The following is a 57,058-nucleotide window of genomic DNA, read 5'->3' on the forward strand; positions in this document are numbered from 1 at the left end:
GGAACGCGAACGGCACGGCCGCCAGCCACTCCTGCGCGTACATGGCCGGGTTGCTCGTGCTGCCGACGAGCACGCACCCCTCCCCCAGCGGCGCCAGCCGCCCCATGGGAGGGCGGACCCACGGCGCCACCTCGGCGGGCGGGGCGTGGAAGACCACGCGCGTGGGGAACTCCCACCCGGTGCCCAGGTTCTCCTCCACCGCCGCCACCGGGTCGAGGCCGGCCGGCGGCTCGAAGCCGTGCACCGTCTGCCGGACGTCGCGGACCCGGTCGACCCGGTAGGTGCGGACGGCGTCCGAGCGGTGCGAGTGGCACAGGAGGTACCAGCGGCCGTGGCGGACCACGACGGCCCACGGGTCCACCTCGGCCTCCCACTCGTCGCCCGACTCGGCCCGGTACGCGACCAGCACGCGGCGGCGGGCCGCGACGGCGGCGACGAGCGCGCCGGTGGTGGCGGGGTCCGGGCGGGCGGGGTGCCGGTCGGGCACGGCCGACGCGTGCTCCCGCAGGACCGCCGCCTGCCGGCCGACGTTCTCCGGCAGCGCCCCGATCACCTTGCCCAGCGCGGCCCCCACGAGGTCGTGGACGTCGGTGGCGGCCGGCCGGCCGTCGAGCACCGCCATGACCAGGCCCAGCGCCTCGGGCTCGGTGAACACGATCGGGGGCAGCCTGGTCCGGCGGCCGAGCCGGTAGCCGCCGTGGGGGCCGCGGGCCGACTCGACCGGGATGCCGGCCTCCCGCAGGATGCCGACGTACCGGCGCGCGGCGCGTTCCGTGACCCCCAGCCCCGCCGCGAGCTCACCGGCCGTCACGCCGGGTCGGTTGCGGAGGATCTCGATGGCGCGCAGCGCCCGCGCGGTGGGACTGGCATCGGTCGGCACGCGAAGAGGGTAGTGGCCCCGGGCGAACCGGAAGCCGATCGTCCGGAACCGGTCGTAGCGTGACGTCCGGCTCACGAGGACGACACCGGAACGAGGAGAACCGACCGTGGACATCCTGCTCATCGCCGGCCTGTGGCTCGACGCGTCCACCTGGGACGGCGTCGTGCCCGAACTGGCGGCGCTCGGCCACCGCCCCGTGCCGGTCGACCTCCCCGGCCAGGGCGACGGGTCCGGTTCCGCCACGCTCGACGACCAGGTGGCGGCGGTGCTGGCCGCCGTGGACGCGGCGTCGGGGAAGTGCCTCGTGGTGGGCCACTCCGCCGCCTGCTCGCTGGCGTGGCTGGCCGCCGACGCGCGGCCGCGACGGGTGGCCGGGGTCGTGCTCGTCGGCGGTTTCCCCGCCGGCGACGGGCAGCCCTACGCGGACTTCTTCGAGCACCGGGACGGCGTCATGCCGTTCCCCGGGTGGAACCCGTTCGAAGGACCGGACTCCGCCGACCTGGACGAGCGCGCCCGGGAGCGGTTCGCCGCCACCGCGATCCCCGTGCCCGAGGGCGTGAGCAAGGGCGTCGTGCGGTTGACCGACGACCGCCGGTTCGACGTGCCGGTCCTCGTCGTGTGCCCCGAGTTCACCCCCGACCAGGCCCGCGGGTGGATCGCGGCCGGCGACGTGCCCGAACTCGCCCGGGCCCGGCACGTCGGGTTCGCCGACCTCGACTCGGGCCACTGGCCGATGACCACCCGGCCGGTCGAGCTCGCCCGGCTCGTCGCCGGCGCGGCACGGGGCTGAGGTCAGCGCCGGCACTCCGGCAGCGCGTCCAGGATGTCGACGATCCGACCGAACTGCGCGGCGTTGGCGGCGTGCGGCGCGTCCACGGTGTGCACGTCGAACCGGTTGCGCGGGGTGAGCCGGTCCGCCTCGGCGATCATCCGGTCCTGGAGCGCCAGGGGGATCATCCGGTCGGCGGTGTGCCGGATGTAGGTGCGCGGGATGCGCCCCCAGGTGTCCGCCCGGACCCGGGAGTCCTCGCGGCCCACCGTCGGCGACTCGTCGGGCTGGAGGCAGGCGAGCAACCCGTGGAACTCGGCGTCGTCGGCGCCCGCCATCATCACCTCCTTCAGCTTGGCCAGCGCGGCCCGGTCGGCGGTGCGGTAGTTGATCCGCACCGCGCCGATCACCGCCGGGTCCGCGACGATCAGGTCGGCGAGGTCGCCCCCCAGGCTCGTCGACCCCTCGGGGGTGGCCAGGTACTCCTCCGGGCACGAGAGGTCGACGCAGCAGAAGGCCGTGTCGTAGACGATGCGGTCGACCAGGTGCGGCACGGCGTTGCCCACCCGGTTCAGCGTCGCGCCGCCCAGGCTGCCGCCGTAGAGCACCACCGGGCCGAACTCGGCGACGGTGCGCACCACGTCGACCGCCGCGGCGGTGTACGCGTCCAGCCCGACGCCCGCCATCGGCGACGGCCGGGTGGCCAGGGAGGCGGCGTCCTGCGGGCACTGGTAGTCGACGGCGAACTGCGCGTCGGTGGCGCGGTGGCCGGGCAGGGGGACGCCGACGGTGCGGTGCCCGCGCAACGACAGCGCGTCGATGCCGCCGGGGGCGCCGCTCGCGCCGGTGACCACCACGAACGTCGTCGTGCCGCGCCTGCCGCCCGCCTCGGCCGCCGCACCGCCCCCGGCCAGGGTGAGTCCACTTGCCGCGGCGCCCGCGGCGGCGGCGCGCAACGCGGTCCGCCTGGAACAGCTGCTGTTCGTCATGGCACCGAGTGCACCTCGGCCGGCCTCCCCGGCGTCAGCGGCGGAGGTGGACTGCCGAACCCACGAAAGTTGCACTCCGGGTGGGCGGTGCGGCGCGCGCCGTTACCGTGGGCCGGGTGCGCCGAGAACGGGTCCCCGCGCTGTGGCCGACCCGGCGGGACGGGCTCTGGCTGGTCGCCGCCGCAGTCCTCTTCGGTGCCCTGGACCTGCTCGTCCACGGCCCGGGCCCGCACGCCGGGCTGGCGGTGCGGCTGTCGGTGGACGTGTCGCTGCTGTTCCTCGCCCGGTTCCCGGTGCGGGTGGCGTCCTGGGCGCTGGTCGTCGCGGTGCTCCTGCTCCTCTCCGGGCAGTTAGCGCCCGGCCTGCTCGTCCCCGTGCCGCCCGCGACGCACCTGGCGCTGCCGGTGGCCACCCCGGCGATCGTCACGAACCTGGTCCGGCTGGTCGACGGCCGGCGCGCGGCCGTCCTGGTCGGCCTGCTCGCCGCGGTCGGCACCCGGTTCTGGGACCCGGCCTGGGACACCACGCCCCTCGGCCTGGTCAACACCCTGCTGCCCGCGCTGGCCGTGCTGTACCTGCGGGCGCGCGGGCAGCTGGTCGACTCCCTGCGCGAGCGCGCCGAGCGGGCCGAGCGCGAGCAGGTGCTGCTCGCCGAGCGGGCCCGGGCGGCGGAGCGGCGTCGGCTCGCCGAGGAGATGCACGACGTGGTGACCCACCGGCTGAGCCTGGTCGTGCTGCACGCCGGGGCGCTCGGCGTCGGATCGGCCGAGCCCGCCGTGCGCGCCGCCGCCGAGGACATCCGGCAGGCGTGCGCCCTCGCGCTGACCGAGCTGCGCGACCTGGTCGGGGTGCTGCGCACCGGCGGCGAGGTGACGGCCGGAGCCCCGGCGGAACCGACCGCGCCCGACCCCCGGACGCTGGTCGACGAGGCCCGCGCGGTCGGCGAACGCGTGTCGTACTCGGCGGGGGGCGTGCCCGGGCGGGTCTCGCCGACGGTCCGGCGGACGGCGTACCGGGTGGTGCAGGAGTCGCTGACCAACGCGCGCAAGCACGCGCCGGGCGCCGAGGTGGCCGTGGTGGTGGACTACCGGGGCGACGGCGTCACCGTGCGCGTCACGAACGGCCCGGCGCGGTGGGCGGCCGACGACGCGCTGGCGTCGAGCGGTTCCGGCGTCGGGCTGCTCGGGTTGGGGCAGCGGGTGGAGCTGGTCGGTGGGGCGCTGCACGCGGGGCCGACGCCGGACGGCGGTTTCCGGGTCGACGCGGCGCTGCCCGCGTACGTGCCGACGAGGGAGGACGCCGGGTGACCGGGGGCGGGGAAGATCGGGTGGTGGCGTGATCAGGGTGGTCGTGGTCGACGACGAACCGATGGTGTGCGCGCACCTGCGGGTGATCCTCGGCGCCGCCGACGACCTGGAGGTGGTCGGCGAGGCCCAGGACGGCGCGGAGGCCGTGGAGGCGGTCGTCCGGCACCGTCCCGACGTGGTGCTGATGGACCTGCGGATGCCGGGCGTCGACGGTCTGGTGGCGATCGAGCGGATCGGGGCGCTGCCCGCGCCGCCGGCCGTCGTCGCGCTGACCACCTTCGACGCGGACGGCTACGTGCTGCGCGCCCTGCGCGCCGGTGCGGCGGGCTTCCTGCTGAAGTCCACGCCGCCGGAGGACCTGGTGGGGCTGGTGCGCGTCGCCGCGGCCGGGCACACGGTGCTCTCCCCGGCCGCCGCAGCCCGGCTGGTCGCCGCCACCGCGGCGGGGCGCGGGCGCGACGAGGCCAGGGCTCGGCTGCGCGGGCTGTCCGACCGCGACCGGGACGTGCTGGCCTGCCTGGGGCGCGGGCTGTCCAACGCGGGGATCGCCCGCGAGCTGCACCTGTCGGAGGCGACCGTGAAGAGCTACGTCTCGCGGATGCTGGTGAAGATCGACTGCCGCAACCGCACCCAGGCGGGCCTGCTCGCGCACGAGGCCGGCCTCGTCACCGGCTCGTGGTCACCGGGAAGAAGTCGACCACTTCTTCCCACTCCCCTTGGTCGCGCACGTCGCACCGGGGACTTGACAAGGGGCGGAGAATGAAAAATCGGCGTGCTCTCCACCGTGAGATGGAGAATACGCCGAAACTGGTATCAGGTTAGCCGCTGCGAGGGGCATGTGTCAACTCAGGGGTACGACGAAGAATTGCGGTCCGAGCGCGGTTACGTGGCCGGTCTCTACGCGCGGCTCGACGCGGAGCGCGCGCGGGTGAAGGGCGAGTACGACGCGGCGCTGCTGGGCAACGGCGGGACGGCCGTCGAGCGGGACGCCGAGGTGCGGGCCCTGGCCAAGGAGGCGAAGCGGCTGGACGTGGCGGACAACGGGCTGTGCTTCGGCCGACTGGACACCCTTTCCGGCGAACATTCCTACATCGGCCGGATCGGCCTCTTCGACGAGCACGACGAGTACGAACCGGTGCTGCTCGACTGGCGCGCGCCGGCGTCGCGCGCGTTCTACGTCGCCACCGCCGCGAACCCGGAGAACATGCGCCGACGCCGCCAGTTCCACACCCGCGGGCGGCGTGTGCTCGATTTCACCGACGAGGTGCTCGGCCGCCCGGACGGCGAAGCGCGCGGCGACGCCGCCCTGCTCGCGGCGGTCGACGCGCCGCGCGGCGCGGGCATGCGCGACATCGTCGCGACGATCCAGGCCGAGCAGGACGAGATCATCCGGCTCGACCACCCCGGCGTGCTGGTGATCGAGGGCGGTCCGGGCACCGGCAAGACCGTGGTGGCGCTGCACCGCGTCGCGTACCTGCTCTACACCCAGCGGGAGCGGATGGAGCGGCACGGCGTGCTCGTGGTCGGGCCGAACCCGGCGTTCCTGAACCACATCGGCCGCGTCCTGCCGTCGCTGGGCGAGTCCGACGTCGTGTTCACCACCACCGGCGGCCTCGTGCCCGGCCTGCTGGTCACCGCCGAGGACGGTCCGGAGGCCGCGCGGCTCAAGGGCTCGCTCGCGATGCTGGACGTGCTCGCGGCGGCGATCCGGGACCGGCAGCGGCTGCCGGAGGAGCCGCTGACGATCGAACTGGGCGGGGGCACGGCCCGGATCGACGCCCCCACCGCCGAGTGGGCCAGGGAGGAGGCGCGCGCGAGCGGGCTGCCGCACAACGAGGCCCGCGCCGTGTTCACCGAGATCGTCACGTACGTGCTCACCGAACGGGCGATCCCCCGGATCGGCAAGGGCTGGCTGACGCGGGAGGACCGCACGTCGTGGGAGCGCCTGCGGGCCGAGCTGGTCAAGGAGCTGGCGGAGGACGAGGCTTTCACCGCCGTGCTGGACGAGCTGTGGCCCGTCCTGACGCCGGAAGCGCTGCTGGCGCCGCTCTACTCCTCCCCCGAACGGCTGCGGGCGGCGGGCGGTGACCCGGTGCTGCTGCGCGCCGACGGCGAGGCGTGGACGGTGTCGGACGTGCCGCTGCTCGACGAGCTGGTCGACCTGCTCGGCAGCGACGGGTCGGTGGACCGCGCCGCCGAGCGGGCGCGGGCGGCCGAGACCGAGCACGCCGCCGCGGTGCTGGACAGCTTCGTCGGCCGACGGGACATGATGGACGACGAGGACCACCTGTTCGCCACGGACCTGCTCGACGCCGAGGACCTGGCGGACCGCTTCGTCGAGCACGACACCCGGGAACTGGTCGAGCGCGCCGCCGCGGACCGGGACTGGACCTACCGGCACGTCGTGGTCGACGAGGCCCAGGAGCTGTCCGAGATGGACTGGCGGGTGCTGATGCGGCGCTGCCCGGGCCGTTCCTTCACGGTGGTCGGCGACCTCGCCCAGCGCCGGTCGTCGGCCGGCGCGACGTCGTGGGGCGGGATGCTGGACCGGTACGTGCCCGGCCGCTGGGTCTACCGGTCGCTGACGGTGAACTACCGCACCCCGGCGGAGATCATGGACGTCGCCGCCGCGGTGCTGGCCGGGTTTGCGCCGGGGGTCCGCCCGCCGGAGTCGGTCCGCGCGTGCGGCGCCCGGCCGTGGTCCAGGCTGGTCACCGGGGACGAGCTGCCCGCCGCCGTCGAGGAGTTCGTCCGCGACGAGGCGGGCCGCGAGGGCACCAGCGTCGTGATCGGGCCGCCGGACGTGCCGGGCGCGGTGGCGGCGTCGGAGACGAAGGGCCTGGAGTACGACGCCGTGCTGGTCGTGGAACCGGAGCGCATCCTCGCCGACGGCCCGCGCGGCGCGGCCGAGCTGTACGTCGCCCTCACCCGCGCCACCCAGCGCCTGGGCGTCCTGCACCGCGGTCCGCTGCCGCGCGCGCTGGACGGCCTCGTCGGGATCGGGATGCCCGAGCGGGTAGGGGGCCGGCCGGTGTAGCGGCACGGGCCCCCGGGAGGCCGCGCAGCCGGGTGAATTCCTTCGAAGCCGTTCGTCGAAGCCCGTCGAAGGAGGACCGCCCGGTTGACCGGTCCCGGGTGGACTGCGAAAGTCCGATCCGTTCCGCCGCCGGACACCGTTCCCGGCGCGCTCCGCGACGTGGTTCGACGAAGCGCGCCGACGTGGGCGACGACGCCCGGGAGGAGTGCCGACAGTGACGAGAACGCGATGGGCCGCCGCGGCGGTCGTGCTCGCCGGTCTGCTGGTCGGGAGCGCGGTGCCCGCACAGGCCGCGACGTGGTCCTCGACCGACAAGTGGGGCACCTGGTCGAACGGCGGGTACACCGTCCGCAACAACGTCTGGGGAAGCGGGGTCGGGCCGCAGACGATCTGGGCGAACTCGTACTCGAACTGGGGCGTGTGGGCGAACCACCCGAACACCGGCGGCGTGAAGTCGTACCCGCACTCGGCGAGGATGGTCAACCGGAAGTTGAGCGCGCTGAGCAGGTTGAGCAGCTCGTTCGACGTGGCCCGGCCCGGCGGCGGCGCGTACGCGACGGCGTACGACATCTGGGCCGACAACCACGCGTACGAGGTCATGATCTGGGTGAACAAGCAGGGGCCGGTCGGCCCCATAGGGGGGCGGGAGACCACCGTGTCGGTGGGCGGCCACACCTGGGACGTGCACCGCGGGTCCAACGGGTCGAACCAGGTGTTCTCCTTCGTGCGGACGGGCAACACCAACGCCGGCACGGTGGACGTGCTCGCGGTGCTGCGCTGGATCGGCGCGCGCGGCTGGTGGGGCGACGTGACGGTGGGCGACGTGCAGTTCGGCTTCGAGATCACCTCGTCGTCCGGCGGCATGGACTTCCGGTCCAACAGCTTCTCGATCACGACCTGACCGGGCCCGGGTCGGCGGGAACCGGTCCCCGCCGCCCCGGTGCGGTCGGCGCCCGGGCACGGGTCGCCGCCGCGTACAGTGCCGACCCGGCGGTCGCGGCCGGGGCCGCCGGGCCGCTGTCCACGCCCGGCCGGGCACGCCGCCGGCGGGAGGGCACGCGTGGAACCGGAACACCACCGGGTGAACGGTCGGTCCGTGCTGGTGTGGCGCACCGGGCGACCGTGGCTGGCCATCTCCTCCGCGGTGCACGGCGGAGGCATCGGCGAACGCGAGTGGGTGCTCAACGCCACGGTGCCGCACGACTACGACCGCGACGACCCGGCCGCCGACGTGGTCGACCTCGCCGCCGCGTGCGGCCTGGTGGGGACCGGCACCGGCGTGCTGACCGCGGTGGACGTCCGCCAGGAGGTCACCACGACCGACCGGGGCGTGACCGTCACCGCGACGACCGGCATCGGCGCCCACCCGACCTGGGCGGCGGGCGGCGAGGCGCTGGCGTGGCGGCCGGGCACGATCAACGTGGTGGGGTGGTTCCCCGTGCGGTTGACGCCGGCGGCGCTGGTCAACGCCGTGGCCACGGCCGCGGAGGCCAAGGCGCAGGCCCTGGTGGAGGGCGGTGTGCCGGGCACCGGGACACCGACCGACGCCACGGTCCTGCTGTGCCCGGCGACGGGGCCGGCGGCGGAGTACGGCGGTCCGCGTTCGGTGCAGGGCTCGCGGTTGGCGCGCGCCGTGCACGCGGCCGTGCGGGCGGGCCTGCGCACCTCGCCGACGACCTGGTCCGCCCGGACCTGACCCGCGCGCCCCGCTTCACCGGGACACCCCGCACCACGCCGTCCACCCCGACCGCCGGTTCCACCGTGGCGAGCAGTTCTCCCCGTGCGTCGACGCACCGCGGAAGCACTCCCGTGCGCATTTCTCGATCACTTCCCGGCCCCGGCGCGAAAATCCCTGCCCCAGAGCTCCGGCCAGGGCGAGAACACCTCCGCAGCCGCGCTGGATATGGGTTCCGGCAACACAGTGTGTACGGCGTTCGCCCCACCGACAAGGTCCGAGAGGGGGAGTCACCGACAGTGAAATCCCACTTCACGCATGCACCGTCACCACGTCGGTCGAAACCTTGACACGCCGACGGAGCGCCGGTTACGTTCGATGAGAAGTTTCCTGGTACTGGGGTGAGTCCGAGAAATCCTCCCCGCACGGGGCGGTACGACTACTGGGGAGAGTTCATGCGACGCTGCACCACCTGCGAGCCGTCTTCCGGCCGACCGCGCAGGCACCCGCGTTCTTGCGCGTGAGAAGGTCGCACGGCGTCGTCCACAATGCTCAGCTGGGGCTCTGAGCTGCACTGATCCACGCGTGCCGGCATCGCAGACGAGCCGGCCGCATATCCGCGCGTGTCGCGAACACCCGGGAGTCGTTCGCCGGTCGCCCTCGTCGAGCGTTCGAGATCACCCACCGTCGACGGCGGCCGGGCCGATCGCCGCGCGGTCGAGAAGTGCGCCCCGGTCCAGGGTCCGATCACGGCTTCGACCAAGAGGCGCATTCCGGTGCGCACTTCTGGTGGAACGCGCGAACACCACTCCACCGTTCTCTCGCACACGAGCGCCCGATCGGGTGCTCTTTCGACAGCAGAGGTGCGCATGATTTCCGACAACAGGACTCCACACCTGATGGGGGGAGAGTTCGACCAATTCCACCGGGACCGTCACGTCGACCCACTCGATCATTACGAGCCGGCGGAGACGAGTCCGCCGGCTCCAGGTGCTCCGGCTGAAGTCGCCGAACACGGAGAAAGCGGTCCACCGCGACGGCGGAACCGCTGTGCCCGACGGCGACCGGCACCCCGACGAGGACGTCGGCGGAGTTCGGCGGCACGGCCTGCCCGGACCGGTTCGGCACCGTGCCGGTGTCCGGCGACGGTCCCTTCGGGCACGACGGGCTCGTGCGCGGGACGGTGATCGACGCCGACTCCGTCGACGCGGGCGGCACGTGGCCCACCGCGGTCGAGCGGGTGCCGAGCCCCGCAGCACGGCCCGGCGCGGCGGGGACCGCGGCCGGGTGACGTCGTGGGCGTCCGCGTGGCCCGCTCCCCCGAGTCGGGCACCGCCGCGGGCCGGCGCCGATGTCCACACCGGACCAGTCCGTCGTGGACGGCCCGGGCACCGGGCGGGCGAACCGCTGAGGTGACTCGTCTTCGAGTCGAACCGACACGTCGCCGGACCCAGCGGTCCGCGGGACACCGGGAGGACAGCACGTGCAGCACCTCGACGCGGCGGACCTCAACAGCCGCACGTTCCTGGCCCTCGCGGTCATCCTCGTCGCCGTGCGCGCGGTGGGCTGGCTGGTGGGCAAGATCGGTCAGCCCAGGGTGCTGGGCGAGATCGTCGCCGGCATCCTGCTGGGCCCCAGCGCGCTGGGCGTGGTGTTCCCCGGCTCCACCGAGCACCTGTTCCCGCCGCAGGTGGTCCAGTCGTTGAACGTGCTGGCCCAGATCGGCCTGGTGATCTTCATGCTGCTCGTCGGCCTGGAGATCGACCTGCGGGCGCTGCGCGGGCAGGGCCGCAAGGTCACCCTGATCAGCCAGGCGTCGATGCTCGTGCCGATCGCGTTGTCGGTGCCGCTGTCGCTGTGGCTGCACCCCCGGTTCGGGGAGGGCACCGGTCGGCTGGAGTTCAGCCTGTTCATGGCGGCGGCGATGGCCATCACCGCGTTCCCCGTGCTGTCCCGACTCCTCCAGGAGTCCGACCTGCTGCGCACCCGCGTCGGCGTGGTGAGCCTGCTGTGCGCGGCGACCAACGACGTCGTCGCCTGGTTCCTGCTCGCCGTGGTGGTCGCCGTGGTGAACTCGTCCGGACCGCTGGACGTCGTGCTCACCCTCGCGTGGTCGGCGGTCTACGTGGCGCTGATGCTGGTCGTGGTGCGCCCGCTGCTCCGGAGGTGGGGCCGACCGCCGATCTGGGGCGTGCTGGTGATCGCCGTCCTCAGCGCGTGGGTCACCGACCTGATCGGCATCCACGCGATCTTCGGCGCGTTCATGGCGGGCGCGGTCATGCCGCGCGAGCCGACGTGGCTGCGCGCCGTCGAGGGCAAGCTGGGCAGCGTGACGTCGGTGCTGCTGCTGCCGGTGTTCTTCGGCCTGGTCGGCATCTCCACCAGGGTGGACCTGCTCTCCACCCCCGCCCTGTGGCTGACCGTGCTGCTGGTCGTCGCGGTGGCCACCGCGGGCAAGCTCAGCGGGTCGGCGCTCACCGCCCGGCTGACCGGCGAGCCCTGGCCCGAGTCGCTGCTGATCGGCGTCCTGATGAACACCAGGGGGTTGACGGAGGTGGTGATCCTGACCGTCGGCGTGCAGCTCGGCGTCGTGTCGCCGCCCCTGTTCGCGATCATGGTGCTGATGGCGCTGGCCACGACGTTCATGGCGGCCCCGCTGATCGCCGCGCTCAAGCGGCGGACGACGTTCGCGGGCGTCGACGAACCGGCCGGTGCGCGGTGAGCCGGGTCCACCGGGGCGAGTGGGCGCGCTGCTGACCCGGCGCGGCCGTCCGCACGACGCCGGCTGGTCTGCTTCCCGCACGCGGGCGGCTCCGCGAGCTTCCTCCGCCCGTGGTCGACGAGCTGCCCGACGACGTGGAGCTGTGGGCCGTGCAGTACCCGGGCCGCGAGGACCGGTTCGGCGAACCGCACCCGCGGACCTGGGCGAGCCGCTGCCCGTCCCGATCACCGCGCTGACCGGGGACGCCGACCCGCGGGTGACCGGGGCGCAGGCGGCCGGCCGGGCGGAGGCGACCCGCGCCGGGTTCCGGCTCGTCGCGTTCCCCGGTGACCACTTCCACCTCGTGCCGCACCGGGAGGAGTCGTCCGGCGGTCGGCCGCTGCCCCGGCTGACGCCTGGCCGGCACCCGGTGTTCCGGGCGGGCCGACCACGCGAGCCTGCCGGTGACGTGGTCCCGGTCGGTCACCACCCCCCCCCCGCGGAGGGGTGACCGACCGGGACCCGCCGGGCTACGCCACGGGCAGGTACGCGAGCGCGAGCAGGGCGCCGGGACCGGCCAGCAGGCCGAGCCCCATCGCCCCGTAGAGCGGCTTGTCCTTCAGGAACATCGTCACCAGCAGACCCACCGCGGTGACGAGGGCGGCGATCAGCAGCACGAGCACGACGACGGACATGGGTGAACCCTTCGGGGTGGACGAACGGCGCGCGCCACCGGCGCGCCCCCCGAGGTGGGTGGGTGCGTCAGGCGCGTCGCGAAAGGGACGGGTGCGGGACAGCCGGTCCCCCCGGAGGGGGCGTCCTCGTCGACGGCGGCGTCGACACGGCGACCGGCGGCCGGGCGGAACCGGCCACGTCGGCGGGCGACCGACCCCGCGGCGCGCAGCGGGCGGTCGCGCGCCGGCACAGCACCCACCAGGTGTCCGGGTGCGCCGTGGCCGGCGCATGCCGGGCCGCCGCCAACCTGAGCCAGTCGTGGCGGTCGTCGTGCATCGACGGCTCGTCGGAGACCGACCAGCCGTTGAACAGGACCGGGTGCGTCGCGCCGGCGGCGCCCTGCGCCACGCCGGCGGTGGCCCCGAGGAGGACCAGCAGCGACACGAGGAGCCCGAACCGGCCCGTCCTCGCCGCTGCCCGCACCCGTCCGCCCCTCGCCGATGGGCACCCGGAGGTGACCCGCCCTTGGAGACAGCCAGCTTACGGGGCCGCCCCGCCCGGACCGGCCGGTGAGGCGCTCGATGGTGCTGGACGGCGTGATCGACCACAGCTCCGACCAGCGGCGCCTGCTGGTGGACCGGGCACGGGCCCTGGAGGAGGCGTTCGACGCGTTCGTCGCGTGGTGCGCCGCGAACACCGCGTGCGCCCTGCACGGGCGGTGTTCGCGCGGCGTGGGAGGAGGCCCTGGTCGCGGCGGACGAGATCGGGCTGGGGCAGGGCGAGCTGATCGAGTGGGCGTTCTTCGAGATCCGCGGTGGGGCGTGGGAGAACCTGGCGTCGCTCATCGCGGACGTCGGCGGTGCGCGGGCGTCGTTCGAGCCGCACTACGACTCGCTGCGCTACGCCGTGGTGTGCCAGGACTTCGTGCTGCGGTACCGGGACTTCCACCCGTACCGCTCGCTGCGCGAGGCCGAGCTGCGGGCGTCGCCCACGCTGCGCGGCACGCCCATCGGCCACCACGAGGCGGCCTCGTGCATCGGGTTCACCGACCGCCCCCGCAACCCGCAGCACCGGCTCGACGCCGACCAGGCTCCCCCGCTGCTGCTGTTGACCAGCCGGTACGACGTGGCCACGCCGTACCGGTGGGCGGTGAACGCGCACCGGCAGGCCACGGGCTCGCGCCTGGTCACCTTCGACGGCCCCGGCCACGGCGTCTACCACGCCAACGAGTGCACGCGGACCGCGGCGGACGCCCACCTGCTCGGCACGGCGCCCGCTCGTCAGCCGAACACGACCTGACCCGCCGGGTCACTGCGGGGGCGGCGCCGGGTGACCCTCGGAGGCCTGCACGACGACGATGCCCCGACCGGACAGCGCCAGCTGGTACGCCTCACCCGAGCCGCGCCCGATGGCCGCGGCGAGCTTCGCGGTCTTGCGGATCGACGACTGCAACGACGTGGACCACAGGACCGCGGACTGCATGTCGACGAACGTCGGCACGTCCACGTTCAGCACGACGGGCGTGCCGAACGTCGTGATGGCGAGCGCCCCGGAGCCGGTGAACGTCGTGTTGAACAGGCCGCCGCTGAGCATCGACGCACCCTCGACGCGGTTGATGTCCCAGGTGAGGGTGCTCTCGAAGGCGAGCACGTTGGCGCCGTTGACGGTCACGCTCTCGTTGTCCAGGTGCAGCACGAACACCTGGTCGGCGTCCTGGGCGAGGAAGACGTCGCCGCTGCCCGACACCTTCATCAGGGACATGCCCTCGCCGGTGAACGCCTTCTTGAACAGCTTCCCGATCCCGCCGCTGCCCTCGTAGGCGAAGTCGACGTCCCCCTGGTAGGCGACCATCGACCCCTGCTTGGCGAAGAAGAAGCCGCCGGTGCCGCGGAGGTCGACCTTGAGCATGTGGTTGTTCTGGAGCTGGAAGTGGCCGGGCTCGACGGATCGTTCCGCGTGGTCGAGAAGTGAGCTGCGCATGGTCCGATCCTGCCCGCGTTCACCCGGACGCGCACCCCTTTCGGCCCAACCGCCCGTGGTCCCCGAGCCCGATCAGCGCGGGCTCGGGGACCTGACGGGACCTAGCTGGTGGGGAAGTCGTCCGGCGTGCTGATCCGGCTCTTGATCAGCGCACCGGACTCGGTGAGCACACCGCTGCCGGTGTAGGTGCCGCCGTTGCACGTGCCGGGCCGGAACGCCCCGCTGCTCTCGTCCGCGTCGGAGTACGTCCAGTTGGCGTAGCTGATCTTCAACTGGTCGAGCAGGTCCAGCCACGCCGTGGTGCTCGCCCGGTCGAACGCCCCGCCGCCCGTGGCGCTGACCGTGCCGAACTCGGTGACGAACAGCGGCAGGCGGGAGGCCGCCCGGCTCACCGTCGCGCGGTAGTTGTCCTTGTGCGACGCGGCGTAGAAGTGGAACGCGTACATGATGTTGGTCGCGTTGACCGGGTTGTCGACCACCTCGGTCTCGTTGGAGCCCTCCGACACGCCCAGCGACGACCAGGCCCGCGTGCCGACGATGATCACGGCGTCCGGGTCGGCCGCGCGGATCACCGGGATGACCTGCTCCGCGTAGCTCTTGATGCCGGCCCAGCTCACGCCGTTGGGCTCGTTCGCGATCTCGTAGATCACGTTCTTCTTGGCCGCGTTGCGGGCGGCGACCGAGGCGAAGAACGTCTTGGCCCGCGCCAGGTTGTGGTTCGGGTCACCCGGGGTGAGCGTGTGGAAGTCGATCAGCGCGTACAGCCCGCGCGCCTCGGCCAGGTCGACCAGGCTGTTCACCTGGTTGGTGAACCCGGTCGGGTTGGTCTCGTAGCCCTGCTCCTGGACGTACATCGCGATGCGGAACAGGTCGGCCTTCCAGTCCGCGGCCAGCGCGTCCAGCGAGGCGTTGTTGTAGCACTTGCCGAACCACTGGATGCCGTGCGTGCTCATGCCGCGCAGCTGGATGGGGCGGTTGTGCTGGTTGCACAGGTTGACGCCGCAGACCCGCAGCTGCCCGTTGGCCTCGACCGGGTTGCGCGGGACGGGCGGCGCCGTCGTGGTGGTCGTGGTGGTGGTCGTCGTCGGCCCGGTGGAGCCCGTGCACGCCACGCCGTTGAGCGTGAACGAGGTGGGCGTGGGGTTGCTGCCCGACCACGAGCCGACGAACCCGATGTCGGTGGACCCTCCGGTGGCCAGCGAGCGGTTCCAGTCGATGTTGGTCGCGGTCGCCGTGGAACCGGACTGGGACCAGGTGGCGTTCCAGCCCTGCGTCACCCGTTGCGAGGTGCTCGGGAAGGCGATCCCGAGCGACCAACCGGTGACGGGGTCGCCGAGGTTGGTGATCTTCACACCGGCCTGGAACCCGCCCTGCCACTGGCTGGTGACGGTGTAGTCGACCCGGCAGCCCTGCGCGGCGGCCGTCGCCTGCGGCAGCACCACCGCTCCCGCGCCGAGCACCACACCCAGAGCCGCCACTGCGGCGGTGGAGCGCTTCACTGAGCCCCTCCTCGTCTCGACCTGTCTGGGAGCGCTCCCAGACTCGGTTGACCGTACACCGGGGTGCGGATTCACGTACACCACGAACACTCTCCGTAGTCACCGCGTGGAGGTGGTCCCACCGCGTGCCGTCCGATTGCGCGCTCCTGGTCGGGGTAGCCCGCGATCGTGCTGACACATCGACTCTTCCGGGCCGTCGAACGCCTGAGCCGGCTCGACGACCCCACCGACAAGGCCGTCCGCGCGATCCGCCGGGCGGTGGGCGGCACCGCCGTCGAGCGGGCGCTGCGCGGGACGTGGCTGGGCCACCCCGTGCACCCGCTGCTGATCCTCGCCCCGATCGGGGCCTACACCTGCGCCGCCGTGGCCGACTTCGCGTTCGGCGACCGCGAGACGGCGCACCGGTTCACCGGCGTGGGGCTGCTCGCGACGCCACCCGCCGTGGTCACCGGCCTGGTCGAGCTGTCCACGCTCACGGACGCGCCCTCGCGCCGCGTCGGGCTGGTGCACGCCGCGGCCAACGCGGTGGCGAGCACCTGCTTCCTGGCGGCCTACGTCACCGGCCGCCGGAAGTGGTCGGTGCTCGGCCTCGCCGCGGTGGGCGCGGGCGGGGCGCTGGGCGGGCACCTGTCCTACGCCCTGGGCGCCGGGGTCGGGCGCGAACCCGTGGAGGGCGCGCCCGAGGTGGAGACCTCACCGACCGGCAACCTGCCGGGCTGAGGACTCCCGGGCATCACGGCGGGGAGGACGTCACGGCGGGCCGTCGGCCCCGGCGTCCATCCCGCCGCGGCCCTCGGGGACGGACTCGTCGGGCCCTTCGGCTGGGGTCGTCCCGCCGGCCACCGTCGTGCTGTCGTGCTCGTCCCCGAAGTCGGGTTCCTGTTCGCTCTCGGCGGTGACCGGGTCGAGGTCGGCCGGTCCCCGCGTGCCGTCGGGGTCGTCGTCGCGCACGTCGGCTCCTCGTGGAGGTGGTGTCGGCGGAGGTCCGCCCCGGATCAGCCGGGTACCCGGTGCCCCCGGCCGGAAACGGCGCGGTCCGGCGGCAGGGCCGCGCAGAGCGCCGCCGGGTCGCGCCCCGTTCGCAGCACGGCGCCGTCGGGTCGGACCACCGCCGCCGCCGCGCGTCCCCCGCGCAGCCAGGAGTGCAGCTCCTCCCCCGGCCCGGTCACCACCAGGACCGCTCCGCGCCGTTCGGCGGCGGCGCGGAGCGCGGGGGACGCGGCGACCGAGGTGACGACGGCGAAGCGACCCCCGGCCACGTCGTCGAAGCGGCGGCCGTCGCGCAGCACGGCGTTCGGGCACAGCCGTCCCGCCAGGCCGGGGCGCAGGCGGGGCCGCGCCACCAGGTCGGAGCGGCGCAGCGCGGGCGTCTCGCTGCTCAGCGCCCGCTCCCGGAGGCCGGGCAGCAGGCCCAGCCTCGGGACCAGCGCGGCGCGGAGGAGGTCGGCCGCCCTCCCGCCGCCGGTCATGGCGGTCCCGACGAGCTTGGCCAGGCCGATCATCGCCCGGGCGTGGGGCGCGCGTTCGGCCTGGTAGGTGTCCAGGGCGGTGTCGGGCAGCGCGCCCCGGAGGACGCCGGCGAGCTTCCAGCAGAGGTTGGCCGCGTCGCGCAGGCCCGCGCCCAGGCCCTGCCCCGTGAACGGCGGCATCAGGTGCGCGGCGTCGCCCAGCAGGAACACCCCGCGGTCGCGCCACCTGTCGGCCACCTGCGCGCGGAAGACGTACTCGGCGACGCGGACGACGTCCAGCTCCGCCACCGGGACGTCACCGGTCCACGGCGCGACCAGCGGGTGCAGCGCGGTGACGTCGCGGTGGTCCTCGGCGCTCTCGCCGGGGGCGAGCCGGAACTCCCAGCGGTAGCGGGTCGGGCCGATCCGCATGTACGTCGCGGCGCGGTCGTGGTCGCAGACCTGGTGCACGCCCTCCCACTGGCCGAGTTCGGCGTCGGTGGCCACGTCCACGACCAGCCAGCGCTGGGTGAACCCGAGGTCGATCGGCGCCGCGCCGATCGAGGCGCGGACGAGGCTGTTGGCGCCGTCGCAGCCGAGCGCGTACCGGGCGCGGACCTCGTCGGCCGCCCCGGTCGCCCGGTCGGTGAACGCCACGCGCACCAGCCCGTCGTCGTCCTGGGCGACCGCGGTGACCTCGACGTCCCCGCGCACCGCGACACCCGCGTGCCGCGCCAGGTTCGCGCGCAGCACCCGCTCCAGGTCGGGCTGGTCGAACATGTTCGCCTCGGGGTGGCCGTGCCTGCCCGGCGCGGTGCCCCGCCGGAACTCGGCGAGCACCCGCATGTCCCGGTCGAGCAGGCGCAGCCCGCGGCCCGGCCGGGAGATCGCGGCGAACTCGGCCCCCACCCCCAGACCGGCCAGCACGCGGTGCGCCTCGTCGTCGAGGTGCACCGCGCGGGGCAGCGGGTGGTGCGCGCCGTGGCGTTCGAGCACCAGGCACTCGACGCCGTGGCGCGCCAGCAGCGTCGCCGCGGCGAGCCCGGTCGGCCCGGCCCCGACGACGACCACCGGGATCACGTGACCCGCAGCAGCGCGGCGCACAGGGTCAGCCCGGGGCCGAAGGCCATGGCCACGACGGGGTCGCCGGGGCGCAGGCCGCCGCGCGCGAGCAGCTCGTCGAGCACCAGCAGCACGGTCGCCGACGAGCAGTTCCCGTGTTCTCGCAGCACCCGCCGCGAGTGGGCCAGCGCGTCGGCGGACAGGTCGAGCTCCTGTTCGGTGGTGTCGAGGATGCGCGGCCCACCGGGGTGCACGGCCCAGCCCCGCACGTCCGACGGCACGAGGCCGTGCCCGCCGAGGAGGTCCTCCACGGCGGGGCGCACGTGCTTGCCCAGCACGTCGGGCACGCGCGGCGACAGCTCCATCCGGAACCCGAGGTCGGTGACGCGCCACGTCATGTGGTCCTGCGCGGTCGTGTCGGTCAGCGTGGTCGTGCCGAGGATCTCCAGGCCCCCGCCGGGTTCGCCGCCGGGTTGCAGGACGATCGCCGCGGCGGCGTCGCTGAACAGCGCGTGGGACACGACCTGCGACGGATCGGCGGTGGGCGGTTGCAGGTGCAGCGAGGTGAGTTCGACGCACAGCAGCACCGCGGGCCGCCGGTGCGCGACGACGTAGTCGGTGGTGGCGGCCAGGGCGGGCAGGGCGGCGTAGCAGCCCATGTGGCCGACGAGCAGGCGCCGGGCGTCCACGGGCAGGTCGAGCGACGCGGCCAGCCGGACGTCCAGGCCGGGCGCGGTGTAGCCGGTGCAGGAGGCGATGGTGAGCTGTCCGACGTCGGCCGTCGTGAGACCGGCGGACGCGAGCGCGGCGGTGACGGCGGCGTGCCCGAGCGCGGGCGCGTGCTCCTCGTAGCGCAGCATCCGCACACCGGTCGACTCGCCGGACAGGTCCTCGTCCAGGGGGCTGACCACGGCGTGGCGGCGGTCCACCCCGGACCCCCGGAAGATCCGCTCCGCGACGCGGCTGCCGCCGAAGTGCGCCCGGAAGTACCCCTCCCACACCTCCTCCTGGTCGAAGGCGGGGGGCAGCGCGGTGCCGACGCCGGTGACGCGCGCCGTCACCATCCGGGCGTCCCTGCGGCGGTGGTCCGTGCCTGCGTTCTCGGGTGTTCCGACTCAGTCAACCCTCGTCCTCTCTCGGGGTGGGCTTTGACGCCGCGCCCCTGGAACAGCACCGCCGTCGAGCGGGTGGGCACCATCGCGACGTCGTCCGCCCGACCGGACAGCCACGCCAGCAACCCGGTCACGGAGGGTCGGATACCCCGCAGCGCCAGCCGGACACCGTGACGTGCGCACTCCCGCACCAACCGGGAGCGGTCCACCAGCAGGGCCGGGTCGTGCACACCGGGTGGCGCGAGCCCCGGCACGCGTTCGGCGATGCCGATGGCCACCACCCGGCAGACGGCGGTCGCCGCCAGCGTGTCCAGCACGAGCGACCCGCCCGGCCGCAGGACGCGGCACGCCTCCGCGACGGCGGCGGGCAGGTCCGCCACGTGCTCAAGGATCTCCCCGGCCACCACGACGTCGGCGACACCGTCCGCCAGGGGCACGGCGAGGACGTCGCCGCGCACCGCGGTGACACCGTGGTCGCCCGCCTGGAGCAGCGCCGAGTGCGACAGGTCCACGCCGACGTGCCGGTAGCCCTTGGCGCGGACGTGCGGCGCGAGCAGGCCCGCCCCGCAGCCGAGGTCGAGCAGGACCGCGCCGGGCCGGGTGGCCGGTGGCACGAGGTCGCCGCGCGCGGCGGCGAGCCAGTGCAGCATCGCGAACGCGCCCCGCGGCTGCCACCACTGGTCGGCCAGCAGTTCGTAGAGCCTCGGGTCGTTCTGCGGAAGTTCCGCCGGCCGGCAGACTGGTCCCCCGTGCTGCTGCGCCTCTGGGCCTTGGTCCGTGCCTGTCATCCCCTGCCTTCCCTCGCCGTGACCGCGGTGGCCGCCGCGCTGGCCGTGACCACCGGCCGTGACGGGCGGGGAGTGGTGGCGGTCGTCGCGGCGGTGCTGGTCGGTCAACTCTCCGTCGGGTGGCTCAACGACGCCCTCGACGCCCGGCGCGACACCGCGTCGAACCGGAGCGACAAACCGGTGGCCACCGGTGCGATCAGCAGGTCGTCGGTCGCCGTCGCGGCCGGCGTCGCGGTGCCGGCGGCCGTCGGCCTGTCCATGGTGTCGGGTGTCGTCGCCGGCGTCGTGCACGTGGTCGCGCTGTGCTCGGCCTGGGCCTACGACCTCGGGGTCAAGGGGACCGTCTTCTCCATGGTGCCCTACGCGGTGTCCTTCGGGTTGCTGCCCGCCTTCGTGGTGCTCGGCGCGCCGGGCCACCCCTGGCCCCCCGCGTGGCTGGTGGCGGCCGGGGCGGTGCTGGGCAGTGCCGCCCACTTCGCCAACGTCATCCCGGACATCGACGACGACCTCGCCACCGGGGTGCGCGGTCTGCCGCACCGCCTCGGCGCGCCGGCCAGCGCCGCGGTGGCCTCGGCGCTGGTGCTGCTCACCTCGGTGATCCTGGCGTTCGGCCCGCCGGGGCCGGTCTCGCTCGCCGGCCTGGTGGCCCTGCCCCTGTCGGCCGCGGTCCTGGTGGTCGGCCGGCTGCGCGCCCGCCGTCCCGGGTCCCGGGCGGCGTTCAACGCGCTGCTGGTGGTCGCCGTCATCGACGTGGTGCTGCTGATCACCACCGGCGCGGTGGTGCTGTGACGCCCGGTCCGTCACAGGCGTCGCCCGTACCGGGCGACCGCCCGCACCAGTGACGGGGCCAGCGGGGTCAGCACGGCGTCCAGGGCGCGGTCCAGCGGGGGCACGGAGGTCAACCGCGTGACGCCCCACCAGCGCGGCACGGCGGCGGTGCGCGACCGCCGCCCGGTCAGGCACCGCTCGACCTCGGCGGCGACCCGCTCCGGCGCCGCGCCGGCCGACACCTTGCCGGGCGCCTCGGCCTCGTCCGGACGTCCCTGCTGGTCGCGTGCCAGCCACTCGGTGCTCGTCGGCGCGGGGCAGAGCAGGTGCACCCGCACGCCGCGCGGCACCTCGCGCCGCAGCGCCGCGGTCAGGCCGCTCACCCCGGCCTTGGTGGCGGAGTAGAGCGACAACGGCGGCAGCGGCGCCCAGGCGGCCACCGAGGACATCATCACCACGTCACCGCCGCGGTCCGGCAGGTGCGGCAGGACGAGGCGCGTCATCTCGGCCACCGCGGTGAAGTTGACGGCGACGAGGTCCTCGACGGTGGCGCGGTCCAGGTCGACGAGCCTGCCGACCGCGCCCCGGCCCGCGTTGTTGACCAGCGCGTCGACCCGGCCGCAGCGCTCGACCGCGGTGCGCACGAGGCGTTCGCGGTCGTCGGCGTCCGTCACGTCGCACCGCACGGTCAGCAGACCGGGCACCTCGGCGGCGGTGGCGTCGAGGCGGTCCTGGTCGCGCCCGCAGGCCACGACGCGGGCGCCGGTGGCGACCAACCGCCGCGCGGTCGCCCGCCCGATGCCCGCGGAACCCCCGGTGACCAGCACGACCCTGCCGCGAAGTGAGCGCATGGTCCCGAGTACCCGCCGTGCCGGAAAGCACTCGGACCGCTTCCGCGGAACGCACGAGGGGCCACCGCCGCGGCGGTGGCCCCTCGTGGGAACAGCGTGTCAGGTGCGGGCGCGGCCGGGCAGGTCGCGCTTGCCCAGGGCCAGGCCCAGACCGATCATGCCGACGGCCAGCACCAGGTGCAGCCAGTTGTCGGCGGCGTTGAGCGGCACGAAGTTCGCCGCGCTGTCGTGACCGATGAGCAGCCCGTACAGCCACAGCACCAGGTAGACGACGCCGCCGCCCACCAGGTACAGGTAGGCCCCGCGGACCGACCGGGCCAGGGCCAGGCCGGCGACGCCGAAGGCCAGGTGCACGATGTTGTGCAGGATCGAGACCTGGAACAGCCCCAGCAGCAGGGCCTCCGAGTGGTGGCCCGCGAACTCCATGGTGTCGTAGTTCGTGGTCAGACCCGGGATGAAGCCGGCGATCCCGACCAGCAGGAACACCGCCCCCACGACCGTCGCGGCCAGCTGCACCCGTGTGCGTGACGCTTGTTCGATTCTGGACATGCAGTCCTCCACAACCTGAGTGCGTCCTCTTCACGCGCCACATACCCACACGGACGGAGGACAAACGACGACCGGCGGACGGCATGCGCCGTCCGCCGGTCATCCGAACAGGTCATCCGCCCGAACAGGTCATCCGAGGGAGCGTGCCTCCGCACCCGCGCCGGGCGTGGGGCCGGAAGTCGGCTGCGGTTGGTCGACCGCGCCGGTGGACTTCGCGGTCCAGTCCGCGCCCAGCCGGGTCCGCCGCGGGTTGGCGACCGCCCGGCCCGTCTCTGTCTCGTGCATCGTGCCCTCCAGGTCAAACTTCGCTCGCACCCGTCGATTGCCCCGAGAGGGGCCGGGTAAACGATGAGGTGCATCACGTCCGCAGCCTCGTCCGACCCATTCGGGACGGACTCCGGTTCACAGGCGTGACCGGCGGCACCGGTTTTGTTCACGAGCATGACCGGGCCGCATTGTCCGACGAAGACCGCAGGTCGGCCGATGATCGGCTGCGATATCGGTGACCTCGACGTTCGATTCGTTCGACGACGAAAAGCCTACCACCACCCCGGGAACCGGCCGTTGACCACCCCGTTGTGAACCTCCTAACATCCGGCGGGAAACGGTTTCCCGGCGCAATCACATTTATGAACCGCGATCGGGGTGCCCGCCGTTTCCCGGCGCACGCGGAAAACCGCCGGCACGCCTGCCGGAATCGTTCGGAAGTGGAGTACCCATGAGAACACCGGAGCAGCCCGCCGCCCCGCGCGCCCGACGACCGCGCGGGGCGGTGGTCGTGGCGGCCGCCGCCGCGGGCGCGCTGGCCGCCACGCTCGCCGCGTGGCCGATCGCCACACCCGCCAACGCCGCGGTCGACGCGGGCACGTACGCGGTGAAGAACGCGGGCAGCGGGTTGTGCCTCGACGCGGCCGGCGGGACCGCCGGCACGCAACTCCGGCAGCAGGCGTGCGGCGCCGCGGCCGGTCAGCAGTGGACGTTGACGTCGGTCGGCGGCGGGTTCCGGCTGACGGCGACCGGCAGCGGGTTGTGCGTGGGCGTGCGGGACGGCTCGACCAGCGCGGGCAAGCCGATCCAGCTGGAGGCGTGCACCGGCGCGGCCGGCCAGACCTGGGCGGTGACCGCGAGCGGTGGCGGCCACCGCCTGGTCAACACCAACGGCGGCAAGTGCGCGAACACCAAGGACAGCTCCAAGGCGGCCGGCGCGGCCGTGCAGACGAACTCCTGCGACAGCGCCGTGACCAAGCAGTGGGCGTTCACCCCGGTCACCGGCGGGCCCACCTCGACCACCACCGGCACGACCACCACCACCACGACGACCACGACGGCTCCCCCGTCCTCCACGTTGTACGCGGCGCCGAACGGCGCCGACGGCGCGGCCGGGACGGAGTCGGCGCCGACCACGCTGACCTCCGCCATCGCCCGCATCACCCCCGGCGGGACGATCCACCTGCGCGGCGGGACCTACCGCTTCGCGCAGACCGTCACCATCCCGCAGGGCAACAACGGCACGTCGGGCAACCGCACCGACCTGTTCGCCTACCCGGGCGAGACCCCGGTGCTGAACTTCTCGGCCCAGGCCGAGGACCCGGCCAACCGCGGGCTCGCGGTCAACGGCGACTACTGGCACGTGCGCGGCCTCGTCGTGGAGCGGGCCGGTGACAACGGCATCTTCGTCGGTGGCAGCAACAACGTCTTCGAGCGCACCGTGACGCGCTTCAACCGCGACACCGGCCTCCAGCTGTCGCGGATGCTGTCCACCACCCCGAAGGAGCGGTGGCCGGCCAACAACCTGATCCTCAGCGCCGAGTCGCACGACAACGCCGACTCGGACGGCGAGGACGCCGACGGCTTCGCCGCGAAGCTCACCTCCGGTCCCGGCAACGTCTTCCGATACGCCGTGGCGCACAACAACATCGACGACGGCTGGGACCTGTTCACCAAGACCGACACCGGTCCGATCGGCGCGGTGACCATCGAGGACTCGCTGGCCTACGGGAACGGCACCCTCAGCGACGGCTCGCAGGCCGGCAACGGCGACCGCAACGGCTACAAGCTCGGCGGCGAGGACATCGGCGTCGACCACGTCATCCGCCGCAACATCGCCTACGACAACGGCAAGCACGGCTTCACCTACAACCGCAACCTCGGCACGATGACCGTGTCCGACAACGTGTCAGTGGACAACACCGAGCGCAACTTCAACTTCGACGGCGGCTCCTCGGTGTTCCGCGCCAACACCTCGTGCCGCGGCGGCAGCGGCACCAACGACCGCACGCTCGGCGACGTCGACGCCACGAACCAGTTCTGGACCGGCTCCAACGGCTCCCGCTGCGCCTCCTACGGCGGCGCGCTGAACTGGTCGTACGCCTCGGACGGCCGCCTCGTCGTCACCTTCGGCGGGAGGTAGGCGGACCGCACCCCGCGCACCACGACGACGGCGATCGCCGCGGCCACCCGGTCGCGGCGATCGCCGTCGTCGTGGTGCGGTCACACGGCAGCCTGACCGCGTCCCGCGACACGGCGCCCTTCCAATCCCACAGCGGGACGACGTCGTCAAGAGTCCGTTGTTCGCAATGCGGACCGTTCACCCGCCCACTTATGCATGCACTAGACAAAAGTCCGGCCAGAATCGACGAAACTTCTGGACTTGCCGTCACAAGTCCCCTTACCGTTCGGGCACTCCGCCATCCCTGCGACGGAACCACCTCTCCCCGTTTCGACCCGCTACCGCGTGCGGGCCCCGCAACCGTGCGACGACGACGTCGGACACGTGGTCGTCCCTGCCCTCCCAGGAGCATGGATATGAGATGGACAGCGCGCCGGACGCGCGTACCCGCCCTCGGCCTGTTGGCGGCGGCCCTGCTGGTCGGCGGCTCGGGGCTGCCGGCCACCGCCGACCCGAAGACCGACGCCGTACCGCCCCAGGAACCCGGCGTGACGCTGCGGGTCTTCGACGTGCAGGTGCCGCTGGACCGGCTCTGCGCCCTCAAGCCCGCCCAGACGCCCAACATCGACAAGCTCATGCCGACCATCGACTGGAGCACGCCCGAGCAGTTCGGGTTCGCCGACCGGTTCGTGGCGCAGGTCTCCGGCAACGTCAACATCACCCAGGCCGGGGCCTACACCTTCCGGGTGCTCAGCGACGACGGGTCGCGGCTGTCGATCGACGGCAAGGTGGTCGTCGACCACGACGGCCTGCACGGCCCGGACCCCAAGGACGGCGCGGTCACCCTGACGACCGGCTACCACTCCCTGCTCATCGAGCACTTCGAGCGCGACGGCGGGCAGCAGTTGACGCTCCAGTGGAAGCCGCCCGGGGCCACCGGCTTCTCGCTCGTGCCGAACTCGGCGCTCAGCACGGACAGCGGCGTCGTGCGGGTCACCGCGCCGGGCCGCAAGGACTGCGCGGCGGGCGCCGACTCGCCCGGTGACGGCCTGCCGCTCAACGGCGTGCACCCCGACTACACGCTGACCAACCTGCGCCCCGGCGGTTTCCAGCCCCGCGTCAGCGCGATGGACTGGTTCCCGGACGGCCGCCTGGTCATCGCCACGTGGGACGGCAAGAGCACGAACACCGGTGAGCTGTGGGTGCTCGGCAACGTCACCGGGGCCACCTCGCCCGACCGGGTCACCACCAAGCGGATCGCGGCGAACCTGCGCGAGCCGATGGGCGTGAAGGTGCTCGACGGCAGGATCTACGTGTCGCAGAAGCACCAGCTCACCGAGCTGACCGACACCAACGGCGACGACGTGGTCGACCAGTCCCGCGCGGTGGCGACGTGGCCGTACGGCGGGAACTTCCACGAGTTCGCGTTCGGCCTGCTCTACAAGGACGGGGCGTTCTACCTCAGCCTCTCCGTCGCGATCAACGAGGGCGGCGCGACCACCGACCCGCAGCCCGCCGCCAACCGCGGCACGACGGTGAAGGTCGATCGCGCCACCGGCCAGGTGAGCTACATCGCCGGCGGCCTGCGCACGCCCAACGGCATCGGCTGGGGTCCCGAGGGCGGCATGTTCGTCAACGACAACCAGGGCGGCTACCTGCCCGCGTCGAAGATGGTGCACATCAAGCAGGGCCGGTTCTTCAACCACTACACCAACCCCGCCGGGCCGTTCGACGCGAACCCGGTCACCGCGCCCGTGCTGTGGTTGCCGCAGAACGAGATCGCGAACTCCCCCAGCACGCCGGTGCAGCTCACCCAGGGCACCTACGCCGGGCAGATGGTGTTCGGCGACGTCACCTACGGCGGCCTCCAGCGGGCGTTCCTGGAGAAGGTCGAGGGCGAGTACCAGGGCGCGGTGTTCCGGATGACGCAGGGCCTCGAAGCGGGCGTCAACCGGACCACCCTCGGCCCGGACGGCGCCCTCTACGTCGGCGGCATCGGGGACGGCGGCAACTGGGGCCAGGACGGCAAGCTGCTCCACGGCCTGCAGAAGCTCGCGCCCAACGGCGGCCGCACGTTCGACGTCCTCGCGATGCGCGCCATCGCGGGCGGCTTCGAGGTCGAGTACACCCAGCCGCTGTCCGCGGACACCGCCGCGAACCTCGCGAGCCGCTACCGGGCCCAGCAGTGGCGGTACGCGCCCGCCCCGTCCTACGGCGGCCCCAAGGTCGACCAGGAGAACCTGTCGGTCGCCTCGGCGACGCTGTCCGCGGACGGCCGCAAGGTCACGCTCAAGCTCAGCGGCCTCAAGGCCGGCCGGGTGGTGCACCTGCGCTCGCCGCGCCCGTTCTCCTCGAACACCGGCGTGCCGCTGTGGAGCACCGAGGCCTGGTACACGCTCAACAACCTGGTGGGCAGCGCGCCGTCGGCGACCCAGTCGTTCGAGGCGGAGAGCGCGGCCCTGTCCGGCGGCGCGGGCGTCAACACCGACCACACCGGCTACTCCGGCGCGGGCTTCGTCGACGGCTACGGCACGCAGGGCGCGACCACCCGGTTCGCGGTGAACGCCGCGTCGGCGGGCGCGCACACCGTGGGCCTGCGCTACAGCAACGGCCCCAACCCGTCCTCCGGCACCAAGACGATCAGCGTGTACGTCAACAACGTGAAGGTCAGGCAGGTGGCGCTGGCCGACACGGGCAACTGGGACACGTGGGCCACCCACACCGAGGCGTTGACGCTGCGGGCGGGCGCGAACACCATCGCCTACCGGTTCGACAGCGGGGACGTCGGGCACGTCAACCTCGACCACCTGACCGTCACCCCGGCGCAGCGGGTCGTGCTCTACGGCGGTGGCGGCACGGAGAACTGGCGCAACGCCGACGGCAGCGCACCCTCGTGGCCGGTCGCGAACGGGTCGATGGAGGCGCTCGGCGGCGACATCCGCAGCAGGCAGGCGTTCGGCGACTTCAAGCTGCACCTGGAGTTCTGGCTGCCGAACCTGCCGTCGAACGTGACCGGCCAGCAGCGCGCCAACAGCGGCGTGTACCTCCAGGACCGCTACGAGCTCCAGATCCTGGACAGCTTCGGCAAGAACCCGCTGGCCGCCGACGACGCGGCGAGCATCTACCTCAAGAGGGCCGCGTCGACCAACGCGGCCACCGCGCCGCAGACGTGGCAGACCTACGACGTCACGTTCCGGGCGGCCCGCTTCGACAGTTCGGGCGTGAAGACCGAGAACGCCCGCGTCACCGTGGTGTGGAACGGCGTCACAGTCCACCGGGACTTCGCCATCGACGGCCCGACCGGCAACGGCGCGCCCGAGGGCCCGACCGCCGGTCCGTTCCGGTTGCAGGACCACGGCGACCCGGGCGAGAACGTCCGCTTCCGCAACATCTGGGTCGAACCGCTGGGCTGACCCCCTGCCGACGACACCCCGGCCGACGACGCCCCCGCCGACCCGTTCGGCGGGGACGTCGTCGCACCTCGTCGGGCAGGCCGCCGCGCCCCGAGGGGAGGCGAGCCGGGTCGACGACCTGTGTTAGCTTTCCCCCGCCAGCCGGGTCCGCGTTCGCGGGTCCGGGCGGGGGAACCCGGTGTGAATCCGGGACTGACGCGCAGCGGTGAGGAACGCCCACGACGGGCGGCCCGAGTCCGAGCACCCACTGGCACCCCGTCGGGTCGCCTCCCGCGCGGGGCCACCGCACGATCGGGCTCCGCGACCGGGCCCTCGACGCTGAGGATCTCTGCTGTGCGCCACGCACGACCTGCTCGTCCACCCCTGCTCGCCCTGACCGCGGCCCTCGTGCTGTCCGCGTGCGGGAGCCCGCCCGCCGACGCCCCCGCCACGCCCACCCGCACCCTGGACAACTGCGGCCGCACGGTGCGGGTGGCCGAACCGCCGAGGCGCGCGGTGGCGCTGAACCAGGGCAGCGCGGAGATCATGCTGGCCTTGGGCCTGGCGGACCGGATGGTCGGCACCGCCACCTGGACCGACCCGGTCCTGCCGGAGCTGGCCGACGCCAACGCCCGGGTGCCGCGCCTCGCGGAGAACAAGCCGTCGTTCGAACGGGTGCTGGAGGCCGATCCGGACTTCGTCGCCGCGTCCTTCGAGTCCGTCCTGGGCACCGGCGGCGTCGCCACGCGGGACCAGTTCGAGAAGCTCGGCGTGGCCACCTACCTCTCGCCGACGGACTGCGGCGCCAAGGACAACAGCGGGGACGGCGACGGCGTGCGCGCCACCGCGTTGACGATGGACGACGTCTACCGCGAGATCCGCGACCTGGCGGCGCTGTTCGCCGTCGAGGCGCGTGGCGAGGAGCTGGTGGCCGGCCTGCGGCGGCGGCTGGGCGCCGCGACCGAGGGGCTGGACGCCTCCGGCGCGAGCGTCCTGTACTGGTTCGCCAACTCCGAGTCGCCCTACCTGGCCGGGTGCTGCGGCGCACCGGGCGTGATCACCGCGGCGCTGGGCGCGCGCAACGTCTTCGACGACACCCGCGAGGAGTGGCCGCAGGTCAACTGGGAGACCGTCGCCGAGCGCGACCCCGCCGTGCTGGTGATCGGCGACCTGTCCCGCCGGTCGCAGACCGCGGAGACCGCCGGCGCGAAGATCGCGTTCCTGGAGTCGAACCCGGTCACCTCCCGGATGCGGGCGGTGCGGGAGAAGCGGTACGTCGCGCTGAGCGGGCAGGCGCTGAACCCGACCATGCGCACCGTCGAGGGCGTGGAGCGCGTCGCCGAGGCCCTGCGGCGGTTCGGGCCGCTCGGGTGACGACCGCGCCGACCCGCGCCCGGACCACCGCGGGCGCCGCCTGGTGCGCGGCCGGGCTGGGGCTGCTGGTCGTCTCGATCGCGGTCGCCATCACCATCGGCCCGGCCTCGATCGGGGTGGGCGAGGTGTGGCGCACGGTGTGGGCGCACCTGCGCGGCACCGGGCCGGTGCTCCCGCCCATCCGCGACGGCATCGTCTGGCACCTGCGGCTGCCCCGGACCCTGCTGGCGGCGGTGTGCGGCGCCGGGCTAGCGGTGTGCGGCGTGGTGCTCCAGTCGCTGCTGCGCAACCCGCTGGCCGACCCGTTCGTGCTCGGGGTGTCCTCCGGCGCGTCCACCGGGGCGGTGCTCGTGGTGGTGCTGGGCGTGGGTGGCGGCGCGGTCACGCTGTCGGCGGGCGCGTTCGCGGGCGCGGTGGTGTCGTTCGCCCTGGTGCTGGGGCTGAGCCACCTGCTGGGCGGGCAGCTGGACCGCGTGGTGCTGAGCGGTGTCGCGGCCATGCAGCTGTTCTCCGCGCTCACCTCGTTCGTGGTGCTCACCGCCGCGGACGCCGAGACCACCAAGGGGGTGCTGTTCTGGCTGCTCGGGTCGCTGGCCAGCGCCTCGTGGGGCGAGGTCGGCGCCTGCGCCGCGGTGCTCGCGGTGACGCTGGCGGTGTGCCTGGGCCACGGCCGCGCGCTCGACGCGTTCGCGTTCGGCGAGGACGCCGCCGCCGCGCTGGGCGTGCGGGTCCTGCGCACCCGCCTGGTCCTGCTGTGCGCCACCGCGCTGCTCACCGCCGCGCTGGTCAGCTCGACCGGCGCGATCGGCTTCGTCGGCCTGGTCCTGCCGCACGCCGCACGCGCGCTGGTCGGCACCGGGCACACCCGGTTGCTGCCCGCCTCGGCACTGGCGGGCGCGGTGTTCCTGGTCTGGGTCGACACGCTGGCCCGCACCGCGCTGGACCCCCAGGAGGTGCCGGTCGGCGTGCTCACCTCGTTGATCGGCGTCCCGGCGTTCGTGGTCGTCCTCTACCGCACCCGGAGGCGTTGATGGCGCTGGTGGCGGACCGCGTGGCCCGCACCGCGGGCGGGCACCTGGTGCTGGACGGCGTGAGCGTGGCGTGCGAGCCGGGCAGCACGCTCGGGCTGCTCGGCCCCAACGGCGCCGGCAAGTCCACCCTGCTGCGCCTGCTCGCCGGTCTCCTGGCGCCCGACACGGGCGTGGTCACGCTCGACGGCGAACCGCTGCGCTCGCTGCCCCGCCGCGCGGTCGCCCGCCGCGTCGCCGTGGTCGAGCAGCAGGTCGACACCCAGGTCGACCTCAGCGTGCGCGACGTCGTGCGCCTCGGTCGCATCCCGCACCGCCGGGCGTGGTCGGGCGAGTCGGCGGAGGACGCCGCGGCGGTGCGGGACGCGCTGGCCGCCACCGGGCTCGCGGACCGCGCCGACCAGTCCTGGCACACCCTGTCCGGCGGTGAGCGGCAGCGCGTGCAGCTGGCCCGGGCCCTCGCGCAGCGGCCCCGCGAGCTGCTGCTCGACGAGCCGACCAACCACCTCGACGTCGCCCACCAGCTCGACCTGCTCGACCTCGTCCGGTCCCTGCCGGTCACCGGCGTGGTCGCGCTGCACGACCTGAACCTCGCCGCGATGTTCTGCGACCGTCTCGTCGTGCTGCGCGCGGGCGGCGTGGTCGCCGCCGGCACACCGGCCGAGGTGCTCACGGAGGACCTGGTGGCCGACGTCTACGGCGTCCGGACCCGGATCACCGTCGAGGACGGGCACCCCCACGTCAGGTTCCTCGGCCGGACCCGGGAACCGGGGGTCTCGGCGGCACGACTCCCGGGGTAGGCGATCCCGGGCAGCCACCGCCCGGGCACCGATCCCGGCGTTCCGGGAACCGGCGGGCCGTCGCCACCGACCACTGGACCGGAACGGTGCAGCACGCGGAAGGGCCGCCGATGACCTCGAACCGCACCACCGACGCGGCGACACCGCCGGTCCACGACCACATCACCGACGCCGTCAAGGCGCCGGCGCTCGTCCGCCTCGCCCCGAACGTCGTGCTGATGCGGTTCGAGACGCTGAAGGTCTACGCCGCCGACGGCGCGGTCCGCCACCTCCTCGGCACCGGCGCGATCCGGCCCGGGCAGACGCTGGTGGACAGCTCCAGCGGCATCTACGCCCTCGCGCTGGCCATGGCCTGCCACCGCCACGGCCTGCGCTGCCGGATCGTCGCCTCCACGACGGTCGACGACACGATCCGCGCCCAGCTGGAGGTCCTGGGCGTCACCGTGGACCAGATGCCGCCGTCGGACGACCTGCGGCTGGACCAGAACCGCCGGGTGGCCCGCGTCCGCGAGCTGCTGGCCCGCGACCCCGACCTGCACTGGATGCGCCAGTACCACGACGACGTGCACCACCTGGGTTACGCCGAGGCCGCCGACCTGCTGCGCGGCGCGTTACCGGGCGAGCAGCTCACGGTGGTGGGGAGCGTGGGGACCGGCGCGTCCACCGGCGGCCTCACCCGGTCGCTGCGGGAGCACGACCCGCGCACCCTGCTGGTGGGCGTGCAGCCGTTCGGCAGCGTCACGTTCGGCAGCGAGCGCTTCACCGACCCCGACGCGATCATCGCGGGCATCGGCAGCGCCATCCACTTCGACAACGTCCACCACGACCTCTACGACCGGGTCCACTGGCTGGACTTCCGGCACGCCATGGCCGCCACGATCGGCCTGCTGCGCGAGCACGCCGTGTTCGCCGGCCTGTCCACCGGCGCCGCGCACCTGGTCGCGCGGTGGGAGGCCGCCCGCCACCCCGACCGCACGCACGTCGTCATCGGCGCCGACACCGGCCACCGCTACACCCAGCGGGTCTTCGCCCGCCACCGCGAGGCGCTCGACCCCGCCGAGCTCGCCCCGGTCGAGATCGCCTCGCTCGACGAGCTGACCCCGCCGTGGGCGGCCATCGACTGGGCGCGCCGCCCCCGCGGCCCGCTCGTCCCCACCCAGGAACGCTGGAAGGACCCCGTGCCGTGACCATCGCCCTGCTCGAAGCGCTCACCTTCGGCCTCGGCCGCCTCGCGGACGCCGGCCGGGACGCGGGCCACGACCTGGTCCTGCTGACCGGGGACCGGTCGATCTACACCCACGAGCTGAGCCGGCTCGGACCGGACCGGCTGCGGGTGGTGGACATCGACACCACCGACGTCGCGGCGTGCGAGCGGGTGTTGCGCGACCTGCCCGACCTGGCCGGGTTGATCAGCTCCACCGACACCTGGGCGCTCCCCGGCGCGGAACTCGCCCACCGGCTGGGCCTGCCCGGCCCGTCCCCCGAGGCCGTCCGGACCCTGCGGGACAAGGCGGCCGTGCGGGCACTGCTGCACGAGCACGGCCTGAGCCGCAGCGGCCCGCTGGACCCGGCGTCGGCCGACGCGTTCCCGCTGGTGCTCAAGGACTCCGCCGGCACGTCGTCCCGGGCGGTGTGGCTGTGCCGCTCCCCCGCCGAGCGCGACGCCGCGCTGCGCGAGGCCGCCGGCACCGCGCTCAAGGGCCGGTTGATCGCCGAACCGTACTTCGCGGGCCCGCTCTACAGCGCTGAGACGATCACCTGGCGGGGTCGGACCCGGCTGCTCGGCGTGCTCAGCCGCGTCATCTCCCCCGAACCCGCGCGCCGCGAGGAGGCCGCGGCGTTCCCCGTCGCCTTCCCCGACGACGACCTGCGCGGGCTGGGGACGTGGATCGACCGGGTCCTCGCGGTCGCCGGGCACGAGCGCGGCTTCGCGCACACCGAGTTCGTCCTCACCGCCGACGGCCCCGAGGTGGTCGAGGTCAACGCCCGCATCGGCGGCGCCCTGGTCGGCGAGGCCCTGTGCCGGTCACTGGGCGTGAACGCCTACGCGTCGATGGTCCAGGTCGCCCTGGGCGCGCCGCCCGACCTGCTCGACGGGGCGGCCGGCGGTGGTCCCGCGACCGGGTTCGTGCTGGTCTACCCGCGCGAAGCCGGCGTGCTGGAGGGCTGGAGCGGCCTGGACCGCCTCGCCGACCTGCCCGGCGCCCCCGAGTGGTACCCGACCGCGAGCCCCGGTGACGTGCTGGAACACCTCGCCGACCAGCGGTCCTGCACCGGCATCGTGCTCGCCGGAGGCCCCACCGCCGAACTGGCCCTGCACCGCGCCCTGGCCGCCGCGGGCGGGATCGCCCCGGTGGTGCGGGCGGAGGAGCGCGCGGACGCGCCGGCGTGACCCGGGCGCCTGGCTCGTCCGCGCACCGCCGGGTCAGAGGTGGTCGAACAGCGGCGGGAAGACCAGCACCACGACCCACGCCCACCCGGCGTACACCGGGAGGTAACCGGTCTGCCAGCGTTCGAGCGCCGTGAACGGTCCGCGCCGGCGGACCAGGCCCAGCAGCAGCCAGGCGGACCAGGCGAGGTTGGCCAGCAGGATGGCGTTCTCCCCGAGCGCCGCCGCCTTGTTGGGCGTGGTGCCGTACTCGCTGATGCGGCCGGTGATCGCCAGCAGCACCAGCACGTCGATGGCCAGCGCGCTGACCACGAGGGCGAGTTGCAGCCTGTCGAACAGGCCGGGCGGGGCCAGCGGGTCGCGGGCCGAGATCGAGTAGAGCAGCAGCCCCAGCACCACGACCAGCAGGAGGTCGAACAGGATCAGCGCCTCGCGTTCGACGTCGATGCCGCCCCGGGTGAGGCCGAACGTGACGAGGAACGCCAGCAGCGCCACGGTGAACAACGGGGTGAACAGCCGCGTGAGCACCGGGGCGATGTTCTCGACGACGCTCTGCTTGGCCTCCACCAGCCACCCGGCCACCACCACCGCGGCCGCCGCGCCGCACGGGAGCACCCACTCCGCGACGACGTGCTCCGGCGACACCCCGATGGCCTGGAACGTCCCGAACAGGAAGCCGACCAGCACGCCGCCGCCGAGGGCGATGAGGACGTAGTAGACGAACAGCTCGCCGGTGAAGCGGACGAAGTCCATGCGCCGGCGCGGTGAGCGCAGGTCGTCCGACGCGTAGGCCAGGCCGACCGCGAACCACAGGGCGATGGGCAGGTGGATGGCGGTGAGGACCACCGACTGCGACTCGTCCGCGAGCGGGTAGGCGTTGGCCGCGACCGCGCCGAGCGCGAACAGCGCCACCAGGGCGCCGACCACCGCCTTCGACGCGCCGCGGCGCCACGCCAGGAAGGCCGCCAACCAGGGCAGCGCGAACAGGGCGGCGTTGGTCCCGTAGAACGCGCCGTCCGCCTCGGGGGTGAGGCCGAACAGCTCCGGCGCCTTGACCGACACCGCCGCGCCCACCGCGCAGCCGACCGCCACGAGCAGGTCGTGCCGCGACGTGGCGCCCTCCGCCTGGTCGTCGGTCCCGCCGGTCAGCACCAGCTGCTTCCACAGCCGTTCCGAGTGCTCCCGGGCGAACTCGCGGGACAGCTCGTCCAGGCTGCCCATGCGCTTGACCGCGACCAGGAACGCCTCGTCGGCGCGCAGACCGGCGTCGACGAGCTCGTCGACGGACCCGCGCAGGTGGTCCTCCAGCTCCTCGACGTCGGGCTGCCGCAGCTCCTTGCGGCGCTCCACGTACCGGCGCCACTGGTCGAACTGGGCCTCCAGCCCGTCCCCGCCGCCCGAACCGCTCGTCACGCGCGGCCCCCCGTCGGCATGGCGACCAGCAGCCCGGGGCCGTCGGGGCCGCGCCAGACCTCCTTGAGCGTGTTCACGACCGCGGCCCACTGGCGGCGCTGCTCGGCGAGTTCGGCCAGGCCGCTGTCGGTGACGCGGTAGTACTTGCGCCGCCGCTCACCGGCGACCGACCGCCAGTCGGATTCCACGTGCCCGAGGCGTTCGAGCCGGTGCAGCAACGGGTAGAGCAGCCCTTCGGTCCAGTCCAGCTCGCCCCCGGACAGCTCGTTGATCCGCTTGAGGATGGCGTAGCCGTAGCTGTCCTCCTCGGCCAGGATGCCCAGCACCATCGGCGTCGCCGAGGCGGCCACGAGATCCTTGGCGACTTTCACCGGTTTCCTCCGCACACGTCGAACCCTGGATGTGCGAGGCATAGTAGTGTTAGGTATCGATGGCGGCAAGCACCGCGGGCACCGGGCTCGTGGACCTCGGTCCGGGCGGAAGCGCGAACGGGCGCACCGGAGTGCGCCGTCCTCGGCTGCACCCCGGTGCGGTGGCCCGGTTCCCCCTCCCCGGGAAACCGCCCTTCACGGGTTGGCCCCCGTGCGGCCGGCACACCCCCGTTCCGGCCTTGCACCAATGCTCTCCTGCCGTGAAGACGACGACAACGGGACGATTCGGCCACCTCAAGGGCTCATTCGTTGCCGGTTCCCGGCAACAGGGGTGTCACGGTGCCTGCTCGGCGTCCGCGGGCAGGCCGAGCAGCTTCGCGCCGAGGACCGCGACGTGCAGCGAGAGCGCCTGCGACGGGTCGTCCACCGAGTACCCCGTCAACTCCTTGACCCGTTGGAGCCGGTAGGTGACCGTGCGGACGCCGACGTGCAGTTCCCTGGCGCAGGCGGTCGCCACCTGGCCGCAGGCGAAGTAGGCCGACAGCGTGTCGAGCAGTGGCCGTTCACCGCCCCGCGCGCCGCGCAGCGGCTCCAGCACGACCGACACCAGGTCGGCCAGCGCGGCGCTGTCGCGCAGCAGCACCTGGTACACCAGCAGGTCCTCGGCCCGGTGCTGCCGGCCCGGCAGTCCCAACCGGCCCGCGATGTCCACCGCGTACCGGGCCTGCTCGAACGACCGCACCACACCCCCCGGCCCCGACTGGGCGCGCCCGACCCCCACCGACCACGCCGCGCCCGCACCGAGCGCACCGGTCACCTGGCGCACGAACTCGTCGATCACCGCGACCATGGTCCCCGGCACGACGCACACCAGCAGGTCGCTCTTCGTGGTCACCAGGACGTCGCGCGAGTCCAGCCGCAGGTGCAACGACGCCTCCACCGCCCTGGCCACCTCGCCCCCGTCCACCACCGGCTCCGCCGCCCGCACCACCGCCACCACGTTGCTGCCGGCCAGCCGCAGCCCGAACCGCTCCGCCCGCTCGGCCAACCGCCCCAGGTTGCGCCCGTCGAGCAGGTCGTCCACGAACTCCCGCCGGAACGACTCCTCCTGCCGCACCGACCAGCGCTGCGCCTTCTCGTACCCCTCCGTGACCGCCATCACCGCCGCGTCCGCCGCGCGCAGCACCGCCTCACCCGCCGCGCGCACCGCGTCGGCGTCCCCCGCCCCGCGCACACCGGTCAACAACGGCCACGCCAACCACGTGGCACTCAAGTGCAGGTCGATCACGCCCCGCAGGGGGATGCCCCGCTCGGCCGCGCGCGAGCCGACGTCGTGGCGCACCCGCAACCGGTCCGCACCGAAGGACTCCCCCGTCACGCTGACCTCGTCGAGATCCGCGACGTACTCCCCGATCAGGTCCGCCGGAACGCCGTGGGCATCGCGGCTCGCCCGCTCCGCGATACCCGTCAACAGGTCCGACCGGTCGTCACGCACGGGGCTCCGCCTGATTCGCGCCATGGAGCCAGTCTCACAGCACTTGCCGGAACCCGGCAATCGAGGGCGTTCGCTTCGGCCTGCGTCGGGTCTGTTTCCCGTCAGCCGTGCCTGTGACCATGGGACCCATCGCCGGCGCCGCCGGTCCGCGACCGAGGGGGGTGCCGACATGCGGTGGTCGCTGTGGCTCGTGCAGATCGGCCTGCTGCTGGGCGTCCCGGGCGTCCCGGGCACCGCGCGGTGGGTGACGGTCGTCCCGGCCGCGCTCGCCACCGGGGCGCTCGCCCTCGGGTACGGCGCGCGGCGGCGGCACAGCGCGCGCCTGCTCCGCCTGCACGGGGACGACCTCGCGCCGGGCGCCGTCCGCTCGGCGGAGCACGAAGCGCCCACCACGTGGGAGGAGTTCGAGCGGCAGCGCTTCCGGGCGATCGCGGAGCGGCTCCAGGACGAGGACCGCGAGTTCACCGCGCGCATCCGCGCCCTGGACCGGGCCGGCGGCACGACCGCCTTCCTGGCGCGCCTGCTGCCGGGTGGTCCCCGCCGTGCGCGCCCGTCGCCCCGACCGGACGGCGGACCGGGCGACCGGTGACCGGGTCGGGACCGGTCGGACCGCGACGAACGCGCCCTACCCGGTCTCGCGCAGCCAGTCGAGCACCGTCTCGTGGACGCTGTCGTGGCGCTGGAGGTCGAAGTGGTTCAGCCCGCCCAGCCACCGCCGGTCGGCGTCCAGTTCGGGGTGGGCCGCGCTGACCGGGTCGACCAGCAGGTCGCCGATGATGCGGCTGAACGCGCTGTCCTCGGAGCGGGACAGGGTCGCGGACACGAACAGCTGCCGCACGCCGGCCGGCGGCGGCGGGTCCTCCCGGCGCTCCGCGTCCTCACCGGCCCACTGGTGCTCGTGCAGGTAGCCCTCCGCCAGGTCCTTGATGCCGTCGCTGCGCAACGCCAGCAGCCAGCACAGCGGGGCGGCCGGCCAGAGCCTTTCGAGCACCGCCGCGGTGCGGGCGACGGCGCGTTCCAGCGGCGCCCCGGCGTGCGGCGTGCCCAGGCACACCAGGCGCGTCACCAGCGACGAGCAGCGCGCCCCCCGTTCGTGGGCCTGGTGCGCGGCGCTGCGCGCCACGAGGCCGCCCATCGAGTGACCGACGAGGACGATGTCGGTGACCTCCACCGGCCACGCCCCGACCAGCTCGTCGAGCAGGTCGACCAGCTCCCGGCCGTTGTCGGACACGTGGCGGCCGGAGTTGTAGCGCAGGTACAGCGGCGTGCACGGCACGGCGGCGGCGAGCCTGCTGCCGAAGTCGGTGCCGGAGCAGCCCTTCTCGGGCTCGTCGGCGTGGAACCAGGAGCGCTCGGTGTCCACGAGCCCGTGCAGGAACACCACCAGGCGTCCCCGGGCGGACGGGTAGGCCGCCGCGAGCGAGGCGCGGTCCAGCCGGACCCGGCGGTGGTCGAGCCGCAGGGACATCGCCGAGGGCAGCGTGTCGCCGCGCGGGGCCACCCGGTCGCCGAAGGCGCCGTTGGCGAACCCGATCACCCGCTGCCCCACCTCGGACTTCACCAGCGCGCCGGGCGGCCACAGCCCCGTCGCGCCCGAGGCGACGGCGTCGGGCAGCGCCCGGACCGCGCCCAGCACCGCGCCGAACGCCCGGGACACCAGGTCGACGCCCAGGCCGGCCCCGTCCACCGGGCCGGGTGACGTGGGAATGAGCACCATGTCGCTGCACCTCACCCGCTCGGTCGGCACCCACCGTGACGGTCACGGTTCGCGATGAGTACCCCGATCGGTGTACGAACACACGTTCCCGCGACGCACCCGGTAGAACCGCAGGTCGGGGGCGGGACGGTCGCTCAGGGCAGCCGGTCGTACCCGACGAAGGTGAACACGCGCCCGCCCGCGACCAACGGCCGCGGTTCACCGCGGAAGCGGTGCGCACCGACGCCGAAGCCCTCGTCCGGCCCGGACAGCCAGTGGCGGTCGAACCCCCGCTGCTCGAACCACCCGCAGATCGACGGCACCAGGTCCGGGGCGCCGCGGTGCCGGGTCCAGAGCACCGTGCCACCGGTCGCGCACAACCGGGTGCAGGCATCGACGGTCCGCTCGACGTCCTCGTCGGTGATGTTGCCGAACACCCCGCAGACCAGCACGAGGTCCGCCTGCGCCAGGTCGAGGTAGTGGTCGGTGGCCGAGGCGTCGGCCGTCACCACCTCCACCCCCGCCAGGCCCGCCGCCCGCGCGGCCTCCGCCGCGATCCCCGCGTTGCGCGGGTCCAGCTCCACCAGGCGCGCGCGGACGTCGTCCCGCCTCGGGTGCCCGGCGAGCACCTCCAGCAGGTCGCGCCCCTGACCGGCGCACAGGCTGATCACCCGCAGCGGTCCCGGCGGGCCGTCGTCCAGGGCGGCCCTGACCTGCGCCTGCACGGCGCGCAACCGCAGCGACAGCGACGAACCGGGGCGGTCGTAGTCGTCGTGCCAACCGAGCCAGTCCACGGCGCCGACCCTACGGCGACCGGTCGGCGCCGGGAAGCCCCGCCGACCGGACCGGCCACGGGCCTTCGCGTCCGGGTCAGCGGCGGACCTTCGCCTCCAGGGCGCGCCGACGTGCGCTCACGTCGTCCGGGTCGTCGCCGTGCACCAGCAGTTGCAGGGTGCTCTGCCGGGCGCTGTCGTCGGTGCGCGCGGTGTCGTGGCCCGAGGTGACCAGCAGGCCACCGGCCGCCAACGCCGGGCGCAGCTCGACCAGCAGGTCGGCCAGGGGAGCGGCGACCACCAGCTTCACCGACTCGGCGGGACCGTCGAGCGCGTCGGGCCGGACCGACTGGAGCGCGAGCAGCGGGACCGACCCGCCGGTGATGCGGAAGTTCAGGTCCAGCATCACCAGCCGGCCGTCCGCGGTCTGGGCGCAGTCCAGGCTGCACAACCCCCGGTAGCCGACGTCGGCGGCGCGCTGGGTGATGGCCACGCACTCGGCGAGAAGGTCCGCGGGGGGCTGGGTGACCGCGCCGAACAGCCCACCGACGTAGACCCCGGCCTCGTCGACCCGTTGCTCGGTGACGGCGAGCAGCCGGGCCACGGCGTCCGTGCCGACGTAGAGCTGGACGCCCCAGTTGCGCAGGAGGTCCAGGTACTCCTCGACCACGAACTCGTCGAGCACATCGGCGAACAGCGGCAGCACGACCCGTTCGCCCGCCCGGTGCAGGTAGACGTCGAGGCTCGCGCCGTGCGCGTCGTCGGTGGCGGCCTTGAGCACCCACGACTCCCCCGCCGGCGCCGCCTCGGCCAGGTCGGCGCGCGACACGACTCCGCGCCGCGCCTGGAAGCGCGGCGAGACGAACGTGCCGATGCTCGCCTTGTTGTTCAGGAAGCCCACGAGGCGCGCGGTCTTGACCGCGTCCTCGTCGGGGCACAGCGAGGTGGGCAGCGGGTACTCCATCGCGAGGAGCAGTCCGTCCAGCCTCGCCTCGGTCACCCGGGCCGCGAACTCGGCCTCGGTGCGGAACTCGCGCAGGTCGGTGCCGACCGGCAGGCCGCCGTCGCGCAGCTGCGCGAGCAGCGCCGGGTCCGTGCCACCGGCGCTGCAGATCAGCGGGGTGCCCGCGGCGATGGCGACCGGTCTGGCGGACAGCGCGTCGCGGGTGGTGCGGTGCCTGCTCGCCGGGACGGCGGTCTCCAGCGCGGGTCGCGCGGAGACGGCGACACCGCGGCCGTACACGTCGGCGAGCGCGCGCGGGGCGCCGACGGAGGGCGACAACAGATCGGAAGTGCTGATGGGGCTCCCCCTGGGAGGTGGTGGGTCGACCGCGCCCGCCGCCCGGGTGGCGGGCGCGGGGCACGGCGTGAACGGTGCGGGTGACGCCGGAAACGGGAACGGGGCGGGGCCAGGAGCCGTCCGCTGCCGCGCCGCAGTCGCGCCTGCGGGCCGGATTCCGCGGAACCGCAGGTGACCAGCCCGGATGTGGGCTGTGTGGGACCACGGTCCCACATGTGCCCGCAGCACCCGACCGGCGGTGTCCCGCCGAGGCGTCCCGGAGGACGGGGACAGGGGTCGGGCTGAGGCGTGCGCCCGGCGATCACGGGTACCCCCGGGGAACCGCCGCGTGAGGGCGGTCGCCTCGTCCCCGGAAGAAGGCCCCGTGCCGATGCCCCCTCCCCCCGGTCCCGTCCCCGACAGGTCGTCCTCCGGGCACGGCCTGACCGAGGACGAGGTGTTCCTGGAGACTTCGGTGCGCTTCGGGAACCTGGCCGCGGTGCGGGCCCGGATCGGCGTCCTGCTGGAGGCGTTCGGCGAGGACTTCGTGCAGGACGTGCAGCTCGTGTGCCACGAACTGGCCTCCAACGCCTGCGACCACGCCGACGAGCCGCACCACCTCCGCCTGCGCAGGCGGGGCCGCGACGGGAGCGACGACCTGCTCGTCGAGGTCCAGGACGCCTCCGCGGACGCCACGCCGAAGCTCGGCACGTCGACCGCCGGACCCAACCGGGGCAACGGCATGAAGATGGTCGAGGCGCTCAGCGACGACTGGGGCGTGCGTCGCACGGACGACGCGAAGGTCGTCTGGGCCCGCCTGCGCCTGCCGAGCCAGGACCGCTCGAACCGGGGCCTCCCGAACCGGAGCTGACCGGAGGCCGGGTGCCGGTGGGTCGAGCCGCCACGGCCGCGGCCGCGCCTGCCGGCTGATTCGGCGAGGTCGTCCGGGGACCGCGCCGCAGGACCGCCGTCGAACGACCGACAAGACCCGAAGAAGATGTTGTTAACGCTAACGCGCTAACAATTCCGAGGTTGCGACCCGATTTTCAGATTCCGCAGTGCGCGAAATGTGAAGACCTCTGACCGGCACTGCAACGGGTCCGAGTACTCGATCATCCACACTCGTCCGCTCAGGTGAGCGATCACATCAGAACGTCCACATCGTTGACGGACATCACCGTCGCCGTTACCTTCGGGCCCTGCACCGATCCTTTCGACGTGGTTACCGACCCATTCGGGTTGACCACTCGCGAACGTGGTCGCCGTCAATGACGACGATGCAGGAATGAGGTAGCCCCATGTCGTCCTCACGGTTCACCCGCCGCACGTTGTTGCAGGCCGCGGGCGTCGCCGCCGCCTCGACCGCGGCACCGGTCCTGCTCCAGGGGACCGCCGCGGCCGACGCCGTGCCGCCGGTCCGGGCCGACATCGGCGTCTCGGCCCACCCGTTCGACCTCGGCCAGGCCCGGCTGACCTCGGGTCGCTGGTTGGACAACCAGAACCGCACCCTGTCCTACCTGCGGTTCGTCGACGTCGACCGGTTGCTCTACAACTTCCGCGCCAACCACCGCCTGTCGACGAACGGCGCGGCGGCGCTGGGCGGCTGGGAGGCGCCGAACTTCCCGTTCCGCACCCACAGCCAGGGCCACTTCCTCACCGCGTGGGCGCAGGCGTGGGTCGTGCTGGGCGACACCACGTGCCGCGACAAGGCGAACCGCATGGTCGCCGAGCTGGCCAAGTGCCAGGCGAACAACGCGGCGGCCGGGTTCAACACCGGCTACCTGTCCGGGTTCCCGGAGTCGGACCTCGACGCGCTGGAGGCCGGCAGCCCGAAGGCCGTCTCGTACTACTCGCTGCACAAGACGCTGGCCGGTCTGCTGGACGTGTGGCGCCTGATCGGCAACACCCAGGCGCGCGACGTCCTGCTGCGGTTCGCGGGGTGGGTGGACTGGCGCACGGGCCGGCTGTCCTACAGCCAGATGCAGCGCGTGCTGGGCACCGAGTTCGGCGGCATGAACGCGGTGCTCGCCGACCTGTACCAGCAGACCGGCGACAGCAGGTGGCTCACCGCCGCGCAGCGGTTCGACCACGCCGCCGTGTTCGACCCGCTCGCCGCCAACCAGGACCGGCTCAACGGCCTGCACGCCAACACGCAGGTGCCCAAGTGGATCGGCGCGGCCCGGGAGTACAAGGCGACCGGCACCACCCGCTACCGCGACATCGCGCGCAACGCGTGGGCCATCACCGTGGGCGCGCACACCTACGCGATCGGCGGCAACAGCCAGGCGGAGCACTTCCGCGCCCCCAACGCCGTCGCCGCGTACCTCAACACCGACACGGCCGAGGCGTGCAACACCTACAACATGCTCAAGCTCACCCGTGAGCTGTGGCTGCTGGACCCGAACAACGCGGCCTACTTCGACTACTACGAACGCGCGCTGCTCAACCACCTGATCGGCCAGCAGAACCCGGCCGACGCGCACGGTCACTTCTGCTACTTCACCGGCCTGAACCCGGGGCACCGGCGGGGCAACACCGGTCCGGCCTGGGGCGGCGGCAACTGGAGCACCGACTACACCACGTTCTGGTGCTGCCAGGGCACGGGCATCGAGACCAACACCAAGCTGGCCGACTCCGTCTACTTCCACAACGGCACCACGCTGACCGTGAACCTGTACGTGCCGTCGGTGCTCGACTGGTCGCAGCGGGGCATCACGGTCACCCAGAGCACCACCTACCCCGCGAGCGACACGACCACGCTGACCGTGACCGGCAGCGTGGGCGGGTCGTGGACGATGCGCCTGCGCATCCCGTCGTGGACCAACGGCGCGACGGTCAGCGTCAACGGCGTAGCGCAGAACGTCGCCGCCGCGCCCGGCAGCTACGCGTCGCTCACCCGGTCGTGGACCTCGGGTGACGTGGTCACCCTGCGCCTGCCCATGCGGGTGGTCACGGTGCCCGCCAACGACAACCCGAACGTCGTCGCCGTCACCTACGGCCCGGCCGTCCTGGCCGGCAACTACGGCAACACCACGTTGTCCGCGCCGCCCTCCCTCGACGTCGGCTCGATCACCCGCACCAGCGGCTCGGCGCTCGCGTTCACCGCGCGGGCCAACGGCGCGACGGTCAACCTGGGCCCGTTCCACGACGCCCACGGCTTCAACTACACCGTCTACTGGAGCACCGGTGGCGGCAGCGGGAGCGGCAGCTACCGACTGGTCAACGCGGCCAGCGGCCTGGTGCTGGGCATCCGGGACATGTCCACCGCCGACGGAGGCCTGGCCCTGCAGTGGGGGGACACCGGCACCGCCGACCACAACTGGCAGATGGTCCCCGACGGCGCCAACGTGCGCTTCCGCAACGTCCACAGCGGCAAGGTGCTCGGCGTGGAGAACATGTCCACCGCCGACAACGCCCGCGTGCTCCAGTGGTCCGACACCGGCACCGCCGACCACAAGTGGACGCTCGTCGACAACGGCGACGGCACCCACAGGATCCGCAACGTCCACAGCGGCAAGCTGCTCGCCATCCAGGGCGGTTCGACCGCCCAGGGCGCGCAGGCGGTCCAGGACTCGGACAACGGCTCGGCCGACAACCGCTGGAGGCTGGTCCGCAACGCGTGACCGCGCGGGTGCGCCGGCGTGCCGTGCGGCCCACGCCGCCCACCGGTTCCACGGCGGGCGGCGTGGGCCCACCCGACCACGAGGAGCCGGCGATGGCGTGGGACAACGGGGTCGCGACGACCCCGCCGATGGGCTGGAACAGCTACGACTCCTTCAACTGGAACGTCACCGAGGCGCAGGTCGAGGCCAACGCCGACTACATGCGCGACAACCTCAGGCAGCACAGGTGGCAGTACGTCGTCGACTGGGCCTGGTACCGCCCCGGCAGCGGCACCGGCACGCCGAGCCGGGACGCGAACCTCCGGCCCAGGTCGCGCACCGACGCGAACGGCCTGCTGCTGCCCGACACCGCCCGCTTCCCCTCGGCCGCGGGCGGCAACGGCTTCAAGCCGCCGGCCGACCACGTCCACGCGGGCGGCCTGAAGTTCGGCGTGCACCCGATGCAGCGGCATCCCGCGCCAGGTGGTCGCGGACAACCTGCCGGTGCCGGGCACGAGCTGCCGGGCGAACGAGATCGACGACGGCACCACCGCGGCGTGGCTGAACCTGAACCGGGGCCTCGACATGGCCAACCCGTGCGCCCAGGCGTACCTGGACGCCCAGTTCCGGCTGCTCGCCTCGTGGGGCGTGGACTACGTCAAGGTCGACGACATCGCCGCGCCGACCTACCGGCAGGCCGAGGTCGAGGGCTACCGGCTGGCGATCCGGCGCAGCGGGCGGCCCATGGTGCTCAGCCTCCCCCGGCCCGACGTCGACCGCCCACGGCGCGCACGTCGCGGCCAACGCCACCATGTGGCGCGTCGTCAACGACCTGTGGGACGACTGGGCGGGACTGGACGCCCTGTTCGAGCGGCTGCACGCCTGGACGCCGCACCGCGGGCCCGGCGCCTGGCCCGACCCGGACATGATCCCCATCGGCCGGCTGTCCCAGCAGGGCCCGGTGGGGTCGCCCCGCTACTCGAACCAGGGCGAGGTGGTCTCCGGGGCCACCCGGCCCCTGTACTGCTCCGGGCAGGCCGCGATGAGCGGCGAAGGCGAACCCCTGCACGCCGGTGACCTGGCGGCGCAGTTGGCGCTGAGCCTCGACAACCTGGAGGCCGTCCTCGGCGAGGCGGGCATGTCGCTCGCGAACCTCGTGCGGCTCACCGTCTTCACCACCGACGTCGACCTGCTGTTCCGGCACTACGGCGTGCCGGCGTCGCGGTTGGGCGCCGCCGGGGTCGCGCCGACCACGACGATGCTCGGGGTGACGAGGCTGGCGATCCCGGGCCTGGTCGTCGAGCTCGAGGGGACCGCCGTCGCGTGACCCGACCTCAAGGCTCCTCGGAGGTCCGCCGGTCGACCGCCGGGCGGACCCGGTCCCGGACCTCGGGGAGTCGCCGGAACCCCGCCGACGCGTAGGTGGCGACGGCGCCCGCGTTGGAACCCGGCGTGCAGACGACCGCGCTCGACGAGCCCAGTTCCCGCAGGGCGGCGGCAGCGGCCACGGTGATCGCCCTGCCGTGGCCGCGACCGCGGTGGTCCCGGTGCACGCCCATCGGTTCGAGCAGCCCCGGCCGGCCCGGCCCGGCGGACCACACGGTCACCGCCGCCACGGCGTCGCCCCGCTCGTCGTGCGCGACCAGGCACCGGGCGTCGGCGTACGGCGCCCCGGCCGCCATCGCGCGCCACCGCTCGTCGGTGAACGTCGACCCGTCGAACGACGCCCGCTGCACGGCGGCCCGCACGTGCGCCCGCCCCGGCCCGATCACCTCGATCCGCGCACCGGGGTCCTCCACCGGCTCCGCCAGGTCGCGGCGCAGCGGCGTCCACGGCTCGTCCACGCCCCAGCCGTCCCCGGACAGCAGGTCGTGCAGCAGCGCGTCCACCGGCGTCTCGACGCGCGCCTCCCCCGCCGGCAGCACGCCGCGCTCAGGCCGGGTCGCGTCCTCCGCCAACCGCCGCGCCAGCTCCTCGTCCCGCCGGGCGTCCGGCGCGGTCGTCAGGCGCAGCAACCCGGGACCGTCCAGCAGCCCGACGGCGAGGACCCGCCCGCCCCGGCTCCACGTCCGCACCGCCGCGGCCGTCGCCTCCGCGCCGAACCGCCGGAACCAGCCCAGGTCGCCGGGGTGCAGCTGCATCGGCGCGCCGTCGTGCTGCCACTCCCGCAGCACGCCCGCGGCCTCGTCCACCCCGTCGACGCCCGGTGTGCGCGTCGTGATCGCCATGCCCCGATCACACACCACCGCGCCGGCACCCGCACCCGGTTTCCGCCCCGGGGCGCGCTCCGGGTCGGGATAATCGCTGTCCCGCCGCGGAACGCGGTGGTACACAGCGGCGGTGGAGGAGACCTTGGCGTTCCCCGACCTGCTGCGGCTGATAGACGAGCGGTCGATCGCGTTCCGGGCCGCGGTGGACTCCGCGCCCACGCTCGACGCGCAGGTGCCGACCTGCCCCGAGTGGACGCTGTCCGACCTGGTGCGGCACATCGGCGAGGGGCGCCGCACCTGGGCCGCCACCGTCGCCGCGGGACCCGCGGACGCCCCCGCGCCCGCGCCGGAGGGCACCGCCGCGCCCCGGGAGCGCGAAGCCGTGTCGGCCTGGTTGGCCGAGTCGACGCGGCTGCTGGTCGACGCGCTGCGGGAAGCCGGTCCGGACCGCGGTTGCTGGACGTGGTGGGGCGACTCGCAGTCGCCGCGGACCTGCGGCGCCGTCGCCCGGCACCAGCTCCAGCAGATGGTGGTGCACACCTACGACGCCCAGATCACCGCGGGCGTCCCGGAGCCGCTGCCGGTGGAGGCGGCGCTCGACGGCGTCGACGAGTTCCTCACCACCTGCTGCGCGACGACGGCCCCTTGGCCGCACGAGCCCGCCACCGTGGACTACCACGCCACCGAGGGCCGTTCCTGGCGCCTGTGGCTCTCCGCCGACGGCGCGCGGACCGCTCCCCTCCGCACGCCGGGCGAGGGCGCGGTCGACGCCTCCCTTCGGGGGACGGCCGGCGAGCTGGTCCTGGCCCTGTACGGCCGCATCCCGGTCGACTCCCTGGGGCTCGACGGCGACCCGCGCCTGTTCGACCTGCTCATGGCCTGGGACCCGACGCAGTAGGACGCGCGCCGACCGCTCGGGCGGCACCGGGAGGGGGACGCGGTGTGACGTAGGGTCGCGGAGCGGAGGTGAGGTCGGTGGCAGAGGCCGGTGGGGGTCCCGCCGAGGTGTCGCGGCACGACCGCGTCGACAGCGGCGGCGACCCGGTGTGCTGGTTGTCGCGGGTGTGCCCGGAGTGCGGTTTCCCGGCCGACGGCGAACCGGCCCCGGTGTGCCCGCGGTGCGGTGCGGCGGTGGCCGAGGACGAGGGTGGTGACCCGCGATGACCTCCACGGCGGCGGTCGCCCGCGTGGGGTCGGGATGGTGCCGGCGATCTCCTTCCCGGGGACGCCGCCGACGTTCCGCGCCCCCGGTGTGACGGTCGTTGCCCGGCCCGGGCATCGGCCGGGTCGTGTTCCGCGCCCTCGACGTCGCCGAGGTGGTGCCGGCCGCGGTGGTCGTGGCGGTGGCGGTGCTCGGCGGGCCGCCCGACCGGGTGCCGGCCGGGGAGGACCCGCCGCGTTCCCGAGCGCACCCGGGTCCACGTGGCGCTCGAAGTGCTCGAGGTGGTGGCCCTGGCGGTGCCGGGCGTCGCGGGCCGAGCCCCGGGAGCCGCGGCTCCCGGAAAATCCGTTGCCGGCGGTCCCGCGGTTGAACACCATGGCGGCCATGTACCGGTAGGCAGTGGCGCACGTGCGGGACGAAGACGGGTCCGAGTCGCTCCCCGTCCCTCCCCGGCGTGCCTCCTGAAGCCCGCGCCTCGTGACGAGCGCGGGTTCCCGTCACACGACGTGATGTGCCACGTCGTGCCGGCCGGCGTGCTCCGCTCTCGCGGCGCCGGCCGTACGCCACTGTCCCGAGAGGCGGTCCGCGGCGCGCGGAAGCGCTGCCCGTCGCCGCCTCCGCATACCGGGGGTCGACCCGAGCCGTGAGTGAACTCCGCAGTACCCGTGTGCCCGTCGAGGGCGGCGGCATCGACCGGAAAGCGCTGTGGGTGGTCAGGGAGCTGGGCCTGCCCGCCATCGTCAAGGCGTGCGCGTCGTGCAGGTCCACCCGTCACCACCCCACCGGGAAGTTCCGGGTGAACGCCAACGGCAAGCTCCTCGACGTCTGGCTGCTGATCCGCTGTGAGCTGTGCGGGCGCGCGTCGAAGGTCCCCGTCCACGAGCGCGTCCGCGTGCAGTCGCTCGACCACGAGCGGCTGCCGGCGTTCGAGGGCAACGACCCGGCGATGGTGCGGCGGCTGACCGTGGACGCGGCGTTCGCCGGTCGGGCCGGGCACCGGCTCGACTGGAGCGGCACGTGGGAACTGGAGACGGACGTGCCGTTCTACGAGTTCGGGCGCGACGACCCGACGCCGCTGGAGGTCGTCGTCAGGTTCGAACTCCCGGCGCCCGTGCGGGTCGGGAAGCTGCTGACGGCCGGGTTCGGCCTGAGCCGGCCCGCCGTGCGGGACGCGGTCGCTTCCGGCCGCATCCACCTGCCCCTGGCCGTGGACGCGAAGGTCCGTGAGGACTTCACCTTCTTCGTCACCGCGCCGGCTCCGCCGCCCGAGGCGGCCGGGGGTCGGGGGTAGGGCTTCCCGCCGCTCGTCCGCGTCGCGCGCGTCCTCCGGGGCGGGCGCGGCGCGGGCGCTCGGCCGTCAGCGGTCGGCGATGCCGTCCACGCGCAGCGTCGCGGACTCGTCCCGGTGGCTGCCGGCGCCGCCGACGTGCTTGTCGCTGATCCCGGTGCCGTTCTTGAGCACGTGGTAGAGCGCCATCCCGTGCCCGCGGCCCAGGTCGTAGTCCGCCTTGAGCCAGTCGAGGACCACCCCGGCCTTCGTGCCGGCGCCGTAGCCGCGGGCACCGGCCTCGGCCAGCAGTTCGACCGGGGTCTTGCCGGTCTTCCTCTCGATGGTGTCGAGGTAGGCCTGGAAGGACATGGAGGTCTCCGCTCGTCTCGGTCGAGGTGTTCGAGGTCGGGGGCAGCTTATGACAACTTTTTCTGTCCTGACAACTTCTTTCTTCGGTGTTATCGCGGACCCCGGCGACCGGTCCCCACCGCCCTACTCGGCCCCGTACCCCGGCCACGACCACGCGGGGCCGGTCTCCGCCGCGCGGCGGACCGCCGCGCCTGACGACCGCCCACGTCGGCGCGCTCGTCCCGCGCTCACGTCGAGGGCAGCCGCTGGGGATCGGTCAGCAGGCCGGGGTGCCAGTTCTCCGGCAGGTCGGGCCTGCCGAACAGGTACCCCTGGAGGTAGCCGCACCCCGCGTCGCGCAGCCAGCGCGCCTGGTCCGGGGTCTCGACGCCCTCGGCCACCGTGCGCGCGCCCAGCACCGCGGCCAGGTCGATGATGCACCGCACCACGCCCTCGGTCCGGTCGTCCTCCCCGAGGCCGTCCGTGAACGACTTGTCGATCTTCACCAGGTCGAACGGGTAGCGGCGCAGGTAGTTCAGCGACGAGTACCCCGTGCCGAAGTCGTCCAGGGCGATGCGCACGCCCAGGTCCCGGACGTCCATCAGCACCCGCATGGCCGCCTCGTCGGCCCACACCGACTCGGTGACCTCCACGGTGAGCAGACCCGCCTCCAGTCCCGTCGTGGTCAGCAGTTCGTCGACCTGGCGGGGGAAGGCCTCACCCGCCAACTGCCACGGCGAGACGTTGACCGCGACCCCCAGCGGGTGGCCGCCGCGCTGCCAGCGCACCGCCTGGCCGCACGCGCTGCGCAGCACGTGGGCGCCGAGCGGCACGATGAGGCCGGTCTCCTCCGCCAGGCCGATGAACCTGTCCGGACCGAGCAGCCCGCGACCCGGGTGCCGCCACCGCACCAGGGCCTCGGCGTGCGTGGTGCGTGCCTCGGCCAGGTCGATGATCGGCTGGTAGTGGAGCACCAGCTCCTCGTTGGTCAGGGCGGCGCGCAGGTCGGCCTGGTCGCGCTGCCGGGCCGCGACGTCCTCGCCCATGGCCCGCTCGAACGACCTGGCCCTTCCGCCGCCCTCCCGCTTGGCGACGTACATGGCCACGTCCGCGTCGCGCAGCAGGTCCTCCGACGTGCGGCCGGTGCCGGCCCGTCCGGGCACGGCGATGCCGATGCTCGCGCGGATGGCGCGACCGCCGGGCCCGGCCAGCGCGGCCAGCACCCGCTCGGCCGGCCGCACGCCGCCGTCGCCGTCGCCGGGAACCGCCGTCAGCACGGCGAACTCGTCACCGCCGAGGCGGGCGACCACGTCCTCGGGACCGGTCGTGGACCGCAGGAGCCGGGCGGCCTCGACGAGGCGCCGGTCGCCTGCCTGGTGCCCGGCGGTGTCGTTGACCTCCTTGAAGCGGTCCAGGTCGATGAGCAGGAGGGCGACCCGGGCGCCGGCGGCCAGGGCGCGGTCCACCAGGTCGAGGAAGTGGCGGCGCCCGAACAGCCCCGTCAGCTCGTCGCGCTCGGAGCGCTCGCGGAGCGCGTCCTCCAGCGCGCGGCGGGCCGTGACGTCCACGACCGCGACCACGACGCGACCGGGCCGCGAGTCGTCCTCGACACCGGTGGGGTGCAGCGTGAGGGCCGTGGCGCCGCCGCCCCGGTCGACGCGCAGCTCGACCGGTTCCTCCCCCGCCCGGGCGCACCCGGCGGGGCAGCCGGTGATGTCCGTGCCGTGAGGGCACGGCACGGTCCCCGACGAGGCCCAGCCGAGCAGGTCGGCCACGCGCTCGTTGAACAGCTCCGGCCGCCCGTCGCCGTCGAGCAGCGCGAGGCCGACCGGGCTGGCGCGCACGACGGCCTCCGTGGTGCGGTGCGCGTCGTCGGCGTACCGGCGCGCCGCTTCGGCCAGGTGGGCGGCGCGCGCCGTCTCGCGCAGGGCCGCGGTCCCGATGAGCAGGCCGAGCAGCGGCATGAGCACCGGGGCCAGCACCTCCGGTCCGGGCGGAGGCGTGTGCCGGTCGTCGAGCACGACGGACGCGCCGAACCCGAGCACGTACCCGAGCACCGGGCAGGCGGCCTTCACCGGGAAGCGGCCGGCGCCGTCCAGCAGGGCGCGGCGGACGGTGACGCCGAACAGGAAACCCAGCACCGGCTGCGGGTCCGGCAGCACGAGCACACCGGTCACGACGATGGCGGCTTCCGCGAACGCGGTGCCCCAGCCGTCCACCTCCGGCCACAGCAGCCACCCGCCCAGGACGAGCGCCACGGCGACCGACGCGGCACCGCCGACGACTCCCCCGGCCTGCGCGAGCCGCACCGCGAACACGACACCGCCGATCCAGGCGAACGCGGTCGTCAAGCGCCGCACCCGGCGGAGGCCGCGGTCGTGCGGCACACCCGGCGGTCCGCCGACCGGCGTGACGGCCGAGTGGGCAGAAGTGGTCACGTCCCTCCCCGGCGACGACGTGATCGACCGCGGTCCCCGATCGACGCGGACCCCCGAGCGGTCCGCCCCGCGCTCCGACCGCCGCCGAAGCCTAGTGGAACGGCGACCGCCACAACCACTGCCAACGAGGAATATGCACATCCATAGAGGACGAATGCAGGCGGCACAGTGCCGACCGGGACGGTGCCGCGACACCCGCCGAACCGCACTCCCGACGGGCGCCGGGTCGGCACGGCGTCCCCCGGATCACCGCCTGTCCCGCGGCGCCCGCGAGGCGGTCTTCCCCGCCCCTGGAAGAGGACCAGCCCCGCGGGTGCCGCGTCCGGGAGCGGACACCCGATGGGAGCAACGCCCGGCGACCCGCCCCTGTCCCGACCCCGCCCCGTCACCGCAACCCCCGCACGGGTGACGGCGGCGTCCGGGAATGCCGCGACTGTGGGAACCTGATCCCCACGCCTTGAGACCACAGGGTGTGTTTCATGCTGGAAAGGCACGGTTTGTGGACGTCGTCGAGCCGCCCGGTGACCACATCGACCTGGACCGGGAGGGCGGGTTCCCGCTGCACCGGGCGCGGCGGTGGATCACCGGCAGCTTCCCCGATGTGAGCCGGGAACGGCTCTCGACCCTGCTGCTGGTGGCCGACGCGTTGCTGGCCAACGCGTTCGAGCACGCCGCCGGGCCGCGCAGGGTCCGGTTGCTCCGCTCGCCCGACCGGGCGCTGGTGCGCGTCGAGGTCGACGACGCCAGTCCCCACCTGCTGCCGGTGCTGGGGAGGCCCGGTGCCGCGGACCGGCGGCACCGGGGGCTGCTGCTGGTCAACCGGTTGTCCTCGCTGTGGGGCGTGACGCCCGGGGCCGACCACAAGACCGTGTGGGCAGAGGTCGTGGTGTAGGCCCCACACACCCGATCGCGCCGCGATCGACCCGATTGCTCCATGATCTGCTATGTGCCTATAGTGCTAGGACCATAGTTAAATGGAGGAAGTGTGATCGAGTTCCACCTGGACAGCGGGTCCGGCCTGTCGCCGTACCAGCAGGTGGTCCAGCAGGTCCGCCACGCGCTGCGGCTCGGCCTGCTGCGCGAGGGCGACCAACTGCCGAAGGTCAAGGACGTCGTGGCGCAGTTGGCCATCAACCCGAACACGGTGCTCAAGGCGTACCGGGAGCTGGAGCACGCCGGCCTGGTCGCGGCCCGTCCGGGGGTGGGCACCTTCGTCTCGGCGACCCTGCCCGGCGTGGCACCGGGGGTGCTGGGCCCGCTGAGCCGGGACCTGCGGCGCTGGATCGCCAAGGCCCGCCTGGCCGGGCTGGACGACGAGGGCATCGAGGCCCTGATCACCACGACCCTCCGGACCACGGCGACGGAGGAGACCGCGTGACCGCGATGCTGCGAGCCCGGGGGCTGGGCAAGAGGTACCGGCGGCGCCAGGCCCTGGCGGACTGCACGCTGGACATCCCGGCGGGCCGCGTCGTCGGCCTCGTCGGCCCCAACGGCGCCGGCAAGTCCACGCTGCTCAACCTCGCGGCCGGCATGAGCAGCCCCACCACCGGCGAGATCGAGGTGTGCGGCGGACGGCCCGGCAGCGGACCGGAACAGCTGGCCAAGGTCGGCTTCGTCGCCCAGGACACCCCCACCTACGCGAGCCTGACCGTCGCCGAGCACCTGCGCCTCGGCGCCCGGCTCAACCCGGGCTGGGACACCGACCTCGCCCGTCGACGCGTCGAGCACCTCGGCCTCGACCCCGCGCAGCGGGCGGGGCGGCTCTCCGGGGGTCAGCGGGCGCAGCTCGCCCTGACCATCGGCATCGCCAAGCGCCCCGACGTGCTGCTGCTCGACGAACCGGTCGCCGCGCTCGACCCGCTGGCCCGGCGCGGGTTCCTCCAGGACCTGATGGAGACGGTCGCCGAGCACGGCGTGGGCGTCGTGCTCTCGTCGCACCTGATCACCGACGTCGAACGGGTCTGCGACCACCTCGTCACCCTCGTCGACTCCCGCGTGGTCCTCGCCGGGGAGATCGACGACCTGGTCGCCACCCACCACCGGCTCACCGGACCGCGCCGCGACCCCGCGACGCTGCCCGCCGACCAGCACGTCGTCGCCGCGAGCCACACCGACCGGCAGACCACGCTGCTCGTGCGCACGGAGTCGCCGATCCTCGACCCGTCCTGGACGGTGGGCGCGGTCGGCCTCGAAGACATCGTCCTCGCCTACCTGGAGTCGCCCTCCGCCGCGACGTCCCGCCCCGCCCTGGAGGTCCTCCGGTGACCTGGTTGACGCTGCGCCAGTTCCGCCTGTCCGCCCTCGCCGTCGTCGCCCTGCTGGTCGCCCTCGCCGCCGTGCTGCTGGCCGTCGGCAGGCCGGTGGTCCCGGCGACGGACCCGGGACTGTCCACGGACGACAGCACCTACTACTACCTGGGCATGGTCGCCCTCCACGTGTTCCCCGCCATCATCGGCGCGTTCTGGGGAGCGCCCCTCATCAGCCGCGAGGTGGAGAACGGCACCCACCGCCTGGTGTGGAACCAGGGCGTCACCCGCACCCGCTGGCTGCTCGCCAAGACCGGCCTGCTGGCCCTGGCGACGGTGGTCGCCACCGGGCTGCTCAGCCTGCTCGTCACGTGGTGGGCGAGCCCCGTGGACGCCATCGCCACCGAGAACGGCCCCGCCGCGCTCCCGATCGAACCCATGATCTTCGGAGCCCGGGGCGTCGTCCCGGTGGCCCACGCCGTCTTCGCCTTCACCCTGGGCGTCGCCGCGAGCGCCCTGTTGCGCCGCACGGTCCCGGCCATGGCGGTGACGCTCGTGCTCTTCACCGCCTTCCAGGTCACGGCCCTGAACCTGGTCCGCCCCGAACTGCTGCCGGCGGAGCAGGAACTCCGGCAGTTCTCCCCGCACGACACGACCCTCTACCTCGCCGGCGGCGACACCCCGCTGGAACTCCTCGCCCCGGTCCCCGAGCACTCCTGGGTGCTGGGGCAGCAGACCCTGGACCGGGCGGGCAACCCGACCGCCGTCCCCGCGTGGTTCCTCGACTGCCTGTTCCCGGGCGGCCTGGGCAACCCCACCCCGCCGCCGGCGGACCACCGCGAGAAGCAGGAGGCGTGCTACGGCCGCCTGGCCGACGAGGGGTACCAGCAGCGCGTCACCCACCAGCCGAACAGCCGCTTCTGGAGCCTCCAGTGGACCGAGACGGCGCTCTACCTGGCGCTGGCCGGCCTGCTGACGTGGTTCGCGCTGCACTGGACCCGCCGCCGCATCAGCTGAGCCGCCGGGGCCACCGACGGCGGGCGCGCCCCCGCCGCTACCGGTCCCCGGCGTCCCGGCGCGTGCGCACGGTGGCCACGGTCGCGAGCCCCGAGATCGTGACGACCGGTTCCAGGAGCGGGGCGACGACCAGTTCGAGGCGGCCGGCGCGGACGAACAGGGCGTTGAGCCCGGCGCTGTCCAGGTACTCGACCTCGGTGAGGTCCACCACGAGCCGGTCCGGCACGTCGTCCAGCGCGGCGGCGAAGGCGTGGGTGTTGCTCATGTCGATCTCGCCCACGGCCTTGAGGACCGCGGTCCCGTCCGGGTTCCGACCGGTGGTCAGGGTGAGGGGTGTGGTCATCACGAGATCCTCAGGTGCATGTCGACGGTGGTGCCCGCGGGGCCCGGGGTGATGGTCACGCGCTGCATGAGCGCGCGCATCAGGGCGACGCCCCGACCTCGGTGCTGGTCGAGGTCGGGGCGGGGTGTCTTCCAGCGGCCGGTGTCGGTCACGCTCAGGTAGAGGTCGCCGACGAGGGTCTCGGCGCGGAGTCGGACCGGGTCGTGCGGGGTGTGGCGGTGCCCGTGCTCGACGGCGTTGGCGCAGGCCTCCCCCGCGGCGATCAGGACGCTCTGCACGGTGTGCGGCGGCAGGCCGCACTGGTTCAGCCAGCCGCGCAGGGACTTGCGGACCGGCGCGAGCTGGGCCGCCTCGGCCGGGAAGGACAGGTCCAGCGGGGCGGGGTGGCGGTAGAGCAGGAGCGCGACGTCGTCGTCGTAGCCGTCGGCGGGCGCCAGCCGGGTCATCACCTGGGTGGCGAGGTCGTCGAGGGCCGTGTCGCGGCCCTCCTGGACGGCCTCCCCGGCCTGGTCGATGCCCGCGGTCAGCGGGCGGCGGCGGCGTTCGACGAGCCCGTCGGTGTACATCAGCAGGGTGGCGCGCGGCGGCAGGGTGCACTCCGCCTCCGGCCGCCGGGCGCCGGGGCGCACGGCCAGCGGGGTCGAGCCGCCGTCCTCCAGCAGCCGGGTGGTCCCGTCGGGGTGGGCGAGGATGGCCGGCGGGTGACCCGCGCGGGAGTAGACCAGGTGCCCGGTCCCGGGGTCGAGGACGCCGCAGAAGACGGTGGTGCACACCGCGCCGGGCACGCCCGCGGCGAAGTGGTCCAGGGCCATGAGGGTCCGGGCCGGACCGACGTCCTGGAGGAGCAGCGCGCGGCAGGCGCTGCGCAGTTGCCCCATGACCGCCGCGGCTTCCAGGCCGCGGCCGACGCAGTCGCCGACGACGATGCCGATGCGGCCGTCGGGCAGCAGGACGGTGTCGTACCAGTCGCCGCCGACCTCCAGCGGGCGCGCCGCGGGCTCGTAGCGGACCGCGAAGCCCTCGGGCAGGCTGGCCGGGCCCAGGATCGCGCGCTGGAGCGCGATGGCGGTCTCGCGCTGCTGGTCGATCTGGTGGGCGCGGGTCAGGCCCTGGGCGAGGTGCCCCGCCAGCAGCGACAGCAGGAGCTTGTCCTCGTCGGTGAAGGGGCGTCGGGGGTCGAGGTCGAGCCAGAGCACCATGGTGCCCTCGGGGTGCTCCATGGTGATGCCGGTGCCCGTGGGCCCCAGGCCGGTCTGGCTCAGCGCGGGGCGCTCGCGCAGCGCGCCGAGCGCCGCGCGGTGCTGCTCGGCGAGCCCGTCCCAATGCAGGCCTGCCTCGGTGCTGGTCAGCGCGGGCGCGTTCCGCTCGGTGAAGACGGCGGCGAGGACCCGGCGGGCGTGCCACAGGTCCTTGAGCTCGGTCAGCGCCCCGGACAGCGCCTCGGAAAGGCTGGTGGCCTGCGACATGCGCACGCTGAGCGCGGCCAGGGCGGTGTCGCGCTGGATGGCGTAGTGCTCGGCGGTGACGTCGCGGAACGTGCCCACGATCACGGCGCGGCCGGTGTCCGGGTCCTGGGCCTGGTTGAACGTGGCGCTGACCCACAGCCGGTGGCCGTCCCGGTGGGTCACCGGGATGGTGTAGCTCCCCTGGCTGTTGCCGAGCAGGGTGGCGAACGCCTCGGCGACCTGCCGGTGCGCCCCCGCGTCGGTGCCGGGCCACCAGGGGTGCTCCGGCGCGTACGGCAGGCCCTCCGGGCCGTAGCCGAGGATGTCGGTGAACGCGGTGTTGATCTCGACGACGGCGCCGTCCTCGTCGCAGACGAAGAACGCCTCCTGGAGGGAGTCGATCAGCGCGGTGCGCCAACGGGCGTGGTGGTTGCGCAGGCGGGACAGCTCCACGCTCGCCCGCACGCGCGCCAGCAGCTCGCCGGCGG

55 protein-coding genes and 1 riboswitch (2 of these 56 running past the window's edge) are annotated in these 57,058 nt (G+C 74.1%); of the genes, 30 read left to right on the forward strand and 25 right to left on the reverse strand.

Features of this window, described 5'->3' with window-relative positions; translation table 11 throughout:
* On the reverse strand, window positions 1–880 hold the 5' portion of the coding sequence (locus CKY47_RS31260) for a helix-turn-helix transcriptional regulator (protein WP_306749929.1). The gene continues 77 nt to the left of window position 1, outside the view; the window shows 880 of its 957 coding nt (coding positions 1–880); the start codon lies at window positions 878–880; the stop codon falls past the left edge of the window.
* A gap of 106 nt (window positions 881–986) precedes the next feature.
* On the opposite strand from CKY47_RS31260, the gene CKY47_RS31265 reads away from it, so the two are divergent.
* A complete protein-coding gene (locus tag CKY47_RS31265) occupies window positions 987–1,670 on the forward strand; it encodes an alpha/beta fold hydrolase (RefSeq protein WP_306749930.1) in 684 nt (227 codons plus the stop codon).
* 2 nt (window positions 1,671–1,672) lie between these two features.
* Here CKY47_RS31265 and CKY47_RS31270 read toward each other — a convergent pair whose 3' ends face one another.
* Entirely contained in the window at window positions 1,673–2,638 is a 966-nt protein-coding gene (locus tag CKY47_RS31270; protein WP_306749931.1) for an alpha/beta fold hydrolase, read from the reverse strand.
* A gap of 116 nt (window positions 2,639–2,754) precedes the next feature.
* Here CKY47_RS31270 and CKY47_RS31275 point away from each other — a divergent pair, with 116 nt between their 5' ends.
* From CKY47_RS31275 to CKY47_RS31310, 8 genes are all read left to right on the forward strand, one after another.
* Window positions 2,755–3,945, forward strand: a complete 1,191-nt coding sequence (locus tag CKY47_RS31275; RefSeq protein WP_306749932.1) for a sensor histidine kinase — start codon at window positions 2,755–2,757, stop codon at window positions 3,943–3,945.
* Between the two features lie 28 nt (window positions 3,946–3,973).
* Complete coding sequence (locus tag CKY47_RS31280) at window positions 3,974–4,708, forward strand: response regulator (protein WP_306749933.1); 735 nt, start codon at window positions 3,974–3,976, stop codon at window positions 4,706–4,708.
* A 75-nt stretch (window positions 4,709–4,783) separates the two neighbouring features.
* Window positions 4,784–6,982: an RNA polymerase recycling motor ATPase HelR gene (helR, locus tag CKY47_RS31285; RefSeq protein ID WP_306749934.1), complete on the forward strand. Its 2,199-nt coding sequence runs from the start codon at window positions 4,784–4,786 to the stop codon at window positions 6,980–6,982.
* 214 nt (window positions 6,983–7,196) lie between these two features.
* Window positions 7,197–7,883: a GH12 family glycosyl hydrolase domain-containing protein gene (locus CKY47_RS31290; RefSeq protein WP_306749935.1), complete on the forward strand. Its 687-nt coding sequence runs from the start codon at window positions 7,197–7,199 to the stop codon at window positions 7,881–7,883.
* A gap of 159 nt (window positions 7,884–8,042) precedes the next feature.
* Window positions 8,043–8,678 (forward strand): adenosylcobinamide amidohydrolase, encoded by a 636-nt coding sequence (locus CKY47_RS31295; protein ID WP_306749936.1) that lies wholly within the window; start codon window positions 8,043–8,045, stop codon window positions 8,676–8,678.
* Window positions 8,679–9,792: 1,114 nt separating this feature from the next.
* A complete protein-coding gene (locus CKY47_RS31300; protein ID WP_306749937.1) occupies window positions 9,793–9,948 on the forward strand; it encodes a hypothetical protein in 156 nt (51 codons plus the stop codon).
* Window positions 9,949–10,140: 192 nt separating this feature from the next.
* A complete protein-coding gene (locus CKY47_RS31305; RefSeq protein ID WP_306749938.1) occupies window positions 10,141–11,379 on the forward strand; it encodes a cation:proton antiporter in 1,239 nt (412 codons plus the stop codon).
* A gap of 110 nt (window positions 11,380–11,489) precedes the next feature.
* Window positions 11,490–11,615 carry a hypothetical protein gene (locus tag CKY47_RS31310; protein WP_306749939.1) on the forward strand — a complete coding sequence of 42 codons (126 nt, stop codon included), beginning with the start codon at window positions 11,490–11,492 and terminating at the stop codon, window positions 11,613–11,615.
* A 273-nt stretch (window positions 11,616–11,888) separates the two neighbouring features.
* On the opposite strand, the gene CKY47_RS31315 is transcribed toward CKY47_RS31310, so the two are convergent.
* Window positions 11,889–12,053 carry a hypothetical protein gene (locus CKY47_RS31315; RefSeq protein ID WP_306749940.1) on the reverse strand — a complete coding sequence of 55 codons (165 nt, stop codon included), beginning with the start codon at window positions 12,051–12,053 and terminating at the stop codon, window positions 11,889–11,891.
* Window positions 12,054–12,120: 67 nt separating this feature from the next.
* Entirely contained in the window at window positions 12,121–12,516 is a 396-nt protein-coding gene (locus tag CKY47_RS31320; RefSeq protein WP_306749941.1) for a hypothetical protein, read from the reverse strand.
* Window positions 12,517–12,942: 426 nt separating this feature from the next.
* On the opposite strand from CKY47_RS31320, the gene CKY47_RS31325 reads away from it, so the two are divergent.
* Window positions 12,943–13,332, forward strand: a complete 390-nt coding sequence (locus CKY47_RS31325) for an alpha/beta hydrolase (RefSeq protein ID WP_306749942.1) — start codon at window positions 12,943–12,945, stop codon at window positions 13,330–13,332.
* Between the two features lie 9 nt (window positions 13,333–13,341).
* On the opposite strand, the gene CKY47_RS31330 is transcribed toward CKY47_RS31325, so the two are convergent.
* Together CKY47_RS31330 and CKY47_RS31335 are read right to left on the reverse strand one after the other, a co-directional pair.
* Window positions 13,342–14,013 carry an AIM24 family protein gene (locus tag CKY47_RS31330; protein ID WP_306749943.1) on the reverse strand — a complete coding sequence of 224 codons (672 nt, stop codon included), beginning with the start codon at window positions 14,011–14,013 and terminating at the stop codon, window positions 13,342–13,344.
* Window positions 14,014–14,114: 101 nt separating this feature from the next.
* A complete protein-coding gene (locus tag CKY47_RS31335) occupies window positions 14,115–15,512 on the reverse strand; it encodes a cellulase family glycosylhydrolase (protein ID WP_306749944.1) in 1,398 nt (465 codons plus the stop codon).
* Window positions 15,513–15,680: 168 nt separating this feature from the next.
* Here CKY47_RS31335 and CKY47_RS31340 point away from each other — a divergent pair, with 168 nt between their 5' ends.
* Window positions 15,681–16,232: a DUF2231 domain-containing protein gene (locus CKY47_RS31340; protein WP_306749945.1), complete on the forward strand. Its 552-nt coding sequence runs from the start codon at window positions 15,681–15,683 to the stop codon at window positions 16,230–16,232.
* Window positions 16,233–16,262: 30 nt separating this feature from the next.
* On the opposite strand, the gene CKY47_RS31345 is transcribed toward CKY47_RS31340, so the two are convergent.
* Genes CKY47_RS31345 through CKY47_RS31360 form a run of 4 tightly spaced genes read right to left on the reverse strand, consistent with a single transcriptional unit; the run spans window position 16,263 to window position 19,922 of the window.
* The gene (locus CKY47_RS31345; RefSeq protein ID WP_306749946.1) at window positions 16,263–16,463 is read right to left on the reverse strand and encodes a hypothetical protein; all 201 of its coding nucleotides are present in this window, start codon (window positions 16,461–16,463) and stop codon (window positions 16,263–16,265) included.
* Window positions 16,464–16,507: 44 nt separating this feature from the next.
* Window positions 16,508–18,031, reverse strand: coding sequence for a bifunctional 3-(3-hydroxy-phenyl)propionate/3-hydroxycinnamic acid hydroxylase MhpA (mhpA, locus tag CKY47_RS31350; RefSeq protein ID WP_306749947.1), 1,524 nt, complete (start codon window positions 18,029–18,031; stop codon window positions 16,508–16,510).
* Between the two features lie 5 nt (window positions 18,032–18,036).
* On the reverse strand, window positions 18,037–19,086 hold the full coding sequence (locus CKY47_RS31355; protein ID WP_306749948.1) for a type III polyketide synthase: 1,050 nt from the start codon (window positions 19,084–19,086) through the stop codon (window positions 18,037–18,039).
* Window positions 19,080–19,922, reverse strand: a complete 843-nt coding sequence (locus tag CKY47_RS31360) for a class I SAM-dependent methyltransferase (RefSeq protein ID WP_306749950.1) — start codon at window positions 19,920–19,922, stop codon at window positions 19,080–19,082. The genes CKY47_RS31355 and CKY47_RS31360 overlap by 7 nt, the downstream gene beginning before the upstream one ends.
* An 18-nt stretch (window positions 19,923–19,940) precedes the next feature.
* Here CKY47_RS31360 and CKY47_RS31365 point away from each other — a divergent pair, with 18 nt between their 5' ends.
* The gene (locus CKY47_RS31365; protein WP_306749951.1) at window positions 19,941–20,711 is read left to right on the forward strand and encodes a UbiA family prenyltransferase; all 771 of its coding nucleotides are present in this window, start codon (window positions 19,941–19,943) and stop codon (window positions 20,709–20,711) included.
* Window positions 20,712–20,722: 11 nt separating this feature from the next.
* Here the strand turns inward: CKY47_RS31365 and CKY47_RS31370 are convergent, their stop codons facing one another.
* From CKY47_RS31370 to CKY47_RS31380, 3 genes are all read right to left on the reverse strand, one after another.
* Window positions 20,723–21,541, reverse strand: coding sequence for an SDR family oxidoreductase (locus CKY47_RS31370; protein WP_306749952.1), 819 nt, complete (start codon window positions 21,539–21,541; stop codon window positions 20,723–20,725).
* 99 nt (window positions 21,542–21,640) lie between these two features.
* A complete protein-coding gene (locus CKY47_RS31375; RefSeq protein ID WP_306749953.1) occupies window positions 21,641–22,090 on the reverse strand; it encodes a DUF4383 domain-containing protein in 450 nt (149 codons plus the stop codon).
* Between the two features lie 129 nt (window positions 22,091–22,219).
* Entirely contained in the window at window positions 22,220–22,375 is a 156-nt protein-coding gene (locus tag CKY47_RS31380) for a hypothetical protein (protein ID WP_306749954.1), read from the reverse strand.
* 433 nt (window positions 22,376–22,808) lie between these two features.
* Between CKY47_RS31380 and CKY47_RS31385 the strand changes: the two genes are divergently transcribed.
* The 7 genes from CKY47_RS31385 (at window position 22,809) to CKY47_RS31415 (ending at window position 33,465) form a co-directional block, all read left to right on the forward strand.
* Window positions 22,809–24,500 (forward strand): RICIN domain-containing protein, encoded by a 1,692-nt coding sequence (locus CKY47_RS31385; protein WP_306749955.1) that lies wholly within the window; start codon window positions 22,809–22,811, stop codon window positions 24,498–24,500.
* A 395-nt stretch (window positions 24,501–24,895) separates the two neighbouring features.
* Window positions 24,896–27,892, forward strand: coding sequence for a 3-keto-alpha-glucoside-1,2-lyase-like domain-containing protein (locus tag CKY47_RS31390; protein WP_306749956.1), 2,997 nt, complete (start codon window positions 24,896–24,898; stop codon window positions 27,890–27,892).
* A 168-nt stretch (window positions 27,893–28,060) separates the two neighbouring features.
* A riboswitch (cobalamin riboswitch) is annotated at window positions 28,061–28,138 on the forward strand.
* A gap of 87 nt (window positions 28,139–28,225) precedes the next feature.
* Window positions 28,226–29,245: an ABC transporter substrate-binding protein gene (locus CKY47_RS31395; RefSeq protein WP_306749957.1), complete on the forward strand. Its 1,020-nt coding sequence runs from the start codon at window positions 28,226–28,228 to the stop codon at window positions 29,243–29,245.
* Complete coding sequence (locus tag CKY47_RS31400; protein ID WP_306749958.1) at window positions 29,242–30,276, forward strand: FecCD family ABC transporter permease; 1,035 nt, start codon at window positions 29,242–29,244, stop codon at window positions 30,274–30,276. The genes CKY47_RS31395 and CKY47_RS31400 overlap by 4 nt, the downstream gene beginning before the upstream one ends.
* On the forward strand, window positions 30,276–31,073 hold the full coding sequence (locus tag CKY47_RS31405; protein WP_306749959.1) for an ABC transporter ATP-binding protein: 798 nt from the start codon (window positions 30,276–30,278) through the stop codon (window positions 31,071–31,073). Before CKY47_RS31400 ends, CKY47_RS31405 begins: the two co-directional genes overlap by 1 nt.
* Window positions 31,074–31,183: 110 nt before the next feature.
* On the forward strand, window positions 31,184–32,260 hold the full coding sequence (locus CKY47_RS31410; protein WP_306749960.1) for a pyridoxal-phosphate dependent enzyme: 1,077 nt from the start codon (window positions 31,184–31,186) through the stop codon (window positions 32,258–32,260).
* Entirely contained in the window at window positions 32,257–33,465 is a 1,209-nt protein-coding gene (locus CKY47_RS31415) for an ATP-grasp domain-containing protein (protein ID WP_306749961.1), read from the forward strand. The genes CKY47_RS31410 and CKY47_RS31415 overlap by 4 nt, the downstream gene beginning before the upstream one ends.
* Window positions 33,466–33,498: 33 nt before the next feature.
* On the opposite strand, the gene CKY47_RS31420 is transcribed toward CKY47_RS31415, so the two are convergent.
* The 3 genes from CKY47_RS31420 to CKY47_RS31430 form a co-directional block, all read right to left on the reverse strand.
* Window positions 33,499–34,875 carry a permease prefix domain 1-containing protein gene (locus CKY47_RS31420; protein ID WP_306749962.1) on the reverse strand — a complete coding sequence of 459 codons (1,377 nt, stop codon included), beginning with the start codon at window positions 34,873–34,875 and terminating at the stop codon, window positions 33,499–33,501.
* Window positions 34,872–35,246: a PadR family transcriptional regulator gene (locus CKY47_RS31425; RefSeq protein WP_306749963.1), complete on the reverse strand. Its 375-nt coding sequence runs from the start codon at window positions 35,244–35,246 to the stop codon at window positions 34,872–34,874. The genes CKY47_RS31420 and CKY47_RS31425 overlap by 4 nt, the downstream gene beginning before the upstream one ends.
* 334 nt (window positions 35,247–35,580) lie before the next feature.
* Window positions 35,581–36,741 (reverse strand): PucR family transcriptional regulator, encoded by a 1,161-nt coding sequence (locus tag CKY47_RS31430; protein ID WP_306749964.1) that lies wholly within the window; start codon window positions 36,739–36,741, stop codon window positions 35,581–35,583.
* A 169-nt stretch (window positions 36,742–36,910) separates the two neighbouring features.
* On the opposite strand from CKY47_RS31430, the gene CKY47_RS31435 reads away from it, so the two are divergent.
* Window positions 36,911–37,330 carry a hypothetical protein gene (locus CKY47_RS31435; RefSeq protein ID WP_306749965.1) on the forward strand — a complete coding sequence of 140 codons (420 nt, stop codon included), beginning with the start codon at window positions 36,911–36,913 and terminating at the stop codon, window positions 37,328–37,330.
* 36 nt (window positions 37,331–37,366) lie between these two features.
* Here the strand turns inward: CKY47_RS31435 and CKY47_RS31440 are convergent, their stop codons facing one another.
* The 3 genes from CKY47_RS31440 to CKY47_RS31450 form a co-directional block, all read right to left on the reverse strand.
* A complete protein-coding gene (locus tag CKY47_RS31440; protein WP_306749966.1) occupies window positions 37,367–38,458 on the reverse strand; it encodes an esterase/lipase family protein in 1,092 nt (363 codons plus the stop codon).
* A 134-nt stretch (window positions 38,459–38,592) separates the two neighbouring features.
* Window positions 38,593–39,231, reverse strand: coding sequence for a class I SAM-dependent methyltransferase (locus CKY47_RS31445; protein WP_306749967.1), 639 nt, complete (start codon window positions 39,229–39,231; stop codon window positions 38,593–38,595).
* Between the two features lie 76 nt (window positions 39,232–39,307).
* A complete protein-coding gene (locus tag CKY47_RS31450; protein WP_306749968.1) occupies window positions 39,308–40,492 on the reverse strand; it encodes a hypothetical protein in 1,185 nt (394 codons plus the stop codon).
* Window positions 40,493–40,880: 388 nt separating this feature from the next.
* On the opposite strand from CKY47_RS31450, the gene CKY47_RS31455 reads away from it, so the two are divergent.
* On the forward strand, window positions 40,881–41,360 hold the full coding sequence (locus tag CKY47_RS31455; RefSeq protein ID WP_306749969.1) for an ATP-binding protein: 480 nt from the start codon (window positions 40,881–40,883) through the stop codon (window positions 41,358–41,360).
* 427 nt (window positions 41,361–41,787) lie between these two features.
* The gene (locus CKY47_RS31460) at window positions 41,788–44,112 is read left to right on the forward strand and encodes a beta-L-arabinofuranosidase domain-containing protein (protein ID WP_306749970.1); all 2,325 of its coding nucleotides are present in this window, start codon (window positions 41,788–41,790) and stop codon (window positions 44,110–44,112) included.
* 196 nt (window positions 44,113–44,308) lie between these two features.
* Here CKY47_RS31460 and CKY47_RS31465 read toward each other — a convergent pair whose 3' ends face one another.
* Window positions 44,309–44,500: a hypothetical protein gene (locus CKY47_RS31465; protein ID WP_306749971.1), complete on the reverse strand. Its 192-nt coding sequence runs from the start codon at window positions 44,498–44,500 to the stop codon at window positions 44,309–44,311.
* Between the two features lie 516 nt (window positions 44,501–45,016).
* On the opposite strand from CKY47_RS31465, the gene CKY47_RS31470 reads away from it, so the two are divergent.
* The gene (locus CKY47_RS31470) at window positions 45,017–45,418 is read left to right on the forward strand and encodes a RidA family protein (RefSeq protein ID WP_306750009.1); all 402 of its coding nucleotides are present in this window, start codon (window positions 45,017–45,019) and stop codon (window positions 45,416–45,418) included.
* A gap of 7 nt (window positions 45,419–45,425) precedes the next feature.
* Here CKY47_RS31470 and CKY47_RS31475 read toward each other — a convergent pair whose 3' ends face one another.
* Window positions 45,426–46,319, reverse strand: coding sequence for a GNAT family N-acetyltransferase (locus CKY47_RS31475; RefSeq protein WP_306749972.1), 894 nt, complete (start codon window positions 46,317–46,319; stop codon window positions 45,426–45,428).
* A gap of 112 nt (window positions 46,320–46,431) precedes the next feature.
* Here CKY47_RS31475 and CKY47_RS31480 point away from each other — a divergent pair, with 112 nt between their 5' ends.
* The 3 genes from CKY47_RS31480 (at window position 46,432) to CKY47_RS31490 (ending at window position 48,754) form a co-directional block, all read left to right on the forward strand.
* Complete coding sequence (locus tag CKY47_RS31480) at window positions 46,432–47,199, forward strand: maleylpyruvate isomerase family mycothiol-dependent enzyme (RefSeq protein WP_306749973.1); 768 nt, start codon at window positions 46,432–46,434, stop codon at window positions 47,197–47,199.
* Window positions 47,200–47,276: 77 nt separating this feature from the next.
* Complete coding sequence (locus tag CKY47_RS31485; RefSeq protein WP_306749974.1) at window positions 47,277–47,465, forward strand: hypothetical protein; 189 nt, start codon at window positions 47,277–47,279, stop codon at window positions 47,463–47,465.
* A gap of 665 nt (window positions 47,466–48,130) precedes the next feature.
* Complete coding sequence (locus tag CKY47_RS31490) at window positions 48,131–48,754, forward strand: DUF1062 domain-containing protein (protein ID WP_306749975.1); 624 nt, start codon at window positions 48,131–48,133, stop codon at window positions 48,752–48,754.
* A gap of 66 nt (window positions 48,755–48,820) precedes the next feature.
* On the opposite strand, the gene CKY47_RS31495 is transcribed toward CKY47_RS31490, so the two are convergent.
* Window positions 48,821–49,102 (reverse strand): DUF4287 domain-containing protein, encoded by a 282-nt coding sequence (locus tag CKY47_RS31495; protein WP_306749976.1) that lies wholly within the window; start codon window positions 49,100–49,102, stop codon window positions 48,821–48,823.
* 227 nt (window positions 49,103–49,329) lie between these two features.
* Window positions 49,330–51,519 carry a putative bifunctional diguanylate cyclase/phosphodiesterase gene (locus CKY47_RS31500; RefSeq protein WP_306749977.1) on the reverse strand — a complete coding sequence of 730 codons (2,190 nt, stop codon included), beginning with the start codon at window positions 51,517–51,519 and terminating at the stop codon, window positions 49,330–49,332.
* A 499-nt stretch (window positions 51,520–52,018) separates the two neighbouring features.
* On the opposite strand from CKY47_RS31500, the gene CKY47_RS31505 reads away from it, so the two are divergent.
* The 4 genes from CKY47_RS31505 (at window position 52,019) to CKY47_RS31520 (ending at window position 54,782) form a co-directional block, all read left to right on the forward strand.
* Window positions 52,019–52,411, forward strand: coding sequence for an ATP-binding protein (locus CKY47_RS31505; protein ID WP_306749978.1), 393 nt, complete (start codon window positions 52,019–52,021; stop codon window positions 52,409–52,411).
* Between the two features lie 93 nt (window positions 52,412–52,504).
* Window positions 52,505–52,897 carry a GntR family transcriptional regulator gene (locus CKY47_RS31510; protein WP_306749979.1) on the forward strand — a complete coding sequence of 131 codons (393 nt, stop codon included), beginning with the start codon at window positions 52,505–52,507 and terminating at the stop codon, window positions 52,895–52,897.
* Between the two features lie 5 nt (window positions 52,898–52,902).
* Window positions 52,903–53,784, forward strand: a complete 882-nt coding sequence (locus CKY47_RS31515) for an ABC transporter ATP-binding protein (RefSeq protein ID WP_306750010.1) — start codon at window positions 52,903–52,905, stop codon at window positions 53,782–53,784.
* Window positions 53,781–54,782: an ABC-2 membrane transporter-related protein gene (locus CKY47_RS31520; RefSeq protein ID WP_306749980.1), complete on the forward strand. Its 1,002-nt coding sequence runs from the start codon at window positions 53,781–53,783 to the stop codon at window positions 54,780–54,782. The genes CKY47_RS31515 and CKY47_RS31520 overlap by 4 nt, the downstream gene beginning before the upstream one ends.
* Window positions 54,783–54,819: 37 nt before the next feature.
* Here CKY47_RS31520 and CKY47_RS31525 read toward each other — a convergent pair whose 3' ends face one another.
* Both CKY47_RS31525 and CKY47_RS31530 read right to left on the reverse strand, forming a co-directional pair.
* Complete coding sequence (locus CKY47_RS31525; protein WP_306749981.1) at window positions 54,820–55,125, reverse strand: STAS domain-containing protein; 306 nt, start codon at window positions 55,123–55,125, stop codon at window positions 54,820–54,822.
* Window positions 55,125–57,058 carry the 3' end of a SpoIIE family protein phosphatase gene (locus tag CKY47_RS31530; protein ID WP_306749982.1) on the reverse strand. 2,203 nt of this gene lie beyond the right edge of the window, so the window shows 1,934 of its 4,137 coding nt (coding positions 2,204–4,137); the start codon falls outside the window, past its right edge — the gene reads right to left on this strand; it ends in the stop codon at window positions 55,125–55,127. Before CKY47_RS31530 ends, CKY47_RS31525 begins: the two co-directional genes overlap by 1 nt.

Origin of the sequence: Saccharothrix longispora, assembly GCF_030852425.1 — a bacterium.
In the GTDB taxonomy this organism is placed as follows: domain Bacteria; phylum Actinomycetota; class Actinomycetes; order Mycobacteriales; family Pseudonocardiaceae; genus Actinosynnema; species Actinosynnema longispora.

Bases quoted from the DNA above. Each gene is read 5' to 3' on its own strand.
- CKY47_RS31270 (WP_306749931.1), bottom strand. From the start codon at position 2,638: ATGACGAACAGCAGCTGTTCCAGGCGGACCGCGTTGCGCGCCGCCGCC.
- CKY47_RS31315 (WP_306749940.1), bottom strand. From the start codon at position 12,053: ATGTCCGTCGTCGTGCTCGTGCTGCTGATCGCCGCCCTCGTCACCGCG.
- CKY47_RS31330 (WP_306749943.1), bottom strand. From the start codon at position 14,013: ATGCGCAGCTCACTTCTCGACCACGCGGAACGATCCGTCGAGCCCGGC.
- CKY47_RS31355 (WP_306749948.1), bottom strand. From the start codon at position 19,086: ATGGTGACGGCGCGCGTCACCGGCGTCGGCACCGCGCTGCCCCCCGCC.
- CKY47_RS31360 (WP_306749950.1), bottom strand. From the start codon at position 19,922: ATGACAGGCACGGACCAAGGCCCAGAGGCGCAGCAGCACGGGGGACCA.
- CKY47_RS31370 (WP_306749952.1), bottom strand. From the start codon at position 21,541: ATGCGCTCACTTCGCGGCAGGGTCGTGCTGGTCACCGGGGGTTCCGCG.
- CKY47_RS31375 (WP_306749953.1), bottom strand. From the start codon at position 22,090: ATGTCCAGAATCGAACAAGCGTCACGCACACGGGTGCAGCTGGCCGCG.
- CKY47_RS31380 (WP_306749954.1), bottom strand. From the start codon at position 22,375: ATGCACGAGACAGAGACGGGCCGGGCGGTCGCCAACCCGCGGCGGACC.
- CKY47_RS31385 (WP_306749955.1), top strand. From the start codon at position 22,809: ATGAGAACACCGGAGCAGCCCGCCGCCCCGCGCGCCCGACGACCGCGC.
- CKY47_RS31390 (WP_306749956.1), top strand. From the start codon at position 24,896: ATGAGATGGACAGCGCGCCGGACGCGCGTACCCGCCCTCGGCCTGTTG.
- CKY47_RS31405 (WP_306749959.1), top strand. From the start codon at position 30,276: ATGGCGCTGGTGGCGGACCGCGTGGCCCGCACCGCGGGCGGGCACCTG.
- CKY47_RS31410 (WP_306749960.1), top strand. From the start codon at position 31,184: ATGACCTCGAACCGCACCACCGACGCGGCGACACCGCCGGTCCACGAC.
- CKY47_RS31435 (WP_306749965.1), top strand. From the start codon at position 36,911: ATGCGGTGGTCGCTGTGGCTCGTGCAGATCGGCCTGCTGCTGGGCGTC.
- CKY47_RS31440 (WP_306749966.1), bottom strand. From the start codon at position 38,458: ATGGTGCTCATTCCCACGTCACCCGGCCCGGTGGACGGGGCCGGCCTG.
- CKY47_RS31455 (WP_306749969.1), top strand. From the start codon at position 40,881: ATGCCCCCTCCCCCCGGTCCCGTCCCCGACAGGTCGTCCTCCGGGCAC.
- CKY47_RS31460 (WP_306749970.1), top strand. From the start codon at position 41,788: ATGTCGTCCTCACGGTTCACCCGCCGCACGTTGTTGCAGGCCGCGGGC.
- CKY47_RS31470 (WP_306750009.1), top strand. From the start codon at position 45,017: ATGATCCCCATCGGCCGGCTGTCCCAGCAGGGCCCGGTGGGGTCGCCC.
- CKY47_RS31475 (WP_306749972.1), bottom strand. From the start codon at position 46,319: ATGGCGATCACGACGCGCACACCGGGCGTCGACGGGGTGGACGAGGCC.
- CKY47_RS31495 (WP_306749976.1), bottom strand. From the start codon at position 49,102: ATGTCCTTCCAGGCCTACCTCGACACCATCGAGAGGAAGACCGGCAAG.
- CKY47_RS31515 (WP_306750010.1), top strand. From the start codon at position 52,903: ATGCTGCGAGCCCGGGGGCTGGGCAAGAGGTACCGGCGGCGCCAGGCC.
- CKY47_RS31525 (WP_306749981.1), bottom strand. From the start codon at position 55,125: ATGACCACACCCCTCACCCTGACCACCGGTCGGAACCCGGACGGGACC.